This window comes from Nostoc sp. DedSLP03 (genome assembly GCF_034530815.1).
Taxonomy (GTDB): domain Bacteria; phylum Cyanobacteriota; class Cyanobacteriia; order Cyanobacteriales; family Nostocaceae; genus Nostoc.
Genome location: NZ_JAVRCK010000073.1, coordinates 1 through 45452, shown reverse-complemented (window position 1 = coordinate 45452; position 45452 = coordinate 1). Strand labels below are relative to the sequence as shown.

Annotated in this window: 34 protein-coding genes, 6 pseudogenes and 1 CRISPR repeat array; of the genes and pseudogenes, 20 read left to right on the top strand and 20 right to left on the bottom strand. The window is 43.1% G+C overall.

Annotated features, from left to right (window positions below):
* Positions 1-440: 440 nt before the first annotated feature.
* From RM368_RS27900 to RM368_RS27860, 9 genes and pseudogenes are all read right to left on the bottom strand, one after another.
* The gene (locus tag RM368_RS27900; protein WP_322697058.1) at positions 441-1769 is read right to left on the bottom strand and encodes a response regulator; all 1329 of its coding nucleotides are present in this window, start codon (positions 1767-1769) and stop codon (positions 441-443) included.
* Between the two features lie 5 nt (positions 1770-1774).
* Positions 1775-4747 (bottom strand): PAS domain-containing protein, encoded by a 2973-nt coding sequence (locus RM368_RS27895; protein ID WP_322697057.1) that lies wholly within the window; start codon positions 4745-4747, stop codon positions 1775-1777.
* A 227-nt stretch (positions 4748-4974) separates the two neighbouring features.
* Entirely contained in the window at positions 4975-5184 is a 210-nt protein-coding gene (locus tag RM368_RS27890) for a hypothetical protein (protein WP_322697056.1), read from the bottom strand.
* A gap of 58 nt (positions 5185-5242) precedes the next feature.
* Complete coding sequence (locus tag RM368_RS27885) at positions 5243-6217, bottom strand: hypothetical protein (protein ID WP_322697055.1); 975 nt, start codon at positions 6215-6217, stop codon at positions 5243-5245.
* A gap of 62 nt (positions 6218-6279) precedes the next feature.
* Complete coding sequence (locus RM368_RS27880) at positions 6280-6525, bottom strand: hypothetical protein (RefSeq protein ID WP_322697054.1); 246 nt, start codon at positions 6523-6525, stop codon at positions 6280-6282.
* 32 nt (positions 6526-6557) lie between these two features.
* The gene (locus tag RM368_RS27875; RefSeq protein WP_322697053.1) at positions 6558-7295 is read right to left on the bottom strand and encodes a DUF3598 family protein; all 738 of its coding nucleotides are present in this window, start codon (positions 7293-7295) and stop codon (positions 6558-6560) included.
* 67 nt (positions 7296-7362) lie between these two features.
* Positions 7363-8916, bottom strand: a complete 1554-nt coding sequence (locus RM368_RS27870) for a hypothetical protein (RefSeq protein WP_322697052.1) — start codon at positions 8914-8916, stop codon at positions 7363-7365.
* Positions 8858-9172 carry a hypothetical protein gene (locus RM368_RS27865; protein ID WP_322697051.1) on the bottom strand — a complete coding sequence of 105 codons (315 nt, stop codon included), beginning with the start codon at positions 9170-9172 and terminating at the stop codon, positions 8858-8860. The genes RM368_RS27870 and RM368_RS27865 overlap by 59 nt, the downstream gene beginning before the upstream one ends.
* 242 nt (positions 9173-9414) lie before the next feature.
* Positions 9415-10290: pseudogene (locus RM368_RS27860) on the bottom strand (ISKra4 family transposase); the annotation flags it as partial.
* Positions 10291-10458: 168 nt separating this feature from the next.
* On the opposite strand from RM368_RS27860, the pseudogene RM368_RS27855 reads away from it, so the two are divergent.
* Positions 10459-11122 (top strand): annotated as a pseudogene (locus tag RM368_RS27855) (ISLre2 family transposase); the annotation flags it as partial.
* Positions 11123-11565: 443 nt separating this feature from the next.
* Here RM368_RS27855 and RM368_RS27850 read toward each other — a convergent pair.
* Positions 11566-12291, bottom strand: a complete 726-nt coding sequence (locus RM368_RS27850) for an alanine--tRNA ligase-related protein (RefSeq protein WP_322697050.1) — start codon at positions 12289-12291, stop codon at positions 11566-11568.
* A 307-nt stretch (positions 12292-12598) separates the two neighbouring features.
* Between RM368_RS27850 and RM368_RS27845 the strand changes: the two genes are divergently transcribed.
* Positions 12599-13945, top strand: a complete 1347-nt coding sequence (locus tag RM368_RS27845) for a glutamate-cysteine ligase family protein (RefSeq protein WP_322697049.1) — start codon at positions 12599-12601, stop codon at positions 13943-13945.
* Between the two features lie 759 nt (positions 13946-14704).
* Here RM368_RS27845 and RM368_RS27840 read toward each other — a convergent pair.
* The 4 genes and pseudogenes from RM368_RS27840 to RM368_RS27825 all read right to left on the bottom strand — a co-directional run bounded on the left by RM368_RS27840 (position 14705) and on the right by RM368_RS27825 (position 18168).
* Positions 14705-14926 (bottom strand): hypothetical protein, encoded by a 222-nt coding sequence (locus RM368_RS27840; protein ID WP_322697048.1) that lies wholly within the window; start codon positions 14924-14926, stop codon positions 14705-14707.
* A gap of 128 nt (positions 14927-15054) precedes the next feature.
* The gene (locus RM368_RS27835; RefSeq protein ID WP_416212262.1) at positions 15055-16263 is read right to left on the bottom strand and encodes a hypothetical protein; all 1209 of its coding nucleotides are present in this window, start codon (positions 16261-16263) and stop codon (positions 15055-15057) included.
* 388 nt (positions 16264-16651) lie between these two features.
* Positions 16652-17036, bottom strand: a pseudogene (locus RM368_RS27830) (HD domain-containing protein); the annotation flags it as partial.
* A gap of 13 nt (positions 17037-17049) precedes the next feature.
* A complete protein-coding gene (locus RM368_RS27825; RefSeq protein WP_322697046.1) occupies positions 17050-18168 on the bottom strand; it encodes a TIGR03985 family CRISPR-associated protein in 1119 nt (372 codons plus the stop codon).
* Positions 18169-18376: 208 nt separating this feature from the next.
* On the opposite strand from RM368_RS27825, the gene RM368_RS27820 reads away from it, so the two are divergent.
* A complete protein-coding gene (locus RM368_RS27820) occupies positions 18377-18619 on the top strand; it encodes a hypothetical protein (protein ID WP_322697045.1) in 243 nt (80 codons plus the stop codon).
* Positions 18620-18698: 79 nt separating this feature from the next.
* Here RM368_RS27820 and RM368_RS27815 read toward each other — a convergent pair whose 3' ends face one another.
* The gene (locus RM368_RS27815) at positions 18699-19340 is read right to left on the bottom strand and encodes a Uma2 family endonuclease (RefSeq protein ID WP_322697044.1); all 642 of its coding nucleotides are present in this window, start codon (positions 19338-19340) and stop codon (positions 18699-18701) included.
* A gap of 307 nt (positions 19341-19647) precedes the next feature.
* Between RM368_RS27815 and cas6 the strand changes: the two genes are divergently transcribed.
* Positions 19648-20808 carry a CRISPR-associated endoribonuclease Cas6 gene (gene cas6 / locus RM368_RS27810; RefSeq protein ID WP_322697043.1) on the top strand — a complete coding sequence of 387 codons (1161 nt, stop codon included), beginning with the start codon at positions 19648-19650 and terminating at the stop codon, positions 20806-20808.
* Positions 20809-21188: 380 nt separating this feature from the next.
* A CRISPR array of direct repeats spans positions 21189-22056; the repeat unit is 37 nt; unit sequence GTTTCCACAGACTATTTCCCCGCGAGGGGACTGAAAC.
* Positions 22057-22230: 174 nt separating this feature from the next.
* On the opposite strand, the gene lanM is transcribed toward cas6, so the two are convergent.
* Positions 22231-23502, bottom strand: a complete 1272-nt coding sequence (lanM, locus tag RM368_RS27805) for a type 2 lanthipeptide synthetase LanM (protein ID WP_322697042.1) — start codon at positions 23500-23502, stop codon at positions 22231-22233.
* 27 nt (positions 23503-23529) lie between these two features.
* On the opposite strand from lanM, the gene RM368_RS27800 reads away from it, so the two are divergent.
* The 12 genes and pseudogenes from RM368_RS27800 (at position 23530) to RM368_RS27745 (ending at position 38094) form a co-directional block, all read left to right on the top strand.
* Complete coding sequence (locus RM368_RS27800; protein ID WP_322697041.1) at positions 23530-23988, top strand: biotin/lipoyl-binding protein; 459 nt, start codon at positions 23530-23532, stop codon at positions 23986-23988.
* Between the two features lie 14 nt (positions 23989-24002).
* Positions 24003-24590, top strand: a pseudogene (locus tag RM368_RS27795) (ABC transporter transmembrane domain-containing protein); the annotation flags it as partial.
* 348 nt (positions 24591-24938) lie between these two features.
* A complete protein-coding gene (locus tag RM368_RS27790) occupies positions 24939-26591 on the top strand; it encodes a CheR family methyltransferase (protein ID WP_322697040.1) in 1653 nt (550 codons plus the stop codon).
* Positions 26581-27624: a chemotaxis protein CheW gene (locus tag RM368_RS27785; RefSeq protein WP_322697039.1), complete on the top strand. Its 1044-nt coding sequence runs from the start codon at positions 26581-26583 to the stop codon at positions 27622-27624. The genes RM368_RS27790 and RM368_RS27785 overlap by 11 nt, the downstream gene beginning before the upstream one ends.
* Before the next feature lie 334 nt (positions 27625-27958).
* On the top strand, positions 27959-29416 hold the full coding sequence (locus RM368_RS27780) for a methyl-accepting chemotaxis protein (protein ID WP_322697038.1): 1458 nt from the start codon (positions 27959-27961) through the stop codon (positions 29414-29416).
* A complete protein-coding gene (locus tag RM368_RS27775) occupies positions 29382-29717 on the top strand; it encodes a hypothetical protein (RefSeq protein ID WP_322697037.1) in 336 nt (111 codons plus the stop codon). The genes RM368_RS27780 and RM368_RS27775 overlap by 35 nt, the downstream gene beginning before the upstream one ends.
* Positions 29718-29869: 152 nt before the next feature.
* Positions 29870-31276 (top strand): HAMP domain-containing methyl-accepting chemotaxis protein, encoded by a 1407-nt coding sequence (locus RM368_RS27770; RefSeq protein ID WP_322697036.1) that lies wholly within the window; start codon positions 29870-29872, stop codon positions 31274-31276.
* A 21-nt stretch (positions 31277-31297) separates the two neighbouring features.
* Entirely contained in the window at positions 31298-32866 is a 1569-nt protein-coding gene (locus RM368_RS27765; RefSeq protein WP_322697035.1) for a HAMP domain-containing methyl-accepting chemotaxis protein, read from the top strand.
* A gap of 27 nt (positions 32867-32893) precedes the next feature.
* The gene (locus RM368_RS27760) at positions 32894-35275 is read left to right on the top strand and encodes a hybrid sensor histidine kinase/response regulator (protein ID WP_322697034.1); all 2382 of its coding nucleotides are present in this window, start codon (positions 32894-32896) and stop codon (positions 35273-35275) included.
* A gap of 218 nt (positions 35276-35493) precedes the next feature.
* Positions 35494-36630, top strand: a complete 1137-nt coding sequence (gene cheB / locus RM368_RS27755; RefSeq protein WP_322697033.1) for a chemotaxis-specific protein-glutamate methyltransferase CheB — start codon at positions 35494-35496, stop codon at positions 36628-36630.
* A 47-nt stretch (positions 36631-36677) separates the two neighbouring features.
* Positions 36678-37574: pseudogene (locus RM368_RS27750) on the top strand (IS630 family transposase).
* A gap of 82 nt (positions 37575-37656) precedes the next feature.
* On the top strand, positions 37657-38094 hold the full coding sequence (locus tag RM368_RS27745; protein WP_322697032.1) for a hypothetical protein: 438 nt from the start codon (positions 37657-37659) through the stop codon (positions 38092-38094).
* Between the two features lies 1 nt (position 38095).
* Here the strand turns inward: RM368_RS27745 and RM368_RS27740 are convergent, their stop codons facing one another.
* The 4 genes and pseudogenes from RM368_RS27740 to RM368_RS27725 all read right to left on the bottom strand — a co-directional run bounded on the left by RM368_RS27740 (position 38096) and on the right by RM368_RS27725 (position 39968).
* Positions 38096-38326, bottom strand: a complete 231-nt coding sequence (locus RM368_RS27740; protein WP_322697031.1) for a hypothetical protein — start codon at positions 38324-38326, stop codon at positions 38096-38098.
* A gap of 321 nt (positions 38327-38647) precedes the next feature.
* Positions 38648-39070, bottom strand: a pseudogene (locus RM368_RS27735) (helix-turn-helix domain-containing protein); the annotation flags it as partial.
* Between the two features lie 145 nt (positions 39071-39215).
* Positions 39216-39674, bottom strand: coding sequence for a class I tRNA ligase family protein (locus tag RM368_RS27730; protein WP_322697059.1), 459 nt, complete (start codon positions 39672-39674; stop codon positions 39216-39218).
* Positions 39675-39968, bottom strand: coding sequence for a hypothetical protein (locus RM368_RS27725; RefSeq protein WP_322697030.1), 294 nt, complete (start codon positions 39966-39968; stop codon positions 39675-39677).
* 508 nt (positions 39969-40476) lie between these two features.
* Here RM368_RS27725 and RM368_RS27720 point away from each other — a divergent pair.
* The 4 genes from RM368_RS27720 to RM368_RS27705 all read left to right on the top strand — a co-directional run.
* On the top strand, positions 40477-41205 hold the full coding sequence (locus tag RM368_RS27720; RefSeq protein ID WP_322697029.1) for a response regulator transcription factor: 729 nt from the start codon (positions 40477-40479) through the stop codon (positions 41203-41205).
* Between the two features lie 27 nt (positions 41206-41232).
* On the top strand, positions 41233-43110 hold the full coding sequence (locus RM368_RS27715; RefSeq protein WP_322697028.1) for a CHASE2 domain-containing protein: 1878 nt from the start codon (positions 41233-41235) through the stop codon (positions 43108-43110).
* 318 nt (positions 43111-43428) lie between these two features.
* Positions 43429-44085 carry a DUF928 domain-containing protein gene (locus RM368_RS27710; RefSeq protein ID WP_322697027.1) on the top strand — a complete coding sequence of 219 codons (657 nt, stop codon included), beginning with the start codon at positions 43429-43431 and terminating at the stop codon, positions 44083-44085.
* Positions 44086-44453: 368 nt separating this feature from the next.
* The coding region (locus tag RM368_RS27705; RefSeq protein WP_322697026.1) for a filamentous hemagglutinin N-terminal domain-containing protein at positions 44454-45452 on the top strand (999 nt) is incomplete at its 3' end.

The window sequence follows — 45452 nt, the reverse complement described above, 5'->3', positions numbered from 1 at the left end:
GTGCAATTTATCTGGCTGCTTCTGTCATTTGGCTCAATTGATGACACGCCCTAGTCAAGAGTGATAAATAGAGGTTGACACTTGCTCTAAAATTTTTTACACCCCCCACATTGTTTACATTGGTTTAAAAGAAACCCAGCCTTAGATTTTTGCTGTGGAGTGGAATTAGTGTCTCTAAGAGTTCTGCCAGCATTACCAGAATCTATACGGTCAGAGCATGGCTTTTGAAAACGATTACTCATACTTTGTACTTGCGTATTGTGTGTTACGCACGCATTTTAGCGCTCTCATTCATTAAACACAGTCATAGCAAGGATTTCAGCCTTAGCGTACAATTTTCCCGTTTTGGCACGGTGATGCCTTACATAACATTCAACTCTGGATAAATTGGAGACACAATTATTTTTATCTGGCTAGAGTGATGAAAAAGTGGTAGTTACTTAGGCAACTTGAGACACTCGTTGCTGGATGGGAATTTTAACAATGAATGCTGTCCCGTTTCCTGGGGTAGATTGGCAGTTGATATTACCGCCATGCTTTTCTACAACAATTTGGTGGCTGATAGATAAGCCTAATCCGGTTCCTTTACCCGCAGGTTTAGTTGTAAAGAAAGGTTCAAACAACTTTGCTTGTACTTCTTGACAAATTCCTGGGCCGTTATCAGCAATGTGAATGGCAACCCAGTCATCTCCAATCATGTTTGTACAAATTTCAATTCGGCTTGGTTGTTGTTTAATTTCCTCAAAGGAACGCTGTTGATTGTAATCATCTAAGGCATCAATAGCATTAGATAGAATATTCATAAAAACTTGGTTTATTTGTCCGGCATAGCATTCCACTGGTGGTAACAAACCATAATTTTTTACTATTTCGATTTCGGGATGCTCTGGTTTTGGTTTAAGACGATAATTTAAAATTGTGAGCGTGCCATCCAGGCATTCATGAATATCAGTCTCCGTTCGGCTAGCATCGTCTGTACGCGAGAAAACCCGCATGGATTTGACAATTTCACGAATTCTGCGTGCGCCAAAATTCATCGAATTGAGCAATTTTAATAAATCACTCTCAAGAAATTCTAGGTTTGTTACCTCTAATTCTGCTTGAATGCGAGGTGTAGGATTAGGATATTCTTCTTGATACAAATGCAGAAGATGTAGTACTTCTTGAGTATATTCATTGGCATGAACGAGATTGCCATAAATGAAATTTACAGGGTTATTAACCTCATGGGCAATGCCAGCTACCATCTGTCCTAAGCTGGACAGTTTTTCACTTTGAATTAGCTGAATTTGTATTTTTTTAAGGTACTCATAAGCTTGGCTAACTTCTGTAATTTTTTGCTCTAATAGTACATTTTTATGCTCTAATTTGGTGGCTAAATCATAAAGTTTTAAGTGCAATTTTACCCGTGATAAAACTTCTTCTTGTTGGAAAGGTTTAGTGATATAGTCTACAGCACCAACTTGGAAACCTTCGATTTTATTGCTGGTATCTGATAGTGCCGTCATAAAGATAACGGGAATATCTTGAGTTTTTGGATCTGCCTTTAATAGACGACAAGTTTCAAATCCATCTATTTTTGGCATCATGATATCTAACAATATTAAGTTGGGTAGAGCATATTTAACCCGCTCTAGTGCGACTTTTCCTGATTTCGCTACCCACACTTCAAGACCTGCTTGATCCAAGGTATCAGACAAGACACTTAGATTAGCAGGATTATCATCAACAATTAGAACTGTCGTAGTTTGTTCAATTGTAAGGATCATAACGCTTAAATGTGAGGGTAAATTAATGCCAAAATTTCTTGGTCTTGAAAACCTTTTGCCAGTTGATGCAGCTGTTTGGCAAAGGGAGTATATTTTTGATCTATTTGTGAGATTAATGCTGCTTGTTTTATGATTCCCCTAAAATGGCCTTTCATCACTAACTCATACAAAATTTCTAATTCTGCTGGAGGTGGTAAGACTAGTTCAGGATGATCTTTAGCTGTCTGATTCTCAGTTGTCTGCTCTTCATAGAGCCATTCTAAATTGAGATGCTGTCGCAATTTTTGAAATAGCACGATTGCCTGTACGGGTTTAGGCAGAAAATCATTACCGCCTGCTTCGATGCTGCGATGTTGATCGCTTTCAAACACGCTGGCTGAAGAAACAATAATGATGATGTTTTTAAAAGCTTCTGATTGGCGAATGCGCCCAATTAACTCAAAACCATCGAGTTCTGGCATTAGCAAGTCAGTAAGCACGAGATCTGGTTGAAATTCTAAAATCTTTTGCCAACCCTCTTCCCCATCATTAGCTTCGGCAACTTCAAAGCCGATGGGAGTGAGCAAGTTGTTAATGACTGAGCGGTTTTCCCATTTATCATCAGCAACCAGAATCTTGGGTTTACGGTCTTTGATACCGATAATTTGCCCATAGTCGTCAGCTTGAGAGGTTTTTACCCATTCTTGAGCTTCTGGCAGGTTGACATCAAACCAGAAAATACTGCCTACACCGCTCTCACTTTGAACTTGAATGGTGCTGTCCATTAATTCCACAATTCTTTGGCTAATGGCCAATCCTAATCCTGTACCTTCAGTTTGTCTTCGTCTATCACCTGCTTGCTCAAAGGGTTGAAAAATGGTTTGGAGTTTGTCTTGAGCGATACCAATTCCACTGTCGCGGACTTCAAAGCGGATTTTGCCTTCTGAGGCATAGCTAATGGTAAAGGTAACTTGACCTGCGTCGGTAAATTTAATGGCATTACTGAGGAGGTTAATTAAAACTTGTCGCAGCCGTTTTTCATCAGCACGGATACCAACGGGTAATTCGGAAGCCAATTGATAACGGAATGGAATACCTTTAAGTTCCGCTCGAATGCGACACATCTCCGCTACGCCTTGGAGGAAGGCGGGAAAGTGGAAATCGCTGGTCATCAGTTCCACTTTTTGGGCTTCGATTTTCGACAAATCGAGGATGTCGTTAATTAAGGTGAGCAAATGAGAACCGCATTGATAAATGACATCAATACGCGATCGCTCGTCTTCATGGAGATTTTTAGAACGTTGCAAAATTTGGGCATAGCCGAGGATACCATTCAGCGGTGTGCGTAACTCGTGGCTCATGTTAGCGAGAAATTCGCTTTTGGCATGACTGGCGGTTTCTGCGACTTCTTTGGCTTTAGAGAGAGCGATTTCTGCTTGTTTGCGATCGCTAATATTGCGCGTGATTGCAATAATACCGAGTATTTTGCCATGAGCATCGCGCCAAGGAGCCTTGGACGTTAAATAAGTTCCTCGACTTTTCCCATTAGAGAGTTCTTCCTCGTAAGTTGCACCAATACCTGTTTCGATAATCTGGCGGTCTTTTGCTATGATTTCACACGCAACTTCAGGTGGAAAAACTGCCGTATCGTCTCTGCCGATAACTTCTTCAACAGTTTTACCCAGAAAAGTTGCAGAACTAGAGTTGAGGGTAAAATAAATTCCCTCATAATCTTTCACCACAACAAAGTCTGGCGTACTTTCTAAAATTGAGCGTAGCAGCATATTGCTTTGGCGCAAGTCTTCTTCGGCTTTTTTGCGATCGCTAATATTACGTGTTGTGGCGATGATGCCGAGAATATTGCCGTGAGTGTCGCGCCAAGGTGCTTTTGTGGTGAGAAATGTGCCACTGACAGTACCATTGGAAACATCTTCTTCATAAGTCTCGGACTTGCCTGTTAGCATCACCTGGCGGTCTTTATCCATGATTGCCAAGGCAGCATCCATTGACAACACTTCAGTATCGTCTTTGCCGATAATCTCCTCAATTGGTTTGCCCATGAAATTGGCCAAATTAGAGTTCAGGGCAACATGACGACCTTGAAAATCTTTAACAACGATAAAATCTGGTGTACTTTCTAAAATTGAGCGTAGTAGTATGTTGCTTTTGCGTAAAGCAGTTTCAGTCTGTTTGCGATCATGAATATCTGTATGAGTTCCTACCCACTCACGGATACTACCATCTGGGTTCAAAACCGGGACACCCCGCGCCAGCATATAACGATACTCCTCATCATGTCGACGCAGGCGGCATTCCATTTGATATTGAGTGCCATTTTTCACTGCCGTTTCCCACGCTTGGGCAGTTAATGAGCGATCGTCTGGATGAATTGCCTCGAACCATCCCCAACCCAAAAGCTCCTCCAAGGTTTGTCCAGTAAATTCCCTCCAAGTAGGAATATCGCAGCTAACAAGACCATCAGCCGGAACTATCCAAACTATTTGAGAAGTGGCGGCGATCGCACACCGATAGCGTTCTTCATTTTGTTGAAGTAAGATTTCTGCTTGTTTGCGCTGAGTAATGTTTTGAGTAAACATCATAATGCCACCAATTTCACCGCTTGCCAGATGCCAAGGGCGAAGTGACCAACTTACCCATTCTACAGAGCCATCGGCTCGTGGATAAGAGTCTTCATCGCGTTGAGCGATCGCTCCTGCTAAACACTGTTGGTGAATTTGCTTCCATTCTGGGGGAATATCAGGAAAAACCTCGTAATGAGAGCGTCCAATAATGTTTTTAGTCAGGTTATAGTCTTCCAGCCATTTGCGACTCACAGCAAGATACCGCATATCTCGATCAAATATGGCTATTCCCATAGGAGCATATTCAATCGAGTGATGCAGAGCTATTTCTGGTGGATGGGAATTTACATCAATTTTCACTCCGATCTCTTGGAATTGAATATCCTGAGGGTTGCTTTGCTCTGGTATGTAGCTCATGCTTTTTGATTACTTGTTCTCCTGAAAGTTGTCAGAGGGGAATCTGCTGTTGAGTCGTTGGCAAATCTACTTGAGATTCAGAGTTCCCTAGAAATTCTGAAAACTAACAAAAAACTAAGTTGAGATTGCTTTGTTATGGCAATTCAATAAAGCTACATATTTTGTTATTTACTTATAAAATTTATTAATAATGGGATACAGATACCGTTGGCGAATTCCCAAAACTACTAAACTAAACCGATTAGTTCAGCAATGAAACGATTGAGAACCTTGTGAGCCGTTTTATACCCGGATGCTTGCTTACCCAATTTCAGTTTAGACAAAACACGATCGTGTAAAATTTCAAGTTCTCTTATCGTTGGCAACCCAACAGACTGTTTTGGCACGGTGACGCCAAATTTGACACTTACTGTTAGAAACAAAGTAGATAGCTGCACAATTAGAGCTAATTTGTAAACTCAAGTAAAGTACTTGTCTAATAAGGGTTTCAGTAATTTAAATCAATACAGCATTTATTCGCTGAAATTCAGACCTAGTAATGAGTTGAGTACCCTTAAGATTTTCTTTACGAATCAGCTCTAACTTGCCACTGTCCCGTAATCTACTGATGCGATCGCAAATTACCTGCATCTGCTGACATTCTGGCTCCAAGTAATTGAGGGGCTTCAGATGGTCGATTCTTACGGCGTATTCTCCATCCCACATTGCCACTGTACAACTGAACCTCCATGCCTTACAAATAATAGTCATATTTGGGATGCGCTCTTTCACCCAATGGCTAACCAAATATGCTCGGTCGATTTGCAACTCTTCGATGTTTTCAAGAGTTATTTGCTGGGCATTTAAATCCGACTCAATATCTATAGTTACAGATGCTTCTGGTGCGTTTGCCTTGGTGATACCAACAGCCCTGATCATTTGTAATTCTAAGTCTTTGAGAACATGACGTTTGTAGCCATCAATTTTTTGGCTACGGCTTTTACGACCATGACGCATATCCTCATCTTCAATTGAAATACGTCTATCCTTAGCAACTGCTTTACGGAGCTTTGGGGAACCATCCGATGCCTCCTCCACATCTTGTGCTTCAATTTGTCTTGCATCTTTAAGACTCTTGTTTACCTGAAGAGTTGTTCTCAAGTCCAAATCAGTTTTTTGCTCTACCCACGACTCAACACAGTTCAATGCTTGCAATATTGTAGATAGGGCGAGATTGCGAGATTCTGGGTCATCCCAATCTAAATCCAAAGCGGCTTTCAGGCTGGTTCCTGTGACGATTTCTGCTCCTGCACTTGCAGCCACAGTTGCTAAGTCTTGTTGATAGTTTTGGGCTATTACTTCCAATGCTTTTCGTAGTGCGTGACCCAACAAATTGTACGTATCTTCAACTCTTGCTGCTCCCCATAGTGGACTTGAATCTAGCGCCACTTTTAAGGAACGTGAGTTATAATTTCCTTGTTTTTGTGCCATACAAATCGTTTTTTCAATTAACCTTCGGTCAAACGACTTTGACATTAAAAGCGCACGAAATCTTACCAGTGTTCCTTTCCCAAAAGGTGGTTGCTCACAATCAAGACAATCAGCAGACTTTTTGGGCAACCTTGTTGGCTGCTGCTCTCATCTGATTCACTGAGGGAAGGGTTATCTTCAAGTGCGATCGCTAGACATTGGATGATCTGTATGGCTAAACCAAAACCAGTAGGCGAAAAAGTTACCTTGCAGATGGAAGGGAAATTTGAGGAAATTACCCGCTCCACCTCAAAGAACCTCTTAAACATTGGGTATCAGAAATGCTTCTAGCGTCAGCGAATCAAACATCCCTATAATTAGCAATTAGCTGATGCATTTTGTAAGGATTAATCAACCAATTGGCGATTAAAGAAAAGGGAGTGCCTATACTAATTGAATTAGGACAATTGACAGAAACACCATCAGGTAGATAGTAATATTTATGCCCTTCAGTATGCCAATTAAATTGAGTAATTATTGGTTCGGAAATCTTCAGATTGGGAGTAATAGTCATAGATATCCCTTGCCAATCACCATTAAAATCTCGTTCTGGTAATTGATTTAATTCGTCTGACCAATATTTACTAGGAAATCCATTACAATCTTCACGAATATTTGCTATATGAAATAAATTTCCGTTCTCGTCATAAACAATACCTACACTATGTCGTAAATCTTCATGTCGAAAGAATAATTCTATCCCAAAAGACGAGTTGGGTTTTAACTTCACTGTTGCCCAAGTAGCATGACCCGAAGCAAAGAAATATCCTCGCATTGTCTCGCGTGATGGGTGAAAAAGTCCATTATCTAAGCTATTTGATAGAAAATTCAATTCCCAACTCTCTTGCTTGTTTTCGCCATTTGCATAAACATAAGTATTGGTATGGACAATTTTAGTCTTTTCTAGATTGCTTTTAAAACTTCTCAGACTTTGAAATGATTCTTTGACATCACCAACTGGCGTATATCGCGTCCAAATTCCATGCCAATTGAACAAATGGTTAGTACAATAATTCCAATTTCGTTCTTTTGCATCCATAATATTAGTGTCCAAAGTATATTTAAAATCTCTTTGTTAAAATACTGAATTCTGAAACTTTTACTGCCTACTTATTTATAAGCCTTAAGAGATTTGTTAGTGTCGTTCCTGAGTAGTATTGAATATCGGGAGAATGAGTAACTTTATCTACAACGAAACCAATTTTCATTCCAGATGTATAGGTGACTCCAGAACGGGTAGTTTGTTCAATGCGAATTTCATACTTAACAGGTTGCCCTGGTTGAAGCCAAGAATCAAAGCGATCGCCCACATTGATCTGGTAAGCATCGGCCCAGTGAGGATAGGGTCGATGTGGAACAAGTGGGTAAGACATCTCGCTGACTTTGGAGTTGTTCTGGAACAAAATAATTGTCAATTTAACCGTTTTTAACTCGCCCAGAAGCTTACCTTCATCTAAAAGAGTAAAATTGCGGGAATCGGGGAAGCGATCAAATCCTTTAAATTTAAAACGTCCTAAACGTTTAGGGTGAATACCTCCAGTAATCGCAATTTCGGTTTGGTTTGGCGAATTATTGAGAATATAATCCAATGTGCCTGGAATATAAAATTGTAATTTCCCCGATTCAGTAATTTCAGCTTTTAGCAGAGGATCTCCTAAATCCTGTGGGGGTTTAACAGTTTGCCAAGACACTTTAAAAGAACCTTGGACGGTTTCTAATAAACGATAACTATCTCGGACATCCGAACCAATACCAAGTAAACTCCGTAGTCCCGTTTTTTTCGACAAATTTTTCTTGATCAGCCTAATGCTTCGATCGACTAACAGGCTAACGCGATTGCCATAACTAATTTGTTCTTGAGGAATTTCTGTACCCTTGACTAACAATACTTGACCGTAACTACCAGGTTTCCCATCTCTACCGTTGCGTCCCGGTTGACCAATAAGGCCATTCTCACAAGTAAAATCTCTCTGCTGTGATAGACCAATATATTTCCAGCCATAACGGTAGTTTGGATCTAAATTTAGAAGCTGCTGGGGTCGATTTTGTTGTTCGTCATAGAACGCATCACCCGTACAGCGAAATAATTCTCTTTTAATTTCTTTCCACTGGGCATTAGCTACATTGATTTGTTGCACCATCAATGCCCAAGTGCAATAGTTTACACTCCAGCGCGGTTGAGTACAGTTACATCCACTACCTGCTTGTCCCCCCTTTCCTCCAACACCTGCCCTCCCGCCTCGATTACGTAACACCACATTCTTGAGTTGAGATAATGACTCAAAGTAAACAGTAGCATTACCGCCACCACCACCATGACCGCCATTACCACCATTACCGCCATTGCCACCTTTAGCACCGCATACATTCACTGTTACATCCTGCGGCTGTTGGCATCCAGAAGCTTGTTCACCAGAGGTAGCAGATTCTCCTGCTTCGCCATCTGTACCTGAGAGGTCAATCGGTTGTAGTTGTTCGCTAGCGCGAATTATTTGCTTTGATGCAGAGTTCCCATCTCGTCCAGACCGACCATCTACACCATTTCTACCAGCTTGGCCAAAAGTTTGTACTTCAGCAGCAACAACATTGGCAGCTAGACTATTAATAATTGTTGCCAGAAGGCATAGTTTGAGAATGTAATGACGGACAAGTACCTTCATGATTTGCTTTGACCTCTCCACCCGAAACTGAATTTTCAACCAACAACGTAACTGAATTTCCCTGTTTTACAAGCTCTGGTGTTTGATTAGCGTAGACGTGAAACGGCTTGTCGCTAGACATCGCTGCATTTGCCAACAACGGAACCAACCGCGCACGATAGAACTCCTGCTGCAAAAGGCACAGAATACTCAGCACGCCCAATTTAGACCAATTCCCCAAATCCTCGTTGTGCAGAGATATAAAAGAGGTGTCCAAAAGCACAAACTTCCAAGACGGCTAAAAAATCGGTGTTGCTAGATTCGGATGATGGATGATGATACCATGCTAGAAGGAGCGGTGGAAGCCGCAGTATTTCTTCAAGAGAGCAGCTAAATTTCTTTGCCCTAACTGAGAGCGATTGTCCAAGGTTTTTCAGATTATGGAAAACTAGAAAGAGAAATCCCAATGAACTACGACATCAAAGACAAAACCGGGAGCATCCCATTTTTGCAAAAACATTAGATAGCAAGTTGACCATTGAGGTAGGCACAGCGAAGTTGTAGTATGGACGGCACATTGGCAGAATTCCACTGAGCACCAGAAAGTTTCAACCTCAGACCGATTTGTTTAATAGCAGACTCCACAGATCCAGAACCAATAGAGCAAATCTGTTCCGCCTGATAGTAACTGTAATTGATAATCCGACTTCGATGCTTGTTCAAATATGCACAAAAATTCTTTGCTTGTTTTTTCGCTAAATCAACAAACAAAGCGTAGGCGTAGCCCGCCGCAGGCATCGTTGCATCTACCTCACCAATCCAGAGCAAGTTTTCTGCAAGCTTTAGTCGCTTGAGAGAACCACCAACTTTATAAAGGTTTTCGCGCAAATGATACCAATCGAGGATCTCTAGTCGCGTTGAGGAACTGCCAATTTCAGTAAATAATTTCCAAACACCATCATGTCCATCCCCCAAGCATACTAATGGGGTGACTAGCCTTTGTGAGTTAACCCAATCCAAAAGGGATTGGGGATCATGAAAAAAAGTGCCATAATAAATTTTGCCTAAGCGTACCGCTTTATAATCGCGCCACTCACATTTTTGTCCTTTTGGTGTTCGCAACCGCACCTTACCCCCGTCCAAACTCACTTCAGAAACCGCTTGCAATGCCGATGGTTGTGGCAGATCCTGTCTGCTCACCAGTCGGTGTAGTGTGCTATGTCCGACTTTCACTCCCGTTAATGCTTCTAGTTCCAATTCGGCATTTTGGTAGGACTCATTGGCACATAATCTGAAGCTACATTTCTCTAATACTGGACCCAGGTGACTTCTTGGCTCCAGTCCCAATTTTTGCGCTTGCTTTTCCGCGATCGGCAACTTCCCTACACAACTTTCGCTAATAAACTCTTACGTCTACGATAAATATTTAATACAATAACCCAAGTAATATTCGTTAGAAGACACAACCTGTTCTAAAAACGAGGTTTCTGTACATTGTTGCGACTATAAAAAAGGTAAAATTTCCTTTCAAGAATAGTTTTGAAATAGGAAGTACCTACTTTTATGAAGAAAAACATATATACAAATCTAAATTTTGCCGATTCATTATCAGATTTTCAAGAGGATGTGACGAAACTTTTAGAGTTGAAAAATATCGAGGAATGGTCTGGAAGAATAGTTAAAGAGAGAGAATAAACAATTAGACAGGCTGCGTTAGTTTTAGCGGGTCAATGTATCGCCATATTATTGCATAAGCTTTCTCAATCAGAGTCGGCTCATCAAACAGCAATTAATCAAACCAAAGGATGGTGGCATACCGACACGCAAAGACACGGTTATACGAAGAGGGAAATATTAACAGTAGGTAATGTTGTAGTAAATCTTAAATTACTATACGTTGTTAAAAAAAGATAAAAAAAAGCGAAGAATAAATCTACTAATGTTGGATTCTGTCCCTTGTTAAAATGGTTAGGAAACTTATGAAGACTATAAAGGCTTTTTACCAATTTTAGAAATATATCTGATTAGTTTGGGAATTAGTCAAGCAAAACAAGTTTTATTAATTGCTGACGGTGCTGAATGGATTTGGAAGCATATTCCCCCTCTTTTAAAGAAATTGAAATCTCCCGATGCGACTTATCAATTATTTGATTTTTACCATGTTACCGAGCGACTACAGAAATTTACTGATGTAGCGTTTAGTGATGATAAGGAGCGGAATAATTGGTTATTCATACTAAGTATGAAAGACTGATTGCAGATATTTTTATAAATAATCGTCAAATGACTTGCTAGCAATCTTTTTGAGATATCTCATCAAGATAGTTTTTCGTGCAATTACGTATTCTGATTGCAATAAAATTACCTCATACACAAATGTAAGTTTTAGCGATCGCACCTTTTTCACCCAACCTCACAAAATCGCGTTGCTCCCGATTCCCTTTCTCTATGCAGAAAGCCTAAAAACCCCTCTCCTGTGCCCCTGGAGCGGTCTTAATGATAAGTTTTTAAGCGGACATGATATTAATGACGATCGACGCCTCAAATAAAGCTTCGCCAGACCTTTAGCAATTTATACTTAGTAAAGCGGAAAAAAATTTTGAAAGCCGCTCTGCATAAATATCAGCATTTTTTGTTTGAGGGTAACTATCAGATTAAAAAAGCATAAATTTACTCGAATTTATAACTAATTTTTAGATTTCCTTTTTGACGTTTTGCTTTAGTAACTACTACACTTTTTAGTTCATTAAGTGATTTTAAATGAGTTCCACCACATGGAGTTGGATGAAGATTGGCAATTGTCACTACTCTCAAAGGTTTTCCTGGAGCTAGGTTATTGGGTATATTAGACCAACGCACTGCCAATTCTTCTGATGTAATCAGTGAAGCTTCTACATTGCTAGCTTCATCTAAAGCTTCACTAATTTTTATATTAACTTCAGCAATAAATTTTTCATTATTTTCAAACGAAGGGCTTCCTTGAAACTCTACATAGGAACCATCTGGAAAATGATATCCTTTGACTGCGATGAGATTTTTATCAAGGGATTCGACTATTGTGTACATGAGATGTCCAGCCGTATGAGCTTTAGCATTTTGCATACGACGGGTTTCATCAACATATAAAGTTACCTCTTCACCTTTTTCTAAAGATATAGATGAAAAATCTCCATAATGACGAACTTCTTCATCTACAAAGCTTACGAAAGTGATAGTAAGCTGAACTCCTTTTGCTTCAATAGTGCCTGTATCTGAGGGCTGACCACCACCCTGAGGATAAAAAATAGTGTTACTAAGTACACAATAATAACCCCGCTCATCACTGGCAACATACTCAACCTGAGCCTTATCAGTAAATTTATAGGTATCTTCAAGATAAGCAAGTACTGTGGACATAGAAAATCTTTCAACTTAACTTTGATCCCGATTATAAACCTCATCCATCTTGAAGACTGGAGTTTGATGAGGTTAGCCCGGACAAGTATTGCTCAATTGGTGACAGATGCGCCCCAGTGGGCTGAGTGGATGGTGTGAGAAAGTTGGGTTTATTTCACATTATCCAGGTTAGACAGCAAAATCCCTAACAATCTGATACTACGATTTTCCAAGTCAATTGACTCCAATAGGTTTTGTCTTCGGGTAACTTTATCCTTTAAGCTACATATATTAAGGCTGTGGCGAGATTACCCTTGTGGAGGTCTAGATGGCGATAGTCAAGCGTCGTATCGGTCTGGAGCAAGAATTTTTTCTGGTAGACGAAGCTGGTAGCTTGAGCGATCGCGCCGATGAGTTTTTAAAGAGTTGTCAATTCATTGCTCAAGCACAAGGTTTAAACCCAAATTACTTTGTGGCAGAGTTCGTTAAAAGCATGGTAGAAATTAACACACCTCCTGCTGACACTGCCAAGGAACTGGCTAGAGTTTATCTAAAAAATCTCAAATTGGCGATCTCTGTAGCGCAACAGATGGGTTTACGCCTTTACCCTCTGTCTAGCTATCCTTTGCCTACTATGCCAGTTATGCGAGATCGCCCTAATTACCATATCCAAGCGCAGACTGTCGGCATTTCAAAATTTTTGCACGCCGGAAAATGTACAGGTACACACCTGCATTTGGAAGTCTCGCCTGGGGTCATTGACCCTCGTGTTGCAGTATCTTACAACTCGACATCAATTGAGCGAGAAGAACTATTAAATATCTATAATTTAGCTACAGCTTGCGACTCGCTACTTATTTCTCTAACGCGGGCGTGTCCCTTTTATGAAGGACAGGCGTTAGGATTAGCCGCACATACAATTCGTTATCGAGGTAGCGAAATCTTTGGTTGGGAGGGAGTTTATACTAATTTACAACCTGTCGGTGGACTCATGCCTTATGCCGAAAGTGTTGAGGGTTTAGTTGAGCAGCAGTTCGCTCGTTATTATGCTTGGCTGCAAGCGATGGAAAAAGCCGAAATTCAACCGAACCTGTTCAAAGAATCGGGAGTTAGCTTACTCAAGTCAGCTTGGAATCCAGTTCGACTCAACAAACTCGGCACAGTAGAAATACGATGTATAGATAGCAATTTCCCCTCTGTAATTTTACTTATAATTATATTGCTGGAAAAATTGGCCGATCGAGTCAGGCATGAAAACTTAACAGTAAGACCATCTAAAGGAATGCAGATATTTGAACTAGTTGGCGATCGCTTGTATGTACCAGATTTTGAATATCTTAATGGGGAATTGCTCTTAGCCTCAGCTACAGAAGGAATTAAAAACCCCAAAGTTAGAGCTTATGTCGATTCCATTTTGCAGTTTGCCAGCGCTGTTGATGGCGAAGGAGCAAATTTTCTGGCTAAACTCAGCAGAAACCTCGATCGGTATCAGACGATAGAAGCCAGCATCTTGCAAGAGTTTACCCCAACAACTACTCAACTTTCATTAGATGCCGGTTTGCGTTTAGTGCGCTCAAGTTGTGACAAGCTAGAAGCACAGGTTTCATCGATAGATATAGAAAATCCCCTCGCAGCTTTCGATACTGATGAAGGATTGTTGCTACAGCAGCATTAATCGAATCTTACAGCAGCGCGGGCGTATCATGTCAATAAGATTAGTCTATTGTCAATAGACTCCAAAATTCATCTTATTAATCCCTACTTATTGCTAAATATTTTAGCGTAAGCGTAGCCCGTCGTAGACATCGCTTTGAGCCTTGGAAAATAAATCATATCGTGTCCGCGGTTAAAGACTTATCATTAAGACGGCAGGGGGGCAGTTCTTGTTGGGGGCAGGGAGAAAGAGGGTTTCCTGGTTTTTGTACAGATGTGGGAATTATAACTAATTAAGCGGACATGATATCAAGCCAGAAATACTAATTTTTCGTTGGGTCTTAATCTTGGTCGCGATCGAGAGTACTTTAGATGCGTTTGCCCTTCAAGTCACGGGCTTCAGTGCTGGAATCAGAATTCCATAAAAGCCAACTGAGCCTCCTCCCTCTGCCTTTGTTGATAAAAAATCCTGGATAAATGCCAACTCTATCGAGATTGCAATTTATCCAGGGTTGTAAAGTATCTATTTATGTCTTGTAAAAACGTAAACTTAGTATTCCCAAAAATTTTAGGATTTGAACATTACATAGATACGATCCCTTCATGGCAGTATGCATTAAGTGTTCAAGGGACTTCCAAAGAATAAATTATTCCAAGAAAAGCAAGAGACAGGATTATTCAAGATGGTCAAAATTGGATAGAAGCTTTGCAAGGGTGTCAAGGATGGGTCGAGGAACTGATCGGTTTCATTCGCAATAAGCAGGCATATTATCAGCGAGGTCTAAGGACTATGCTGCTTATACACCAAGCACTTTAGCTCGCTTGTCGCCCCCGAAAGTAAATTCCTCAAGCTGTGGGGTGTTGGGGTCGGTGCAGCAGCTGTCAGTATCACTTCACCTTTAGCATTCACTACCCACCCCTGAGCTTCTACAATCTGTGTACTGAGTGCTGAACTTTTCTCAATATCTCTTTTACTGCTGTACTCTCCTGTTTGTGTTGGCACAGCAGTGACTCGCCAATCTTCCCAAACTGTATTATTGTTAAGTACAGTGTTGGGGGAAGGAGGTAAACCACCACGTCCAACGAGCGTGAAGCTACTATTACCTCTTTTGGCACAGAAGTTTTGGTTAATTAATTGTGAGGCGCATTGAGAGTTAAAGAACCGCCTTTACCTGCACTCTGTGTTCCTGCGCTTATTTTTGCCCCATCGCGTACAAGCAATTGTTGGGTATTAATCGTCAAGTTTCCTGCATCCCCAGTTGCCCCTATGTAAGCAGTGGTAAAGAAGCCACTGGGAAAGCGACTGTCAGCAGTAGTACCAATTAATTGCACATTTTTAGCATTGAGAGTTGAAGAACCCCCTTTGCCTGCACCCGATGTGGCTGCACCTATCTGTGTCCCATCGCGCACAAGTAATTGTTGAGTATTAATCGTCAAATCTCCGGCATCTCCAGTTATCCCTGAATAAGCTTGAGTAAACAAGCCACTCCTATAGCTACCGTCAGTAGAAGTACCAATCAGTTGTACATCTTGAGCATTGACAGTTAAAGCACCCCCTTTACCTGTACCATATATGCTGGCATCGACGTATGCCCCATCCCGCACGAGCAACAGACCATCCGCAGTAGTGCCAATCAGTTGTACATCTTGAGCATTGACAGTTAAAGAAGCGCTCTTACCCATACCATATGTGGCTGTGCTTACTTGTGCCCCATCGCGCACAAGCAAATTTTGGGTATTAATCGTCAAGTCTCCAGCATTCCCTGTTGCCGTTGAGTTAGGGTACGCAGATGCTGATAACCCACTAAGAAACTGACCATCAGCAGAAATGCCAACTAGTTCTACTGACTCAGTAGCATTGACTACTAAATTTCCACCTTTTTCTCCTAGCAGAGTACTTGCTTCTATCTGCGAACCATCGGCTATGGTGACACGCCTACCTTGGATTTGGATGTCACCGCTACCTGCGCCGCTAGCATCTACGGCTGAAAGTTTTGATAGTTGAATATTGCCAAAGTTTTGCACTTCATCGTAGCTCAAGGCAAAACCTTTAGTTATCGGTGTGAGAGTAACTAGACTGTTATCCCCTACACTGCCTAACTCTATTCTTCCTCCTGCTGTCTTTAGCGTTGCTCCCTCTAAGAAAAGATCGCCACCTACCAAGGCTAAAGTTTGATTGGCTGGCACTGGCAGTGCATTTGTTGTATCAATCAATTCACCTGTGACTCTTAACCCTTGACCGTCGCCTTTGACCTCAATAGTGCCTGGATTAACTTTATATTGCAAGCCAATAGGTGTATTTATCGTTAGTAAAGGTGTAGATTCAGGAGTCGTAGCAATAAAAGACTATCTGAAACCTCAAAGACATTCATTTATATTGTCATGATTCGTATTATGGTCAGATGACTGGCATGATTTTTGACTGGTTTCGACTGTTTAAAACATTCTCTGACAAAAGTTTTCGATCTACTGAAATTTTTATTTATTTTGGTCAGAAACCCCATACGCAGCGAAGCGGAGTTTAGGTATAAGAGGCAGTTAAATTAGCGATCGCTCTCTTGGCGGTAAATGATATAAAACGGTTTAGTTTGCTTTTGGTGTCAGCGAAACCGATAACAAACTTGATGGCGTTTCGTTCTCAGTTTTCCACAGAACCAGGAGGGCGATCGCACCTTTGGGAAGAGAACTGAGGATCGAGCAAGCGATAGCAGTGAAGAGGGCGGCACTTTTTTGCTAGAGTTGAAAAACGCCGGACTGAGGGTGAAGCATGACGCAGGTTCTCTAAATACCTTTTTTTTGCGTTCTGACCAAGGTGGTTTAGGGAATGTGTCGGATTCGGTACAGCCATCAACTATTGCAACCACTGTCTCACCAAAACGCTGACGTATTTCCTCACGTGTGGATTTGCCGCCTTGGTCTTCGACTGCATCGTGCAATAATAGACCGGCGATCGCTTCTTCTTCCGTTCCGCCAGCTTCGAGTACAAGTGCTGCCACACTCAGCAAGTGAGCGATGTAAGGAACGTCGCTAATATTGCGTGTTTGGTTGGCATGAAGACGAGTTGCATAGACTAATGCTGATTCAAATTTATCTGTAAGTTGAACTGTATTCATAGCTTGAGTAGTATTAGTGATAAAGTTGAAATGCTGCTGCTAAATCAGTTGCAATACTCTGCCTTAAATCAAAAGGCAGCAGAACCTCACATTTGGGTTGCCATGCACGTAAACGCATCTTAATACCATTATCTCGATCGCGGTAATAAACTTGGTAATAAGCGTCTTGTGGAGAACGATTCATCAATATATTTAATAAGACTTGTTGGTGTTGTGGTTGGGTAACGTGAAAATTGATTAGACGCTGTGCTTGTTGGTAAGTAATAGATTGAAAAGTCTTGTGGCGAATAGTGTTTTGAATGTAGCGGTCGTTATAATCACGATCAAATCTGAGCAACATAAGTCGTGATGGCAAGTAGAAATCAAATCCCCAAGCGTTAGACATTTCCTGAACAATATAATCTGGGTTGAGAGAAGATAATTTTGGATAAGATTGTTTTAAATCTTGAGGAATTTGTACATTATTCCATTCTAAAGATGTGATGTCTTGAATCCGGTCAAGGCGGAAATTGTACCATTCAGTTTCTCGATCTGGACTTTCGCCGTAAGCACAGAGATAAACTGCTCTTTGTATATAATAAATGCACACTGGATAAACAATACACGCTACTACATTACATGTTCTTGCACTGTCATAAGTGAGTTGTATAGGGGGTACAAGTGTTTTTGCCCATAGTTGTCTCAACTGAAATTGCAAATCATCAACCAAATCGAGAGTGCTATGAGGAATTACATAATCTAATTGCAAGAAAAAACGCTGTACACCATTGATTTTGTGAGAGTGAGTTGCTGCAATTGTTACTAAATCTTCATGCAAAAAGCTGAGTTCATCACTATTGATTTTGTTGATATTATCATCTGTAGGCGTAACTGGACGTAACGGAAACTCATTAACACGATGATATTCCTCATTCTTATATGTCAGCCAACCCAACTTTGCTAATGTTTCTAAATCACCTTGCAGGGAACGGCGAGTTACACCAAACAATCTTTGCTTTAATATTTTTCTAGAGTCTGTTATACCAGTGTGAGCCATCAACGATTCTTGCCATTGGTGAGCAACAATTCCTGTTTGTTCGTTAAATAACCACTGCTGGGTTGTTTTGGCACAAGGACAATCAGGATCGTGCAAGCTTGGAACTTCTTCGCCTTTAGGTGACTGGGACTAAAAAATGCGTCCCGCCATTCGGCATAAGTAAACGAATTATTTAAAGCTAAACGTTCTTGACGATCGCCGTAAAGCGATCGCAGCCAAACCCATAATCGAATCGTCCGCAGTAGTTTTTGCTTCAGCGAACCGCGTGCTAACCATTGCAGTAATTCAATTTAAAGTAGAAAAAATGTTACAAGATATTCATTGGACTGAATATATACGCTTTGACAAAAATGCTTTTGCTGCTCCTAAAAATGGAGTAAAAGCAGCTACACGGAAAACTCCTGATGGGCGTTATATATTTTGGATTCACTTACATGAAAGCGAACAAAAACATATTGCTGTTTCTGTGGAAACTACAGGTTATACATCAGAACACTTGGAGCAGGCAACAAAAGAATTACGCGAACGTTTAGGTAGCTTAGTTTAAAATAATATTTCGATTAACATCGCGATCGCACCTCTCAATTTCCATCAAACCCAAACAGCGATCGCTCTTGCCTATGCTCTTATTTCTCTTGTTTGCTCATTTGTCCCCGTACCCATTCCCTGATTGATTGTCGGAAAATCCGTCTTCCTGCCATACGGTATCTTTCAATTAGCGAGGGAATTTCTGGAATATTCAAGTTAGGAAACACTAAACTACTTTCTGCTTGGATATACTCGTCACCTTGCAATTGGTAAATTTTGATTTCTCCAGCGTCATAACACCAGATTTCAGGCACACCTAACCGTGCATAAATAGGAAACCTATCTAATGATTTACTGGTAACATCAATTTCTAAAGCTAAATCGGGAGGTGGGTCTTGATTTAAATCAAACTTAAGCTTGCCTCTAACTAATGCCTCATTTTGAAAATAAAAACAATTATCAGATTCTACCCCAGCCTTTTTTAGTTCTTGCTTCCAGGTAGTTGAGCCGTAGCACTCGTAATCTAACTCTAAAACTTCAGCCGTATCTTTGATGATGTCGCCAATTATTTCTTTGTAATATTCATGTTCTGGTAATGGTGTCATAATCTCTAATGTGCCATTATCATAAGCAATCTTAGCTGCTCGGCTTTCACCTAAATCTATTAATAAATTCTCAAATTGTTGCCAACTGATATTATGGAGAACTACCCGGTCAGCGCGACGATCAGTTAAGAGCATAATTCCTCGCAACATCAGTGAGTCATCATTACTAGTCGGTAATTATTGAGAAATCAAGTAGATTTCCAAAACCAGACCCATATCACAATTCATCTTAATTTATTCTATCAATGATGATTGATGAATACTTCCAAACCCTGACTACCTTCCCTCCACGGAATTTTCAACGAGAAGCGATCGCACTCATAGCACACATCTTTAACGATCGAGAATAGCGATCGCTCCCCTCACCAGCTCGGAATTAATTTTCCCCCAAAGGGGATGAAATCGCTTAAAATATGGGACATTCTTCGACCTAGATCAAACGATGCCAAGAGCAATCACAGTCCCCAAGCGCAAGCCAAAAGCCAAATCAGCGCCCACCTCTTTAGTTGGGACATGGGCAGATGAGACTGAATTGGTGGGCTTAGTGTTTGATTTGGAGGCAACGGCAACGGCTTCTCTCTACTCGCAGTACACAATTGGACTTCATGCGTGGTTTCTCGACCAAGTGCGGCAAGTTGACCCACAGCTATCAGCTTATCTCCATGATGGAGAGTCGGAAAAACCCTTCAATATTTCGGCACTAGAAGGTCAACTGTTACCTAGTGGCAAGCAACTGAAACTAGTCGATAACCAAATCTACCATTGGCATATCAATGCGCTATCTCAACGAGTGGCATTATTTCTCAAACAGTGGTTAACCAATTTACCAAAGATTATCGACTTAAGAGGAGCATCCTTACAAATAAACCAGGTGAGCATCGCTCATCCTCCGACTACTTACGCACAATTGCTGCGATCGCCAAGCGAACAATCTGTAGTAAATCTCAGTTTTGTTTCACCAACGAGTTTTCACCGCAAAGGTCATCATTTCCCGCTGCCAGTCCCAGAGAATTTGTTCCACAGTTATCTGCGGCGTTGGAATGACTTTTCCCAGCAGCCAGTAGAACAAGAGATTTTTATCAAATGGATTGATGAAAGCGTTATCATTCACCAGCACCGTTTGGAATCGATGAAGGTGGCCAGTGGCAAGCAAGGGTCAGTCACGGGTTTTACGGGGGCGATCTCCTTGGGTTTGAGCAAACAAGCTTTCACAAATGCTGAATTCACCCAGCTATTCTATGCTTTGGTTAGGCTTGCACCATACTGCGGAACGGGACATAAGACTACTTTTGGCTTGGGACAGACGCGCTCTGGCTGGTTAGCACAACAAAAGTCAGCTATAGCCGAACAGTTGATCGCGGATGCGTTGGCTCAAAGGATTGAAGAACTCACAGGAATATTTACTGCACAACGCAAACGCAAGGGCGGCGATCGCACTGATAAGATTGCCATCACTTGGGCGACTATCCTGGCTCGTCGGGATAATGGAGAGTCGTTGCAGGCGATCGCCCAAGACTTGCAAATAAAATCTGAGACGGTCAAAACTTACGTGAAGTTAGCTCGAAAAGCTCTCAAGCAGAGTACAGATGATACTATTTCATGAAAATAATGAAACAGATCCAAACTCACCAAAGCCTTGCTGAATCTAAGTTTTTTAATTGCGCGCTTCGTAGCGGGACGTAGCCCATTGCGAAAAGCAGCGAATTGCGAATTGCAAATTGGTATGAGGGAGCTATCGACATTCGTCAGTAATCGGCGTATGATGTTTGTATCAGCTTGATGATTGTCAAACCAAAGCGAGGTCAAAAACCTTAGAGGTTCGTCAAAATCGCCAGAACCTTGATAACAGAATAATTACAGCGTTTCGAGAGTTGGAGAAGTTGCAAATTACTTGCAATAATGACGGATAAAATCGACTTGATTTTGAGACTCGTCAAAATGCTCTCCAGGAAGCTTGCTCTGGTTCAGTTTCAGCACCGAGCAGTTTCCACAGACTATTTCCCCGCGAGGGGACTGAAACGTTTTTGGCTAGCTGATTAGCCGCTTCCTTTCGTGGGTTTCCACAGACTATTTCCCCGCGAGGGGACTGAAACATTCAAGAAAAGGTAGCGGGCAGCAATACGATGTTGGGTTTCCACAGACTATTTCCCCGCGAGGGGACTGAAACATGACTCTATGCCAAGCGTTGTCGTTGTAGTTTTGTTTCCACAGACTATTTCCCCGCGAGGGGACTGAAACTTTGAATTTAATAGTTGACAAATCCCCCCGGCTATCGTTTCCACAGACTATTTCCCCGCGAGGGGACTGAAACCAGTAAATATCTACCAGTAGAAACTATCGGTAAATAGTTTCCACAGACTATTTCCCCGCGAGGGGACTGAAACAATCTCCAGATGAAATTTACTAGTCTTGGGATAGTCTAGAGTTTCCACAGACTATTTCCCCGCGAGGGGACTGAAACTCGCAAGTACCTGCCACAGCCGCCTCAACTTTATCGTTTCCACAGACTATTTCCCCGCGAGGGGACTGAAACGTAAATATTTCGCGGATAATTCCAACTCCGACCATAGGTTTCCACAGACTATTTCCCCGCGAGGGGACTGAAACCTTCACGTCTTTGCGATCGCCTGTTTCGGTATCTAGTTTCCACAGACTATTTCCCCGCGAGGGGACTGAAACATCAATCAAGACAATCAACTGACGGGTTAAATCAATTCTTTAGTTTCCACAGACTATTACCCCGCGAGGGGACTGAAACAGAAACAACAGGACTGAAACAGAAACAACAAGCAATAATTACACTATAATAATCTCGTTTCCACAGACTATTACCCCGCGAGGGGACTGAAACGACTATAAAGCGTAAAACCGATGGTAAGCTTTCAAATTTCCACACTTGATTAGCGATCGCAGTCTTTGGCAGTTAATGGTAGTTAGACTACAACTGCAAAACCAATTGTGACAACAAGAAACAGCTTACCGCGACGTGATGCTACGTATCACGTCGCGGTAAATTCAAAAGCTGCTATTCCCATAAAAGAATTGAAGGTAGTTGTTCTAGATGAGTTAGGCGCAGCAAAGTATAACCAATACCAACCTCTCCCCGGAACAAACCAGGAACGTATACACTTGAGTGTAGGGCGGGTTCGAGATAATATCCTTTGTGTCTTGCTTGCTGCACAATTTGTAAATCATGAACTCTGGCATTTGTCAATAAATCTGGTTTTCCCAATCGGCTGGCTGCACAAAGCAGCAATTCAATCTGTCCCATCTGACCGCAGCATAGCTGGTTTACTATCCCTTGTTTCTGGGTGAGTTGCTTTTGGGTAGTTTTGATTGCCACTTGGATATCCTGATGAATTGCTTCAGTTGAGAACATTGGCAGTCCACCAAGGCGGGCTAAACCGATACCGGTTGCACCGTGACACCAAGTAGATATAAGCGAAGAAGATTCGGATTTGGCAGTTGCTTGGAGAAATTTAGAAAAGTCCCTGAGATCCGGCCAGTTGCCTACCTCTGGTAAAAATATACTTTGTTCGTAGGCGATCGCTTCTGCCGCAGCCGCCCTAAACTCCGTATCATTCGTCACCTGTCCAAGTTTGAGCAGGGCGTAGGCAATTCCGGCTGCTCCGTGGGAAAAGCCCGTTAACAATCCACCATCCAGCGTTTTCCAAGCTCTGCCTTTAGAAGTTATTACACTTTGGGCTAATAAATGACGACCAATCAAGCAAGCAGATTCCAGCACAACCGGGTCGCGAACAACTTGGTACAATGCCAATAAACTCAAAAGCGTACCTGCTGTACCGCCAGCGATATCCAAACTGCGATCGCTAGTAATTGCCTCTGGTACTATGGAGTATGCCAAATTTAGAGCATCTGCAATCAAGCGATCGTCATTGAGAAATTGACCGATTTTAGTCAAGCTGTAAATCCATCCTCCCTGTCCAGCTGATAAGCCAAGATTCAGATTCGAGAATTCACCTTTTGGCTGTTCAATTTTGGATAACGCCTGACGAAACTCCTGTAACGCTCCCAAACACAGTTCTCGAAACTCTCCATCTTTTTTAATATGCTCTACCGCTGCCAGAAATAATGTAATTCCTAATTTGCCATCAAAAAGGCTGAGTTCAGTGGGTTGAAATTGGAATCGCTGTTGTTGAGCGATAAACTGAGGAGCAAGCCAAGTTACAGATCCATCAGGAGCGTAAATTGCTCGCTCCTGTAATCTACGGGCAATTGCCATTACCTCAGAAACCAAATCTGACTCATCCAGCATCACCTCAGATGATTCTTGCAAGCACCGGCTTCGGGACGAATCCTGGCGATGAATATTAATGTTGGTGACTATGTAAAAAAAGGACAGGTGCTAGCAATCATCGATCAAGCTGAATTGCAAAGCCAATTACAGCAGCAGCGTGCCAAGCTAGCACAATTAGAATCGCAGAATTACAGTTCTAACTTACTCCAAGGGCAACGCAAGCTAGAAGAAAAAAGAGCGATCGCCCAGCAACGTCTCCAACAAGCAATCAGCTTGACTCCTATTTTGAGAAATAGAGGTTTGAGTTCTCTGCAAGTACAACAGCAAAACTTACTCCAAAGCCGGGCGATCGCTGTCAGTATGATTTCCCCCCAACGCAAAATATATGAGGGACTCCAAAAGCGAATAATAGTGTTGACAATAGTTATCTATGAAGGCGACTGTATTTACTGCTTCTCTGCGCTGTGTAACCATCAGAGTTACTTACTGTTTCTGTTTTTCTTTCTGATTATACTCTCCCCGTAGTAACAAAAGAGGGATTAGGTCTTTGTGCAACAGCTTTTGGAGGCACAATTTTTCAACTAGCTCAAGGGCTTGCCCTCATGAGACTAGAAACTTTTGCCGATTCATCCACTCAAGCTGCGGTGTGGGACAGGCTATTGAAGCTAAGTGTATCTTTTTTTAATCAGTATTCTATTGGCGATCTAGAATCTAGGGTTTCTAGCATCAGTGAGATTCGCTCTATACTCAGTGGCACAGTTCTCAAAAGTATTTTCTCTGGCGTGTTTGCCTTCTTAAACTTGGGATTGCTAATTTATTACAACAGTTCGTTAACGGCGATCGCTATTGTTGCAGCTGTTGTAAATATTGCCCTGACTTTCTTCTCTGGTATGCTCACCCTCCGCAAGGTTCGCCCCTTATTGGAGCAACAAGGGCAAATCTTTGGCGTGATGGTGCAGTTAATCAACGGGGTTGCCAAATTGCGAGTCGCAGCAGCTGAAGAACGCGCTTTTGCTTACTGGGGTAAACAGTATAGCCAGCAAATAAAATTAGTGTTGAGTACCCAAGCTATTGAAGACGTTCTCAACGTCTGCAATAAAGTTTTGCCCATATTCACATCTTGCGTAGCCCTTCAACCTTTTCCCTTCAACCTTTTCCCTTTTCCCTAAGAGTGCAAAAATGCGTCTTGAGATGATAGGAAAAGCGATCGCTGTTTGGGATATTGCGGATTTATACCATTTCACGAAATTTTTGATACAAATCACTTTTCTTGCTTCCCCTGCTTCCCCTGCCTCCCCTGCCTCCCCTGCTCCCCCTGCCTGCCATCTGTATCAATTTTAAGGTGAAAGCATTAGTGTCTGCCAAGCGTAGCAGCAATCACGACGGCAAAGAATTCAATATTAAATATCATACAAATCCGAATAAACAGATTGAAATGGGAAACCTAAGCGTATCGGCTCAAAAATAATTTAGTGATGAATCAGATTAGCAGCGCTCGCCCCATTTTACTTGAACCCAATTCTCAACACAGTGATGACTTTAGTTTGTCACAGATGGTCGATCTGATTGCTGATACATTCGGCATTCATATCAAATCACACTATCAAGATAGATTAAAGAAAAATCTTTTAACTCGCATCCGGGCGCTGGGATTATGCTCGCTTAATGATTATTATCAGTTCTTGGTGGCAAGAAATCAATTAGTTCCTGGTGCGACAGAGTGGCGAGAACTAATCTCTTTACTCACTGTCACTGAAACTTATTTTTTTCGCGATCAAGGGCAGATGTCGCTGCTCAAAAATCAGCTGCTCCCAGAGTTAATCGAGCGCAAACGAGAGCTTAGTTTAACTCAGTGCAACGCTGCTAATGGAGAACTTTATCGACCGACATTACGGCTTTGGAGTGCCGGGTGTTCGACTGGTGAAGAAGCTTACTCACTTGCCATTCTGGTGAAGGAACTAATCCCTAACAATCAGACATGGGACATTCTGATTTTAGGCACAGATATTAATCAACGCGCGATCGCCCTGGCTCAACAAGGAATTTACAGCGATTGGTCTTTTCGGACAACCACTGAAGAAATCAAAAATCGCTACTTTCAATCCCACAAAAAAGGTTGGAAAATCGATCCTGCTATTCAAGCAATGGTTACATTTCAATCTGGAAACCTGATGCAGGATAACTTTCCGGCTTACGCGTCTAGCATTCACGATTTCGATTTGATTATTTGCCGCAATGTGTTTATTTATTTTGACTTCAACGCCATCGCCCAAGTTATAGACAAGTTTTACTACTCTCTGACACCGGGAGGTTTTCTGCTGACAGGCCACACGGAATTACACGGACAAACAACTGAACCGTTTCAAGTCAAAAATTTTCCGCAATCTGCCGTTTATCAAAGACATAGCTCACTCAAGGAGCAGAGCAAAGCCTTGAATACCATAACACCTGCTGCCATTGAGAGCAGGGAAACCGAAATTTCTTCCCCCTCTCTCAATCCGGTTTGGTTAACAAAGTTATCTGTTGAGGCGTGCAGGGAAAGAAGAGAAGCAGGAGAAGAGAAATTGTTTAATATTAATAACTCTCTCCCAAGCTTGGAGACGGGCTTCGACGTGAGCGCCAACACTCAAACTCTTTTAGATGCAGCCAAAGAATCGCTAATTCAAGAAGCTTATGCCGATGTCATTCAATTAGCCCAACAACTGATTGCTCTTGTTCCCCAACACTTTCAGGCATATTGTTTGATGGCGGAAGCTTACGCGAATTTTGGCGATTACTCCCAGGCGAGTCAGGCGTGTCAGCAGGCACTTCAGATCAGTCCATTGGCGATCGAACCTTATCATTTGTTGGCTCAAATTGCCGAAGAGCAAGGAGATCGCGACAGTGCCAAATTATTCTTAAAACGTATTATTTATCTCGCTCCTAATTCTGTTACTGCTCACCTGGAATTGGGTTTTATATATGAACGAGACGGAAATGAAAAACAGGCTCAAAAAACCTGGCGATCGCTTCTTGAAATTTTGCAAAATCTACCCCAAGAAGCGATTGATTTCCATAATCAGCAAACCACTGCTGAACTAAAAGCACACGTTCTTAAGCACTTAAATTCAACTAGTTATGAGCCATGAATCTTATTTAATGTTTAAACTCAACCATTCACGCTATGGGATTCCGGCTACAGCCGTGCAAGAACTCTTCTTTCTGCCAGAAGTGACTGCGATCGCCAAAACTTCCAGCACAATTTTAGGCGTAATTAATCTGCGAGGGAAGTTTCTCCCCGTGATGGATTTATATCGCCATTTAGAACAAGCACGTCCCCCTTTTCAATTGACTGACAGCATGATTGTCGTGGAGTGGCAAACTCAACGAATCGGAATCATCGTCAATCAAGTGGATAGTGTACAAGCGATCGCACTCGATCGGATCGCTGCCGATGTTTGCGATCGATCGAAAGAGAGTTTGCAGGATAGATTGGTGACTAGTATTGCCAACCTTGAGGACGGCATCGTGACATTGCTCAATCCCGAACTGTTGGTGCAACACGCCTTTATAGAGTCTGATTTTAACAACGGCTCAGTCAATGACGCACAAAAACACCCCTCTGATTCAGCCCTAAATCAAGGCTTATACGCTCATTTCGATTCCCAGGAGCGACAGATTTTGCAAGAGCGAACTGAAGCTCTGCGGTGTTCGATTGATGACGAGGATTCGGCATCGCTTTTGCCTTTAGCGGTTGTCGGGTTGGCGGGTGAGTACTTTGGGTTTGGCTTGGAAACGGTGCATGAGTTTACCGATATTCACAAGATTACCCCAATTCCCTGCTGTCCGCCGCACATTGTTGGCAACATCAACTTGCGCGGCGAAATTGTCACCTTAATTAACATCAATAATGTAGTCGATCTGCCCATGAATGGGGTGCGATTGCATCAGCAAGCCGTTGTCGTGCGTCTAGATCGACGAGTGGCGGGCATTGCCGTCGATGACATTTTTGATGTGACGTATATCCATCCCTCCCAAATGACCGCGCCTCCAATTGCCCTGAATTCTGCCAAAGACGACTATCTCCAGGGTGTCGCACCTTATCGCGATCGGATGATGAGCATTATCAATTTGTCTAAATTGCTGACTTCAGAGGTATTGGTTGTCAATGAAGAAGTCTAACACTTTCGTGACGCAAGCGGGGAAAAGGAGAAAGGGGCAGGGGGAAAGGTTTTAACCCGGATTTCTCACTACATCTCAAAGCTTGTGCAGGGGAGCAGGGGAGAGTTCAAATACCATTTTCCCTTTACCCTTTCCCCCTTCCCCAGCCCTCACAACCACTAGGGTTAGGTTTCGCAGATTTGAGATTCACAGCAAACTCGCAGAGATAACTTAGCCGAGATACAGAATGTTGTGCAATCTTCCCTTGATTCAAAAATCCGATCGCAAAGATTACAAATGATAGAAAGAAATATTGGCAAATCCTTGAACTCATTCATTCACAAGAAATAACAAGATGCAAAGTAAGCGAAATTGGAAACTGAGATACTGGATTATGGGCAGCTATGGAGTTCCCATTCTGGCGTTGGTAATTTCTGCGGGGCTGATATTTATTAATATCAACTTGGTGAGTCAGCGATCGCAAGATTTAGTTTCTTCCTATAACGTTAATTCAGCGATTAATGCCCTTGCCACGAATGTGCAGAGCGGTTCTAAGTCAGTTCGGGGCTATTTGCTAGAAAAAAATCAGACATCTTTTGACGAATATCAAAAATCTCAAAGAAGCTTCAACGAGCTTTTGTCAAAGCTCATGTCGCTTGCCAGAACAGAGCAAGAGCAACAGTCATTAACCAGACTAGAGGGACTGCTGAATAACTTAATGGTTGTCGAGGATGATTTGATTGGCAAAGTGAATCAAGGTAAGCTTCAGCAAGCTGTTGAAACCTGGAGTCACGAAAATGCTCGCAGTATGGTCGATCGCCTGACAAGTGCGATCGATGAAGTTCAGCGCCGAGAAGACCAGAATGTAATTTTGGCTGCCAAGGAACAACAAGCAGCGCTCGATACGCTCAAGCTCACAATTCTGTCCGCGACTGGACTTTCCTTGCTGTTGTCGGTTTTGACTGGCATCTGGATAATTAGCCGCACTGCTCGACAGATAAATGAATCAGCCAGTGCGATCGCTACCTCAACGGCTGAAATTGCCGCCACAATCGAGCAACAAGAACGCACTGCTAACCAACAGGCAGCCTCGGTCAGCGAAACCACCACGACAATGGACGAACTCAGCGCCTCTGCTCAACAGTCTGCCCAGCAAGCATCCACTGCCTCAACCAGCGCTCAACAAGTCTTAAATTTGGCAGATCAAGGCAATCAATCACTGAACCGCACCTTGGAAGGAATGGCAGCCTTGAGCCACAGAGTTAGTGCAGTAGCAGACCAAATGCTGCGCCTGAACGAACAAACTAAGCAAATTGGCAATATTTCCGGGTTGGTGAGCGACTTAGCAAATCAAACTAATATGCTAGCGCTAAATGCGGCAGTAGAAGCAGTCCGGGCAGGGGAACAGGGGAAGGGCTTTGCAATCGTCGCCGCCGAAATTCGCAAACTGGCAGATCGAAGTAAGCGATCGGCTGAAAAAATTAATGTGCTGGTGAATGACATTCAATCCGCCATCCACTCAACCGTTGTGATGACAGATGAAAGTACAAAAACTGCTCAACAGGGCGCGGCAATAACTAAGCAGACGGTGGAGGTCTTTATCAATGTCACCGATGCCGTCAACCGGATGGTGTTGAATATTCAGCAAATCTCGCTAAACGCTAGCCAGCAATCCATTGCGGTTCAGCAAATTTTACAAGCAATGAATGCACTCAATAGCTCTGCTAAAGAGACAGCCATCGGCATCAGTCAGACTCGCGTTAGCACTCACCAACTTAATGATGCAGCTTATAAGCTACAGAGTGTTGTGTAATCGGGGGGCAGGGAGCAGGGGGCAGGGGGCAGGGAGCAGGGGGAAGGGGAAAGGGGAAGGGGGCAATGCAACAAAGGTGCAGGTCGATGTAACAAAGATGCAGGTCGATGTAACAAAGATGCAGGTCGATGTAACAAAGATGCAGGTCGATGTAACAAAGGTGCAGGTCGATGTAACAAAGGTGCAGGTCGATGCAACAAAGGTGCAGGTCGATGTAACAAAGGTGCAGGTCAATGCAACAAAGGTGCAGATTAAGAGATTTGTGTGTATACCGCAATACTGTTCGGTTAAGCATTTTTAACTCGAAATTGGGCTTTGGGAAAAGTTACTAGGTTTGGGTTAAAAGCTTTCCTTTACCCTTTCCCCTTTCCCCCTTTCCCCCTGCCCCCTGCCTCCTTTCCCTTAGCAATATCTGGAAATTCTCGAACTTATTCACTTACAGGAGATCGCAAGATGGAAAACAAACGAAACTGGAGACTAAGATACTGGATTATTGGCGGGTATGCAGTTCCGGTGCTGGCATTGTTAATTTCTGCCGGAGCAACGATCGTCAATATCAACACGGTGAACCAACGGTCAGAAAATTTATTGTCTTCTTATGACATTAACTCAATACTCGACGATCTTTCTGTTAGTGTGCAAAGTAGTTCTAAGGCAAATCGAAGCTATTTGTTAGAAAAAAATCAGCAATCGTTTGAGAGCTACCAAAAGGCTCAAAAGGATTCCAAGGAATTTCTAGCAAAACTAATAACACTTGCCCGATCGCAAGAGGAACGACAGTCTTTAACCAAACTAGAGGAACTGCTGAATAAACAGATTGCTTTTGACGATAACCTGATGGCAAGAGTGGATCGGGGCAAAGTCAAAGAAGCCGTTGCAAGCTGGAGTCAAGGAAATTCCCGCAATCAAGGGCAGGATGTGGTAGACATGATTGGAGAAATGCAGCAGCGAGAAGATCAGACTTTTGCAATTGCCGCGAAAGAGCAGCAAGAGGCGCTCAATGCCCTCAAGTTCACGGTGATGTTAAGTAGCGGACTCTCTCTGGTGGTATCTGTTTTGATTGGCATCTGGGTGATTAACCGCACTGCCCGCCAGATGAACGCTTCTGCTGGCGCGATCGCAACTTCTACAACCGAAATTGCCACGACGATCGAGCAGCAAGAACGCGCCACCATCCAACAAGCCACTTCTGTCAACCAAACTACCACAACAATGGATGAATTGGCGGCTTCCTCGCGCCAGTCTGCCGAACAAGCAGAAGCCTCAGCCGCAGGGGCGCGGCAGGTGTTGTTGCTCGTAGATGGTCGCACTCAAGAGGGTCAGTTCAGCCAATCGAGTCTACGCGAGAAAGTAGGCGACATTGCTACCCAAATTCTTCATCTAAGCGAACAAACCAATCAAATCGGCACGATCTCCACCCTGGTTAGTGACTTAGCAAGTCAAACTAATATGCTAGCGCTCAACGCGGCAGTAGAAGCCGTGCGAGCCGGGGAACATGGCAAAGGCTTTGCGGTTGTTGCTGCCGAAATTCGCAAACTGGCAGACCAGAGTAAGCGATCGGCTGAAAAAATTAATCTACTGGTTTTAGACATTCAAAAATCGACCAATTCCACCGTTATGGTGACAGATGAAGGTACGAAAACCGTAGAAAAGATTGTAGATGCGATCAAAACGATCGCGCTAAATGGTCAACAAATTTCCCTTACTTCCAATCAACAGGCGATCGCGGTGCAACAGGTGGTAGAAGCCATGAACTCACTTAATATTTCCGCTAGGGAAACCGCCTCTGGTATTAGTCAAATTAAAGTCGGCACCCAACGACTGAATGATGCCGCCCAAGAACTAAAAGCCGTTGTCTAAAAATGTATTGGAGTTACAGCTATGTTAAAAAATATGTCTCTGCGTGGACGATTGATGGGATCGTTTTTGCTGATGGGCGGTGTCGTTTTGGTCGTTGGGTTTTTCGGCTGGCGGGGTACTCATCAATTAAGCAGCCATATCGACACTCTCAGTAATAACAGTCTCCCCAGCATCGACGGATTGTGGAGAGTTAATGAAGGGCAGACTCAGATCCAGTCGGCAGAGCGAGCAATTCTCAACCCCGAATTACCCGCAGCAGCCAAACAGTCTGAGTTAAATCGAATGCAGGCAGCCTGGAAGCAGATTGACGCAGGTCTTGAGGAATATGAAACCACGCCCCGCAGCCCCGACGAGGACAAACTCTATCAAACATTTAAGCAACAGTGGCAGGCGTGGAAGCAAGATCATGCCGCCTATCTTCAGGCTTACCAGGATTTTACTCGGTTAGGTGTTGTAAACCCCACTGCCAGACAGCTAGAATTGACCAGCCAGAAGCGAGAAAATTCTCCAGAAATGAAGGTGGCGATCGCTGCTGCCGATCGACTGACACAACTCAGACAAAACGCTGTTGTCAAAAATGATGTTTCCTTTGCGACTGCAACTAACTCATTGTTGCAACTGATCAAAATTAATCGGGATACTGCTGAAGATGCAAATAAAGCCGCCAGTGACGATACCCGCTTGACTACAGGTTGGGTGCTTACTGGTATTATTGCTGGGCCTCTGGGAGCAATCTTACTAGGATTTTTTCTTGCTAAACCGTTGACAAGCAAAATTGCTCAAATTGTTCAAACAATGGCTGCCTCCACCAATGAAATCGCCGCTGCGGTTGAGCAGCAAGAACGGACTGCGACTCGGCAGGCAAGTTCTGTCAATCAAACCACTATCACCATCGATGAATTGGGAGCCTCATCGCAGCAGTCAGCCGAACAGGCAGAATCGGCGGTAACAGGCGCACGGCAGGCGTTGACTCTTGCAGGTAACGGTGCTGATGCTGTCAAACGCACCCTCAAGGGCATGGAAACCCTACAGCAGAAAGTCGCAGCGATTGCGGATCACATCACACGCTTAAACGAACAAACCAAGCAGATTGGCAGTATCTCCGGTCTGGTGGGCGAGTTGGCAAGTCAAACTAATATGCTGGCGTTAAATGCGGCTGTAGAAGCAGTCCGGGCAGGAGAGCATGGTAAAGGTTTTGCCGTTGTCGCTGCGGAAATTCGCAAATTAGCAGACCAGAGCAAAAAATCAACCGAAAAGATCGGCACCTTGGTAGGGGACATTCAATCTGCCATCAGCATCACTGTTGTTGTCACCCATGAAGGCACTAAAACTGTGGAAGAAGGGACGCGAATTGCCCAGGAAACGTCAGAATCCTTTGCTGGTGTAGAAGGTGCAGTGAATAACATTGTCATCAACAGTCAACAGATTTCACTCAATATCAACCAGCAAGCGATCGCCATTCAGCAAATTGTCTCTGCCATGAATGACCTAAATATTGCTGCGCGTGAAACTGCTAGTGGCATTAGTCAGATCCGCTCTGGTACTCAACAACTAAACGAGTCAGCGCAAGCACTCAAGGCAACCATTTAGTCGTTCAACCCCTAATTACTTAAAACTATGATGATCGATGATGAAGAACTGAGAGACGTTTTCAAAGTAGCCAGCGAAGAACACCTGCAAAACCTGGATGATGGATTACTGCATCTGGAAAACCATCCCGACGATCTGGCTATCCTGGAAGCCTTGATGCGAGAAGCGCATTCCCTCAAAGGCGATGCCAATATGCTAGGAATCAAAGATATAGGCACTCTGGCACATCAAATTGAGCATGTTTTGACTCAACTCAAGCAACAAGAAAATCCTGCGTCCTCGTTGGGCAATGCTACAACAGACTCACCCTATGAACGCCTCGCTCATGCGATCGCTGCTATCCGCAAACTCGTTCATGAAGCCGTCACCGGAGAACCTGCCAAGGTTGATACCTTTTCTGTTCTGGCCGAATTGATGGGAGCGCAGCCAGGAAAAAGGGAAGATGTCTCAAGTGATGAACCAGAAGTCAACAGTATTGAAGTCATAAATACAGTACAAAACAATACTTTCGATAAGGATCGAGAACTAAAGGAAAACGGAGCAATCCAAAATCCAAAACTTGTACTGAGCGAAGTCGAAGTATCCAAAATCGTTCGACTGAGCCAAGCCGAAGTCCAAAATCGTTCGACTGAGCCAAGCCGAAGTCCAAAATCCCCCACCAATAGCTACCGCATCGAAACCATCCGCGTTGGTACTCGCCACCTGGATACGTTGATGACGCAAGCAGGGGAGTTAACTGTCACCAAAATTCGGATTGCTCATCGGCTGGGAGAAATTGAGGCGATCGCCAATTTGTGGGAAGAATGGAATCGAGATTTATTCACTAATCGGTTTGCGTTCAACCGAGAGCAACAAGGTGATGTCGCCCTGCAACGTCTGGAAACTTTTCATCATCACTCGGAAAAACGATTAGAGCAATTGGGCCATTTGGTGAAAACCTTACAGAGTTCCCTTTCAGAAGACACAACCCGACTGGAACAACTCAGTAGCGATTTAGAAGAAGGTATTCGTACCCTGCGATTGCTGCCCTTTGCAACCATTTTCAACCTCTTTCCTCGGATGGTACGCGATCTGGCGCAGCAGCAGGGAAAATTGGTGGAGTTGATCGCAGAAGGCAAAGACACCCTTGCCGACAAACGCCTGTTGGAAGAAATGAAAGATCCGCTAATGCACATCCTGCGGAATGCGATCGATCACGGGATTGAGCCACCACAGGAACGGGAACGGCTAGGAAAACCAACAAAGGCAACGATTCGGCTTAGAGCTTACCAGACTCCCACTAACATTGTGCTGGAAATCAGTGATGATGGCCGGGGGCTTGACCTGGATAGAATCAAACAAATAGCGGTGAAGCGTGGCATTTGCGGGGAGGAAGAATTAGCTGCAATGACTCCCAGCCAGATCCAAGCGTTGATTTTCGCACCGGGGTTTTCAACAGCCCCCCTGCTTACAGAAGTATCAGGACGGGGTGTGGGGCTGGATGTGGTGCAAACCAATGTCGAGAAATTGAAAGGTACGATTCAGGTAGAATCGTTTCCCGGACAGGGATGTACGCTGCGCGTCAATCTCGGTATCACCTTAGCAACCGCCCATGTCTTGATTGTACAAGTGAATCAAATGCCTTACGCCATCCCAGTCGAGTTTGTGCAAACCGCTTGCTTAATCAAGTCAGAAGAGATTTTTCCCTTGGAGGGACGAGACACAATAATTCGGGATAGCCAACCGATTTCAATTGTGCAGTTGGCCGATCTATTAGAACTGCCCCCGATGCCATCTGGGTTAACTCAAGAAACAGCACTTTCCTGTATTATTCTTCAGGTTGGGCAAGCACAACTGGGTGTAGTGGTAGATGCCTTAGTGGATGAGCAAGATGTAGTGATTAAACCCCAAAGTCAGTTACTTAAACGAGTCCGCAATGTTTCTGGGGCAACAATTTTAGGCACTGGAGATGTGTGTATGGTGCTGAATCCCCAGGATTTGGTGAAGTCAGCCCGATCGCGATCGCAGTCCATTTCTTCTACCCAAACTCGTCAACTTGCACCCACAAAACCAACCGTCTTATTAGTGGAAGATTCTATTGCCACACGCACGCAAGAAAAGCGAATTTTAGAAACCGCAGGCTATCAAGTGATTACTGCTGTGGATGGTTTGGATGGATTGAACAAACTGCGATCGCATACCGTTGATGCCGTTGTTAGCGATGTGCAAATGCCAAATCTTGATGGCTTGGGGTTAACTGCTAAAATCCGCGAATATCAAGAATATAGCGAACTTCCAATTATCCTGGTTACTTCCCTTGCCAGCGATGAAGATAAACGTCGGGGTGCAGAAGCCGGAGCCAATGCCTACATTATCAAAGGCAGCTTTAATCAAGAAGCCTTGCTGTCAGCCCTCAAACGGTTGGTGTAGAGGTTTGCGGATGAATGAAGAAGAATTCAGAAGTCAGAATTCAGGAGCGGAGCCGGAGACGCTTCGCGAACGCGAACGCGAACTGCGCTATCCGCTTTTTCGGTCAAAATTAATTCTGTTAGCGGTAGCGGGGCGTTTAGCCCATTCTGACTCCTGACTCCTGAATTCTGTTCGATGAAGAATAATTTTCTCGTAAAATCTCAACTTACTGTCAATTCATGAAAAACTCTGCCCCGATTCGCGTCTTTCTGGTGGAGGATTCGCTCGTCGCCTTAACCATCCTCAAGCGAATTCTGGCGAGTTCCCCGGAAGTGGATGTGGTGGGAACTGCTCCCAATGGTGTGGAAGCATTGGAGCGAATTCCAGCCGCACAGCCCCAGGTAATCTGCACCGATTTGCACATGCCCAAAATGGATGGACTGGAACTAACCCACCGGATTATGAGAGACTATCCCCGTCCCATTCTGGTAATCAGCGCCTCCGTCAACACCCAAGAAGATTCCCGCAATGTTTTTAAACTGCTGCAAGCGGGTGCTTTGGATGTTTTTCCCAAACCCAACATTGACTCGCTTTCAGACTACGAACAAGTCAAGCACGAATTAATCAACCGGATCAAAGTTCTGGCAGGGGTTACAGTCTTTACTCGCCACACTTCCCGTGCGACGGTAGAACCTAGAACGCATCCTCTTAGCCCTAAAAAAAAGCCAGAACCATTCAGCCCAAAACCTGTCAGTAACTCGCAATTCCCCATTCGTAATTCCCCGTTTTCCCTGCCCAAAGTCGTGGCGATCGGAGCCTCCACAGGCGGCCCCCAGGCATTGTACGCGATCCTAAAACAACTGCCTGCCAACTTTCCCGTACCCATTCTGTGCGTCCAACATATCAGCGAAGGATTTCTGCAAGGACTGGTAGATTGGCTAGCAGCAGAATGTTTCCTGCGGGTGACGATCGCCCAACCGGGAGAATTTCCCAAACCGGGTACTGTCTACTTCGCTCCCGAACGACAACACCTGCAACTCGATACTCAAGGGCGATTAACCACCGTTAGCACCCCTGCCGTTTCCGGGCATCGTCCCTCCGTTACAGCTTTGTTTCAAGCCGTTGCCACCTGCTACCCGCGATCGGCGGTTGGTATTTTGCTGACTGGCATGGGACGGGATGGTGCAGATGGATTACAAGCGATCGCCCAAGCCGGGGGCACTACCATTGCCCAGGATGAACAAACCTGCGTTGTCTTCGGGATGCCCAAAGAAGCGATCGCTCTGGGAGCCGCCCAACATATTTTGGCGATCGGCGAAATTGCTCCCATGCTATTAAATCGAATTTCCAGTTATAGCAACCGCCAAGAGCATTAGGACGTAGAATCAAGGTATTATCGTAAGCTGCTATCGTCTACTCTGCTATGCCTAAACCCTACAGTTACGACTTTCGTCAAAAAGTGATCCAAGCGATCGAGTTATATGGACTGAAGAAAAGCGAAGCCAGTGAACTTTTCAACATCAGCCGCAACACAATCAACCTATGGTTGCAGCGCAAAGCCCAAACCGGAGATGTGAAGGCATTACCCAACCGCCCTGGTGGCAACAACCATAAAATCACAGATTGGGAGCGGTTTCGGGCGTTTGCCAAAACTTATGGCGATAAAACTCAGGTAGAGATGGCTCAATTGTGGGAGGGCGACATCAGCGATGCCTTCGGCGAGCTTCGCTAACGCACAATTTCACGAGCATTGAAGAAAATTGGGTTCACGCGAAAAAAAAGACCTATGGTTATCGAGAGCGGGATGAGGTCAAACGGCAAGCATTTATAGCACAGTTGACAACCCAGGCAGATGAAACGATTGTTTATGTTGATGAAGCAGGTATGGACAATCGAGAAGACTATGGTTATGGATGGAATGAGAAAGGACAACGGTTTCATCCGCTGAAGTCAGGACGGCGGCAACGCCTGTGTCAATATGATTGCGGCCTTATGTAACCAGCAACTGATGGCTCCTTTTACTATTGTTGGTTCCTTCAACCGAATTGTATTTGAGATTTGGTTAGAAACTTGTTTAATCCCTCTGTTGGAACCAGGACAGGTGGTAGTCATCGATAATGCTACGTTCCATAAAGGCGGTCGTATTGAACAACTGATTCAGCAAGCAGGTTGTAAACTATTGTACTTACCTCCCTATTCACCGGATCTCAACAAGATTGAGCGATGCTGGTCTTGGCTCAAAAGTCGCATTCGCAAGCAACTTGACCAATATGAGTGTCTACGAGATGCGATGGAGTATATCTTACATCTAGCGTCCTAACCGTAATGGCGATTGCTATAACAGAAACGAGGTTATTTCCGTCCTCAACTCTGCTGCCAATGCCAAAAAGCGAAACTTAGATTTGACGGAAAACGTTTTCCGTCAGATGGAAACTATTGAATCTATCCTCTTAGCCATCGGTAAATTCAGCGCTGAAAGTTTTCGCGTCAGCCGCATTCCTTTGCTAAATCTCCCTGCTGATGTGCTAGAGGTACTGCGTTTTGGGCAAATCGAATACACTAAAGCACGAGCGATCGCCCGAATTCAAGATGAAAAAACTAGAATTCAATTCTTAGAAGATGCGAAAGTCTTAAATCTCTCACTGAGCGAAATCAAACGCAAGATTAAAGAAATTGAGCAGCAGTCTAAATCAGAGACTCCATCCTTAAAAAACAAAGCTGATGACACATTTCGCCGCTTAAAAAAATCTCAAGTCTGGGATGACCCCAAAAAACAGGCAAAAGTAGAGAAATTGTTGGCGCAATTAAACGCACTGATAGAAGATGACATCTCAAAGTAAACTATTCAAGTTGTTTTCTGAGTGATGGTGTCATAATCATCAGTCCTCTGACCACTTCTTCAGGAGTAGCCGTGCCATCAATTACTTTTGGCATAATCGCCATCAATTCTAAAGCTAAATGGGTAGGAATTCCGGTTGCTTCCAACCGCTTCAACTCCAAAACATCAATCCCTGCTGCCAATCCCTCTAAATACTCTTCTACACTCACTCCGAAGTTTTCAATTTCTGACATGGGTATAATTGGTTTTTTGTTTGACTTCTATATTCAAGCATCTATTACGTGACTATCTCACAGATGGATCGTGTCAAAGTGCGGCGCTGCGAGGTATGCCTGAGCAACAGCTACAGCCTGAAATTTCCTCTCTACGAGACGCGCTCTGCACGAACGCTTGAAAAAGAGTAAGGCTTAAGTTGCGGACCTGACGGGGTGACAAAGCAGCTGAAGCAAAGACAGGAGAAGAGTGTGACCGTTTTGGGGTAAAAAAAGATAGGTCAGGTATTCTCAACAAGAGCTATCAAATGATAATGTTACCTAAATTTTACCAAAACTGCATCTAAAAGTCATTTGCCGTAATATCTCCCACCCTCTGTACCTACTAATCTTTGTTCCAGTAACTTCACTTAACCAATCCGCAACTTTTCGCCCATTCCACAGTCCTCCATCTGGCGCGTTTTCTTGTAAAGCTTGCCATAGCTGTGCTTGATGTATGTCGGAGATTAACGGCTTTGCGCCTTGATTTGAAAAGCGGCGATCGCCAATTCCATTTATACCCAACTCGTTGTACCGTTTAACCAATGCGTATATCCATGTTCTGCTGTAACCTGTTACTTCCTCTACTTCTTCCGTCTTTTTTCCTTGTGCTAGTAACCATATAATCTGGTATTGACGACTTTCTACCCCATTCTTCGTCTCGCGGTAAAGCTGTTCTAACTCAGCAATATCTAAATGTGTGGCTATAGTGATTCTTTTTGGCATACTTCATCGTTTTCATCCCTACCTTTATCATAAGTAATTATCCGAACATGATATGACTAATGGATAGCCTAAAAGGAGAGAGGCTTTGATTTTCTCCCCAACCCTAGTAGGGAAGGGGCTGGGGGTTAGGTCTGATAATTATGGTCTAAATACATGAAAACTGCTGTAATAGATACGACTTCAACTCCACCTCAGCAATACTCAACTCCGCTTGCAACATCTTGAAATAACTCATCAATGCGGCGATCGCTGTATTGTATTTCAGTGATTGAATATCCTCAGAAATCTTATGGATTGTTTGATGTAAACGTTGCTGCGAAGCCAAATCTGGCGGCTGAGGCTGAAGACGATTCTGGTGTTTGAGTACCCATTGATACACTCGCTCCAAGAATCGTTGGATGCTAGCAATACCTCTGTCAGAAAAATCACCACCCTGGTCGTATGGACTTAAAAACATCAAGTAGGTTCGCAATGTATCTGCACCATATTCCTCGATGTAGCGATCGGGATTCACCACATTACCCTTCGATTTGCTCATTTTGGCACCCTGTTTAGTCAGCAATCCGTGGGCGCGGAATCGTCGAAAGGGTTCCTCAAAGGGGATCTACCCCAAATCGTGTAACACCATTGTGATGAATCGACTGTACAACAAATGAACTACAGAATGTTCCGCGCCACCAATATACATATCCACAGGTAACCATTTAGCTGTAATTGCTGGATCAAATGGAACATCAGAGCGATCGCTTGAGGGATAGCGTAAAAAATACCACGCAGAATCCAAAAAGTTATCAGACACATCCGTTTCTCGCCGTGCTGCACCACCACAGCAAGGACAAGTTGTATTGACAAATTCTGGAATGTCCGCCAAAGGAGAATTTCCGGTTCCTTGAGGCAACCAATTTTCAGTGTAGTTGTTTCGTCCAAATTGGAGATGTCCACGGCAAGCTGATCCGCAGTGCCTTCAACACTTTATGGGAAATCTTTCATACCCATACTGAGCTTTCTAGCCAAGTAATCGCACTAATGTTATAAAATCGTGTTGCTCCCATTGCCGTTTTGAATTTAGACTTGCTGTCTGGGTTTGCACTTTTGTGCATAGCTTGAAAATTGATCTCCAATTAAAATAAGTCCATACTTCAACGAGTAGAGTTAGTGATAAAAAGTGCAAAATATGAATCTCAATATAAACCTGACAATTCAGGTCACGTGGAAAAGCTCATTTTGGCGGTTTCCTAACCCCTGATTTTTCCGTTAGTTATTTTCATTAACTCAGAGCCATTGATAATTAGGCTGTGGAGAAAGCCAGGCTTTTTCGAGGCTTGATGACTTCCGTGAAAAGTCAGCAAGGTAAACACCGTACAGTAAAAGATTTTTTGTAAAGCTTAAGGAAACTTTTAGTTGAGATGAACATAAGCAAAAATACGGTAGGAGTAAGTTTGAAAGAAGATCCCACTTATGGACATTCACCAGTGGAAAAAAAACCGGGTATTCTTGTTATCGACGATCATCAATTAATTTTGACTGGTACCCTTGATGTATTAAGTCGAGAGTATCCCAAAGCTGCTATTGTTAAAGCTCAGACCCGAGAAGAGACACTCGATCAACTTCAACTTCATCAGTTTGACCTGATTGTGATGGATTTATCAATTCCCGATCGGCAAGGGAAGATAGCAGAAATTGATACCGGAATTAAGCTGTTGCAAAATTTGCTCAAAGAATATCCCCATCAAAATTTTATCGTGCAAACTAGTTATGTGAAAGCCTTGATCCGGATCAAACACGAGATTGATAATCATCAAGGTGGGTTTGCGATCGCAGACAAAGGATTACCCGAAAATGAAATGCTGATGCGGGTTAATTTGGCACTTCAGGGTGCAACTCACACCAAAGACATCAAAATGGGGATCGAACTCAAACCGGAATGGTTGGATGTGTTGCGGTTAGCTTTTGAAGAGAGTTTAACAGATAAGGCGATCGCAGACAGAATGTATAAATCAGAGCGAGCAGTACGTACTTACTGGACGAAGATTCAAGATGTTTTGGGGGTGTATCCTGAAGACTGTAAGCAAAGTGGTAAGAATATGCGAATCCAAACCGAAGTTCGTTCCCGTGAAGAAGGCTTAATTGATTAATACGCAAAAAATTAATCTAGAAGCTAGATGAAAAAGAGAATCTGGTATCGCATTTGGAAAGAATTCAGGTTATGGTTGCTGGCTGTACGTCCAGGGATCGTAGTGCTGTTGTTGGTAATTTTGATCCGAATAATTGGAGGAATACAATCTTGGGAATGGATGCTGCTTGATACGATGCTACGTCTGCGTCCGATAGAAAACCCTGATGAACGTGTAGTAGTTGTGGGTATCGACGAAAAGGATATTGAATGGGTTAAACAATATCCAATCCCAGATCGGAAGATTGCAGAGTTACTCACCAAGCTGGAAACTTATAAACCGCTAGCCATTGGGTTGGATATCTTCAAAAATGTTTCTGTAGAACCTGGTGGCGAACAACTAGCGCAGATATTACGAGCAAATTCTAATATTATTGGTATTGAAAAAATTTTACGGCCTGGAGAAATTTCACCACCCCAGAGCTTACCATCCGAACGAGTTGGGTTTGTCGATTTACCTAATGATGAAGATAGCAAAAATCGACGCTATTTGTTGTATACGCCAAATCCTAAGAATATCAATGAAGATAAATATTCTTTAGCACTGCGGTTAGTTACTAAGTATTTAAATGCGAAAGGAATTGAGCCGCAAACTGGAAAAAATGACCCGAATACAATAAGATTCCGTGGGATTGAATTACCCCGAATTACCCATAATTTTGGCGGATATGTCAGGGCTGATGATGGGGGGTTGTCAATTTTGATGAACTTTCGCAACAGCGATCGACCTTTTAATATTGTTTCGCTGCGCGATATTCTCAACGATCGAGTTGATGCAGAATTGCTGCGCGATCGCATTGTCTTAGTTGGCAACCGCAATATGAGCACAGGTGATATTTTTTATACTTCAGCTTTATCTAATTTAAGTTTAAGCGGTCAAATTTATGGCATTGACTATCACGCTCATGTCATCAGTCAAATTCTTAGTAGCGTAATAGATAGCCGAACAATGTTGCATAGTTGGGGAGAGTTCGGAGAGTATACATGGATAATTGTTTGGGGGTTTTTGTCGATCGTTATCGGACGGTTTACCCAATCTGCTCAAGCAAATTTACTGACTGTAACTGTAGCAGCATTTTGTTTGTTTAGCTGCGGGTATATAATGCTGTGGGTGTGGGGCGTATGGATTCCTGTAGCACCTAGTTTTCTGATATTAGCCGTTGGGGTGGGTTTGCGTGCTTTTTACCAGCATGATAAATTTTTGCGATCGCAAATTAACGAACGTCAAAACACAATTCAACACACATTTACCGTAATTCATAATGGCCCTTTGCAAACTCTTGCTTATGGATTAAAGCATCTGCGTGCTAAAGATATTCCTTACGAACAACTGGTTGAGCAATTTGAAAAACTCGATCGCGAAATTCGTGAACTTGGCGATTTTCTCAAAATCGAAGCATTAACCACAGAAGAGAGCTTACGTTTAGGTAGCGGATTAATACTTGAATTGAAACGACCTTTGCACGATTTATTATATGAGGTTTATTCAAGTACATTAGAACGTAAAGATTTTGAACATTTTAAAACATTAAAAGTTAAAATTCGCAATTTTGAACCGATTGATGATAAATATTTAACTATAGAATACAAACGGGGAATATGTCTGTTTTTAGAAGAAGCTTTATGTAATGTTGGTAAACATGCCCAGGGAGTCAAGCGAGTTCAAGCATCGGGCATTTATAGTGCAAATAAATACAATTTATCTGTAAGAGATAACGGTTCAGGTATTAAATCAAAACTAGAGAATAAAGGCACAAAACATTTTAAAATGCTTGCTAAACAATTAGGAGGAGAGTTTCGCCGTGAATCGCTTTCTCCACGTGGGACTATATGTGAACTTCGTTGGAAACCTACAAAGGAATTTTAAGAAGGAATAAGGCATTATATCATATCTGCTAGATTACTTATTAAACCTGAAGAACCTTAAACCTGAAGAACCCCACCCCGCCAAAGCTATGCTTTGTCTCCCCTCTCCGGCTTCCAGGGAGAGGCTGGGGATGGGGTGCAATGACTGTGGAAATCATAACTAATTATACGGACATGATATTAGTCGCCAGAATTCTCAATTCTTAAAAAGTTTTAGATAACCACACAATCAACAGCATTTACCATGAGTCATCAACATTTCGTATTTTGGGAAAATAAGGGCAGATTTACAAGCTTGGTTGTAGGAGTAGTTTTTCTTATGACCGCAGTCCCAGCATTTGCTCAGTTTAAACCACGCGATCGCAAACCAGCCAGCGACAATACCCGTGCAGGTGGTTCGCGTGGATGTTCAGCTAGTGGCATACCACTGACGCAGCTTGCACCTCAGACATTTATCGGTAAAACTGCTTCCACACGTCCAACCTTAGCTTGGTATATGTCAAGTTCTCAAAATGCGCGATTCCAACTGTATGAATTTGATTCACCCAAGACAGTTAAAAAAATTGGGCAAGTTAAAGAAATACCCACAACAGTTGGGATTAACAAACTAAAACTTCCCGTTGATTACCCCGAACTCACAGTCGGCAAAACATATCTATGGCAAATTGCAATTGACTGCGAAAACGACACGATTATTAGACGTGCAGAATTTACTGTTATCAATCCTCAATCACTTGTTAAAAATCGATTTACTAGCATTCCAGAAAGTATAAATTATTATACTGAAAATGAACTGTGGTATGAAGCATTAGAAGAAGCATTAAAAGCAACTGGTAATGCTAAACTGGGTCAAACTGGGGCAACTTTAGTTAAAGAACTTGCACAGTCAGAAATGCTTATCGGTAATGACGTAGATCAAAAAAATATTCAGCAACGAATTGAATACCTCCAGAAAATTGGCAGCGAAAAAATATAGCAGTTTTCATTTTGATGCAACACACTCTGATCTCACTCCAAACCTCTCTTTTAAAAGGAGAGAGGCTTTGAATCTTACTCCGCTTCCAGCAATCAAAGTTTTTCTGATCCCCTCTCCTAAGAGGCTACGGTGTACACACAAGTCTGAAATAGTTTACTCACTTGGTTTTTCATGTCAGTTTTACCCCACCCTAACCCTCCCCTTAGAAAGGGGAGAGAACTAGATTTCTTATTTCCCCCCAATACACGGGGGGATTAAGGGGGGTAATTTGACTTGTGTGTACACGGTAGCTCTTAAGAGAAGAGGGTTAGGGTGAGGTCTTTATTAAACAACTAAGAACCACTATAAAAATAGTAGGCAGAATAGAAATGGTAAAAACTTGGTCGGTTGCTGTCACAGGATGGCTGGGATGCGTGGTAGGTATTGCAGTTTCTATTAATCCTGCTTTTGCTCAGTTAACTCCCGATAACAGCCTGGGAAACGAGCGATCGCAAGTCATTCCTATTAATACAAACAATTACCGCATCGAGGGCGGTGCGGCTCGTGGTGCTAACCTATTTCACAGTTTTCAAGATTTTAACATCCGTGAGGGTCAAGGCGTTTATTTCGCCAATCCAGAGGGGATAACCAATATCTTTTCTCGCGTTACTGGTGGTAACTCATCAAATATTTTTGGGACATTGGGAGTATTAGGTAATGCGAATTTATTTTTGCTCAATCCCAATGGCATTTTATTTGGTAAAAATGCCAGTTTAGATGTGCAGGGTTCGTTTGTGGGCACAACAGCGAACGGGATTCAGTTTGGAAATCAGGGGGTTTTTAGCGTGACGAATCCTGAAGCAGCACCATTATTGACGATTAATCCTTCAGCGTTGTTGTTTAATCAAATCCAAGCGAATGCAGGAATTACTAATCAATCGCAAGCAGATGCTGGAAAAAATCTTATTGCTGAAGATGTCACGGGTTTAAGAGTTGCAGATGGTAAAAGTTTGCTGCTTGTCGGTGGAAATATCAATCTTGATGGTGGGAGTATTCGCACTTATGAAGGAAATATTGAGTTAGCAGGTTTAGCTGCACCAGGAAATGTGGGATTAAATATCGTAGGTGATAATATCAGTTTGGTAGTGCCTGATGGTGTAGAACGAGCAAATGTTTCTCTCAATAACGCCGCAGAAGTTAATGTTAGAGGTGCGAATGGCGGAAATATCAAAATTCATGCCCGTGATGTGAATTTGGCAGGAGAAAGTAAACTTAGAGCAGGTATAGAGACAGGTTTAGGAACATTAAATAGTCAAGGTGGTAATGTTGAAATTAACGGGAGCATCCACTTTTGGCAGAAAGACTCAAATTGCAAGCAACCCATTAAG

Excerpts from the sequence above, each read along its gene's own strand:
- RM368_RS27900 (WP_322697058.1), bottom strand. The coding sequence starts at position 1,769 with ATGATCCTTACAATTGAACAAACTACGACAGTTCTAATTGTTGATGAT.
- RM368_RS27895 (WP_322697057.1), bottom strand. The coding sequence starts at position 4,747 with ATGAGCTACATACCAGAGCAAAGCAACCCTCAGGATATTCAATTCCAA.
- RM368_RS27885 (WP_322697055.1), bottom strand. The coding sequence starts at position 6,217 with ATGGCACAAAAACAAGGAAATTATAACTCACGTTCCTTAAAAGTGGCG.
- RM368_RS27880 (WP_322697054.1), bottom strand. The coding sequence starts at position 6,525 with ATGTTTAAGAGGTTCTTTGAGGTGGAGCGGGTAATTTCCTCAAATTTC.
- RM368_RS27875 (WP_322697053.1), bottom strand. The coding sequence starts at position 7,295 with ATGGATGCAAAAGAACGAAATTGGAATTATTGTACTAACCATTTGTTC.
- RM368_RS27870 (WP_322697052.1), bottom strand. The coding sequence starts at position 8,916 with ATGAAGGTACTTGTCCGTCATTACATTCTCAAACTATGCCTTCTGGCA.
- RM368_RS27850 (WP_322697050.1), bottom strand. The coding sequence starts at position 12,291 with ATGTCCACAGTACTTGCTTATCTTGAAGATACCTATAAATTTACTGAT.
- RM368_RS27845 (WP_322697049.1), top strand. The coding sequence starts at position 12,599 with ATGGCGATAGTCAAGCGTCGTATCGGTCTGGAGCAAGAATTTTTTCTG.
- RM368_RS27820 (WP_322697045.1), top strand. The coding sequence starts at position 18,377 with ATGTTACAAGATATTCATTGGACTGAATATATACGCTTTGACAAAAAT.
- RM368_RS27815 (WP_322697044.1), bottom strand. The coding sequence starts at position 19,340 with ATGCTCTTAACTGATCGTCGCGCTGACCGGGTAGTTCTCCATAATATC.
- cas6 (WP_322697043.1), top strand. The coding sequence starts at position 19,648 with ATGCCAAGAGCAATCACAGTCCCCAAGCGCAAGCCAAAAGCCAAATCA.
- RM368_RS27800 (WP_322697041.1), top strand. The coding sequence starts at position 23,530 with ATGAATATTAATGTTGGTGACTATGTAAAAAAAGGACAGGTGCTAGCA.
- RM368_RS27790 (WP_322697040.1), top strand. The coding sequence starts at position 24,939 with ATGAATCAGATTAGCAGCGCTCGCCCCATTTTACTTGAACCCAATTCT.
- RM368_RS27785 (WP_322697039.1), top strand. The coding sequence starts at position 26,581 with ATGAGCCATGAATCTTATTTAATGTTTAAACTCAACCATTCACGCTAT.
- RM368_RS27780 (WP_322697038.1), top strand. The coding sequence starts at position 27,959 with ATGCAAAGTAAGCGAAATTGGAAACTGAGATACTGGATTATGGGCAGC.
- RM368_RS27775 (WP_322697037.1), top strand. The coding sequence starts at position 29,382 with ATGATGCAGCTTATAAGCTACAGAGTGTTGTGTAATCGGGGGGCAGGG.
- RM368_RS27770 (WP_322697036.1), top strand. The coding sequence starts at position 29,870 with ATGGAAAACAAACGAAACTGGAGACTAAGATACTGGATTATTGGCGGG.
- RM368_RS27765 (WP_322697035.1), top strand. The coding sequence starts at position 31,298 with ATGTTAAAAAATATGTCTCTGCGTGGACGATTGATGGGATCGTTTTTG.
- RM368_RS27760 (WP_322697034.1), top strand. The coding sequence starts at position 32,894 with ATGATGATCGATGATGAAGAACTGAGAGACGTTTTCAAAGTAGCCAGC.
- cheB (WP_322697033.1), top strand. The coding sequence starts at position 35,494 with ATGAAAAACTCTGCCCCGATTCGCGTCTTTCTGGTGGAGGATTCGCTC.
- RM368_RS27740 (WP_322697031.1), bottom strand. The coding sequence starts at position 38,326 with ATGTCAGAAATTGAAAACTTCGGAGTGAGTGTAGAAGAGTATTTAGAG.
- RM368_RS27720 (WP_322697029.1), top strand. The coding sequence starts at position 40,477 with ATGAACATAAGCAAAAATACGGTAGGAGTAAGTTTGAAAGAAGATCCC.
- RM368_RS27715 (WP_322697028.1), top strand. The coding sequence starts at position 41,233 with ATGAAAAAGAGAATCTGGTATCGCATTTGGAAAGAATTCAGGTTATGG.
- RM368_RS27710 (WP_322697027.1), top strand. The coding sequence starts at position 43,429 with ATGACCGCAGTCCCAGCATTTGCTCAGTTTAAACCACGCGATCGCAAA.